The sequence below is a fragment of the Kineosphaera limosa NBRC 100340 genome, from assembly GCF_000298215.1.
GTDB classification, from domain to species: Bacteria; Actinomycetota; Actinomycetes; order Actinomycetales; family Dermatophilaceae; genus Kineosphaera; species Kineosphaera limosa.
In genome coordinates, this window is the sequence record NZ_BAHD01000004.1 from 56,508 (window position 1) to 114,178 (window position 57,671).

At 70.9% G+C, this 57,671-nt stretch carries 43 protein-coding genes and 1 pseudogene (2 of these 44 cut by a window edge); 30 read left to right on the top strand and 14 right to left on the bottom strand.

What is annotated here, in order from left to right; genetic code table 11:
- A protein-coding gene (gene paaE, locus KILIM_RS01315; RefSeq protein WP_006590798.1) for a 1,2-phenylacetyl-CoA epoxidase subunit PaaE crosses the window boundary here: on the top strand, nucleotides 1-637 show its 3' portion. 479 nt of this gene lie to the left of the window's left edge; 637 of the gene's 1,116 nt are visible here — the last part of the coding sequence; its start codon lies beyond the left edge, outside the window; its stop codon occupies nucleotides 635-637.
- A gap of 69 nt (nucleotides 638-706) precedes the next feature.
- On the opposite strand, the gene KILIM_RS01320 is transcribed toward paaE, so the two are convergent.
- The 4 genes from KILIM_RS01320 to KILIM_RS01335 form a co-directional block, all read right to left on the bottom strand.
- On the bottom strand, nucleotides 707-2,164 hold the full coding sequence (locus KILIM_RS01320; protein ID WP_006590799.1) for a sodium:proton antiporter: 1,458 nt from the start codon (nucleotides 2,162-2,164) through the stop codon (nucleotides 707-709).
- Between the two features lie 196 nt (nucleotides 2,165-2,360).
- Nucleotides 2,361-4,388, bottom strand: coding sequence for an ATP-dependent zinc metalloprotease FtsH (ftsH, locus tag KILIM_RS01325; protein WP_006590800.1), 2,028 nt, complete (start codon nucleotides 4,386-4,388; stop codon nucleotides 2,361-2,363).
- 133 nt (nucleotides 4,389-4,521) lie between these two features.
- Entirely contained in the window at nucleotides 4,522-5,082 is a 561-nt protein-coding gene (locus KILIM_RS01330; RefSeq protein ID WP_157551386.1) for a dihydrofolate reductase, read from the bottom strand.
- A gap of 5 nt (nucleotides 5,083-5,087) precedes the next feature.
- A complete protein-coding gene (locus KILIM_RS01335) occupies nucleotides 5,088-5,906 on the bottom strand; it encodes a thymidylate synthase (RefSeq protein ID WP_006590802.1) in 819 nt (272 codons plus the stop codon).
- Between the two features lie 101 nt (nucleotides 5,907-6,007).
- Between KILIM_RS01335 and KILIM_RS01340 the strand changes: the two genes are divergently transcribed.
- From KILIM_RS01340 to KILIM_RS01380, 9 genes are all read left to right on the top strand, one after another.
- On the top strand, nucleotides 6,008-6,670 hold the full coding sequence (locus KILIM_RS01340) for a pyridoxamine 5'-phosphate oxidase family protein (RefSeq protein ID WP_006590803.1): 663 nt from the start codon (nucleotides 6,008-6,010) through the stop codon (nucleotides 6,668-6,670).
- Nucleotides 6,671-6,884: 214 nt separating this feature from the next.
- On the top strand, nucleotides 6,885-7,787 hold the full coding sequence (gene dapA, locus KILIM_RS01345; protein ID WP_040561800.1) for a 4-hydroxy-tetrahydrodipicolinate synthase: 903 nt from the start codon (nucleotides 6,885-6,887) through the stop codon (nucleotides 7,785-7,787).
- Nucleotides 7,784-9,469, top strand: coding sequence for a ribonuclease J (locus KILIM_RS01350; RefSeq protein ID WP_006590805.1), 1,686 nt, complete (start codon nucleotides 7,784-7,786; stop codon nucleotides 9,467-9,469). The genes dapA and KILIM_RS01350 overlap by 4 nt, the downstream gene beginning before the upstream one ends.
- Nucleotides 9,470-9,729: 260 nt before the next feature.
- Nucleotides 9,730-12,465 carry an FtsK/SpoIIIE family DNA translocase gene (locus tag KILIM_RS01355; protein WP_006590806.1) on the top strand — a complete coding sequence of 912 codons (2,736 nt, stop codon included), beginning with the start codon at nucleotides 9,730-9,732 and terminating at the stop codon, nucleotides 12,463-12,465.
- A 1-nt stretch (nucleotide 12,466) separates the two neighbouring features.
- A complete protein-coding gene (locus tag KILIM_RS21940) occupies nucleotides 12,467-13,651 on the top strand; it encodes a serine hydrolase (protein ID WP_006590807.1) in 1,185 nt (394 codons plus the stop codon).
- An 86-nt stretch (nucleotides 13,652-13,737) separates the two neighbouring features.
- A complete protein-coding gene (rimO, locus tag KILIM_RS01365) occupies nucleotides 13,738-15,276 on the top strand; it encodes a 30S ribosomal protein S12 methylthiotransferase RimO (RefSeq protein WP_006590808.1) in 1,539 nt (512 codons plus the stop codon).
- On the top strand, nucleotides 15,273-15,908 hold the full coding sequence (pgsA, locus tag KILIM_RS01370) for a CDP-diacylglycerol--glycerol-3-phosphate 3-phosphatidyltransferase (protein ID WP_006590809.1): 636 nt from the start codon (nucleotides 15,273-15,275) through the stop codon (nucleotides 15,906-15,908). Before rimO ends, pgsA begins: the two co-directional genes overlap by 4 nt.
- On the top strand, nucleotides 15,905-16,519 hold the full coding sequence (locus KILIM_RS01375; protein WP_006590810.1) for a CinA family protein: 615 nt from the start codon (nucleotides 15,905-15,907) through the stop codon (nucleotides 16,517-16,519). Before pgsA ends, KILIM_RS01375 begins: the two co-directional genes overlap by 4 nt.
- 148 nt (nucleotides 16,520-16,667) lie before the next feature.
- The gene (locus KILIM_RS01380) at nucleotides 16,668-16,973 is read left to right on the top strand and encodes a helix-turn-helix domain-containing protein (RefSeq protein WP_006590811.1); all 306 of its coding nucleotides are present in this window, start codon (nucleotides 16,668-16,670) and stop codon (nucleotides 16,971-16,973) included.
- A gap of 74 nt (nucleotides 16,974-17,047) precedes the next feature.
- On the opposite strand, the gene KILIM_RS01385 is transcribed toward KILIM_RS01380, so the two are convergent.
- Entirely contained in the window at nucleotides 17,048-22,342 is a 5,295-nt protein-coding gene (locus KILIM_RS01385) for a DEAD/DEAH box helicase (RefSeq protein ID WP_040561802.1), read from the bottom strand.
- A 127-nt stretch (nucleotides 22,343-22,469) separates the two neighbouring features.
- Here KILIM_RS01385 and KILIM_RS01390 point away from each other — a divergent pair, with 127 nt between their 5' ends.
- Nucleotides 22,470-22,703, top strand: a complete 234-nt coding sequence (locus tag KILIM_RS01390) for a DUF3046 domain-containing protein (RefSeq protein WP_006590813.1) — start codon at nucleotides 22,470-22,472, stop codon at nucleotides 22,701-22,703.
- Nucleotides 22,704-22,763: 60 nt separating this feature from the next.
- On the opposite strand, the gene KILIM_RS01395 is transcribed toward KILIM_RS01390, so the two are convergent.
- Nucleotides 22,764-23,762 (bottom strand): universal stress protein, encoded by a 999-nt coding sequence (locus tag KILIM_RS01395; protein ID WP_006590814.1) that lies wholly within the window; start codon nucleotides 23,760-23,762, stop codon nucleotides 22,764-22,766.
- Nucleotides 23,763-24,054: 292 nt separating this feature from the next.
- On the opposite strand from KILIM_RS01395, the gene recA reads away from it, so the two are divergent.
- Together recA and KILIM_RS25320 are read left to right on the top strand one after the other, a co-directional pair.
- A complete protein-coding gene (recA, locus tag KILIM_RS01400) occupies nucleotides 24,055-25,164 on the top strand; it encodes a recombinase RecA (RefSeq protein ID WP_006590815.1) in 1,110 nt (369 codons plus the stop codon).
- A 253-nt stretch (nucleotides 25,165-25,417) separates the two neighbouring features.
- Entirely contained in the window at nucleotides 25,418-25,870 is a 453-nt protein-coding gene (locus tag KILIM_RS25320) for a regulatory protein RecX (protein WP_373280981.1), read from the top strand.
- 95 nt (nucleotides 25,871-25,965) lie between these two features.
- Here the strand turns inward: KILIM_RS25320 and KILIM_RS01410 are convergent, their stop codons facing one another.
- Nucleotides 25,966-26,343, bottom strand: a complete 378-nt coding sequence (locus KILIM_RS01410; RefSeq protein ID WP_006590817.1) for an antibiotic biosynthesis monooxygenase family protein — start codon at nucleotides 26,341-26,343, stop codon at nucleotides 25,966-25,968.
- A gap of 127 nt (nucleotides 26,344-26,470) precedes the next feature.
- On the opposite strand from KILIM_RS01410, the gene miaB reads away from it, so the two are divergent.
- The 5 genes from miaB (at nucleotide 26,471) to KILIM_RS01435 (ending at nucleotide 33,337) form a co-directional block, all read left to right on the top strand.
- Nucleotides 26,471-27,979, top strand: coding sequence for a tRNA (N6-isopentenyl adenosine(37)-C2)-methylthiotransferase MiaB (gene miaB / locus KILIM_RS01415; protein ID WP_006590818.1), 1,509 nt, complete (start codon nucleotides 26,471-26,473; stop codon nucleotides 27,977-27,979).
- Between the two features lie 40 nt (nucleotides 27,980-28,019).
- Complete coding sequence (miaA, locus tag KILIM_RS01420; protein ID WP_006590819.1) at nucleotides 28,020-28,982, top strand: tRNA (adenosine(37)-N6)-dimethylallyltransferase MiaA; 963 nt, start codon at nucleotides 28,020-28,022, stop codon at nucleotides 28,980-28,982.
- Nucleotides 28,983-28,986: 4 nt separating this feature from the next.
- Entirely contained in the window at nucleotides 28,987-29,880 is an 894-nt protein-coding gene (gene dapF / locus KILIM_RS01425; RefSeq protein ID WP_006590820.1) for a diaminopimelate epimerase, read from the top strand.
- A 147-nt stretch (nucleotides 29,881-30,027) separates the two neighbouring features.
- Nucleotides 30,028-31,983 carry a gamma-glutamyltransferase gene (ggt, locus tag KILIM_RS01430; protein WP_006590821.1) on the top strand — a complete coding sequence of 652 codons (1,956 nt, stop codon included), beginning with the start codon at nucleotides 30,028-30,030 and terminating at the stop codon, nucleotides 31,981-31,983.
- Between the two features lie 94 nt (nucleotides 31,984-32,077).
- The gene (locus tag KILIM_RS01435; RefSeq protein ID WP_006590822.1) at nucleotides 32,078-33,337 is read left to right on the top strand and encodes a chloride channel protein; all 1,260 of its coding nucleotides are present in this window, start codon (nucleotides 32,078-32,080) and stop codon (nucleotides 33,335-33,337) included.
- Between the two features lie 53 nt (nucleotides 33,338-33,390).
- Here the strand turns inward: KILIM_RS01435 and KILIM_RS01440 are convergent, their stop codons facing one another.
- A complete protein-coding gene (locus KILIM_RS01440; RefSeq protein ID WP_006590823.1) occupies nucleotides 33,391-34,026 on the bottom strand; it encodes a class I SAM-dependent methyltransferase in 636 nt (211 codons plus the stop codon).
- Between the two features lie 147 nt (nucleotides 34,027-34,173).
- On the opposite strand from KILIM_RS01440, the gene KILIM_RS01445 reads away from it, so the two are divergent.
- From KILIM_RS01445 to hflX, 5 genes and pseudogenes are all read left to right on the top strand, one after another.
- Nucleotides 34,174-36,477 (top strand): sodium-translocating pyrophosphatase, encoded by a 2,304-nt coding sequence (locus tag KILIM_RS01445; protein WP_040561803.1) that lies wholly within the window; start codon nucleotides 34,174-34,176, stop codon nucleotides 36,475-36,477.
- Nucleotides 36,478-36,763: 286 nt separating this feature from the next.
- Nucleotides 36,764-37,309 (top strand): annotated as a pseudogene (locus KILIM_RS25405) (MFS transporter); the annotation flags it as partial.
- Nucleotides 37,310-37,388: 79 nt separating this feature from the next.
- Entirely contained in the window at nucleotides 37,389-38,150 is a 762-nt protein-coding gene (locus tag KILIM_RS24550; RefSeq protein ID WP_006590826.1) for an MFS transporter, read from the top strand.
- A 158-nt stretch (nucleotides 38,151-38,308) separates the two neighbouring features.
- Entirely contained in the window at nucleotides 38,309-39,568 is a 1,260-nt protein-coding gene (locus KILIM_RS01455; protein WP_006590828.1) for an NAD(P)/FAD-dependent oxidoreductase, read from the top strand.
- Nucleotides 39,569-39,676: 108 nt separating this feature from the next.
- Nucleotides 39,677-41,164 carry a GTPase HflX gene (hflX, locus tag KILIM_RS01460; protein WP_006590829.1) on the top strand — a complete coding sequence of 496 codons (1,488 nt, stop codon included), beginning with the start codon at nucleotides 39,677-39,679 and terminating at the stop codon, nucleotides 41,162-41,164.
- A gap of 338 nt (nucleotides 41,165-41,502) precedes the next feature.
- Here hflX and KILIM_RS01470 read toward each other — a convergent pair whose 3' ends face one another.
- The 4 genes from KILIM_RS01470 to KILIM_RS01485 all read right to left on the bottom strand — a co-directional run bounded on the left by KILIM_RS01470 (nucleotide 41,503) and on the right by KILIM_RS01485 (nucleotide 44,110).
- Nucleotides 41,503-41,820, bottom strand: a complete 318-nt coding sequence (locus KILIM_RS01470; protein ID WP_006590831.1) for an addiction module protein — start codon at nucleotides 41,818-41,820, stop codon at nucleotides 41,503-41,505.
- A gap of 248 nt (nucleotides 41,821-42,068) precedes the next feature.
- A complete protein-coding gene (locus KILIM_RS01475) occupies nucleotides 42,069-43,391 on the bottom strand; it encodes a hydroxyacid-oxoacid transhydrogenase (RefSeq protein WP_006590832.1) in 1,323 nt (440 codons plus the stop codon).
- Between the two features lie 97 nt (nucleotides 43,392-43,488).
- Nucleotides 43,489-43,626 (bottom strand): PIN domain-containing protein, encoded by a 138-nt coding sequence (locus KILIM_RS24555; RefSeq protein ID WP_006590833.1) that lies wholly within the window; start codon nucleotides 43,624-43,626, stop codon nucleotides 43,489-43,491.
- 277 nt (nucleotides 43,627-43,903) lie between these two features.
- Nucleotides 43,904-44,110 (bottom strand): hypothetical protein, encoded by a 207-nt coding sequence (locus KILIM_RS01485; protein ID WP_006590834.1) that lies wholly within the window; start codon nucleotides 44,108-44,110, stop codon nucleotides 43,904-43,906.
- A 104-nt stretch (nucleotides 44,111-44,214) separates the two neighbouring features.
- Between KILIM_RS01485 and KILIM_RS01490 the strand changes: the two genes are divergently transcribed.
- Together KILIM_RS01490 and holA are read left to right on the top strand one after the other, a co-directional pair.
- Nucleotides 44,215-46,530 (top strand): ATP-dependent DNA helicase, encoded by a 2,316-nt coding sequence (locus KILIM_RS01490; RefSeq protein WP_006590835.1) that lies wholly within the window; start codon nucleotides 44,215-44,217, stop codon nucleotides 46,528-46,530.
- On the top strand, nucleotides 46,527-47,567 hold the full coding sequence (holA, locus tag KILIM_RS01495) for a DNA polymerase III subunit delta (protein WP_006590836.1): 1,041 nt from the start codon (nucleotides 46,527-46,529) through the stop codon (nucleotides 47,565-47,567). Before KILIM_RS01490 ends, holA begins: the two co-directional genes overlap by 4 nt.
- On the opposite strand, the gene KILIM_RS01500 is transcribed toward holA, so the two are convergent.
- Nucleotides 47,542-48,906, bottom strand: coding sequence for an LssY C-terminal domain-containing protein (locus KILIM_RS01500; RefSeq protein WP_006590837.1), 1,365 nt, complete (start codon nucleotides 48,904-48,906; stop codon nucleotides 47,542-47,544). The two genes, holA and KILIM_RS01500, sit on opposite strands and share 26 nt — an antisense overlap.
- Before the next feature lie 281 nt (nucleotides 48,907-49,187).
- Here KILIM_RS01500 and rpsT point away from each other — a divergent pair, with 281 nt between their 5' ends.
- The 5 genes from rpsT (at nucleotide 49,188) to KILIM_RS01525 (ending at nucleotide 57,555) form a co-directional block, all read left to right on the top strand.
- Nucleotides 49,188-49,448 carry a 30S ribosomal protein S20 gene (rpsT, locus tag KILIM_RS01505; RefSeq protein WP_040561846.1) on the top strand — a complete coding sequence of 87 codons (261 nt, stop codon included), beginning with the start codon at nucleotides 49,188-49,190 and terminating at the stop codon, nucleotides 49,446-49,448.
- A gap of 242 nt (nucleotides 49,449-49,690) precedes the next feature.
- Nucleotides 49,691-52,597 carry a leucine--tRNA ligase gene (gene leuS / locus KILIM_RS01510; protein WP_006590839.1) on the top strand — a complete coding sequence of 969 codons (2,907 nt, stop codon included), beginning with the start codon at nucleotides 49,691-49,693 and terminating at the stop codon, nucleotides 52,595-52,597.
- Nucleotides 52,598-52,623: 26 nt separating this feature from the next.
- The gene (locus tag KILIM_RS01515; protein WP_040561805.1) at nucleotides 52,624-53,529 is read left to right on the top strand and encodes a DegV family protein; all 906 of its coding nucleotides are present in this window, start codon (nucleotides 52,624-52,626) and stop codon (nucleotides 53,527-53,529) included.
- Between the two features lie 175 nt (nucleotides 53,530-53,704).
- A complete protein-coding gene (locus KILIM_RS24815) occupies nucleotides 53,705-54,982 on the top strand; it encodes a ComEA family DNA-binding protein (protein ID WP_006590841.1) in 1,278 nt (425 codons plus the stop codon).
- On the top strand, nucleotides 54,979-57,555 hold the full coding sequence (locus tag KILIM_RS01525; protein ID WP_006590842.1) for a ComEC/Rec2 family competence protein: 2,577 nt from the start codon (nucleotides 54,979-54,981) through the stop codon (nucleotides 57,553-57,555). Before KILIM_RS24815 ends, KILIM_RS01525 begins: the two co-directional genes overlap by 4 nt.
- A gap of 24 nt (nucleotides 57,556-57,579) precedes the next feature.
- Here the strand turns inward: KILIM_RS01525 and KILIM_RS01530 are convergent, their stop codons facing one another.
- On the bottom strand, nucleotides 57,580-57,671 hold the 3' portion of the coding sequence (locus KILIM_RS01530) for a LysR family transcriptional regulator (RefSeq protein WP_040561806.1). Its footprint extends 850 nt past the window's final position; only the last 92 of its 942 coding nucleotides appear in the window; its start codon lies beyond the right edge, outside the window; the stop codon is at nucleotides 57,580-57,582.

Below are 57,671 nucleotides of genomic sequence, written 5' to 3' on the forward strand. Positions count from 1 at the left end.
CTTCGGTAACCGGCGCACGAACTCGATCATGTTCCTCGAAGAGCTCGCGGACCTGAAGAACCGCTACCCGCAGCGCTTTCGACTGATCAACGTGTTGTCCCGCGAGGCTCAGGACGCCGAACTGCTCTCCGGGCGGCTCGACGCCGCGCGACTGCGGCGGATCCTCACCAGCCTGGTCCCGGTCGCCACCGGCGACGAGTGGTACCTGTGCGGGCCGTTCGGGATGGTGGAGGCGGCGCAGCAGGTGCTGGGCGAGTTCGGCGTTGACACCTCCCACGTGCACTTCGAGATCTTCCACGTCGACGAGCCGGGAGCCCGCCCGGCGCGGCGGATCATCGTCGAGGAGGGCGCGCCGCCGCAGGCCCGAGTCACCGTCAACCTCGACGGGAGATCGACGGTCGTCGACATGCCGTCGGTGGAGGAGACGATCCTCGACGCGACGCTGCGGGCCCGACCGGATGCGCCCTTCTCCTGCACCGGAGGGGTGTGCGGCACCTGCCGCGCCCGCGTGGTCGCCGGGGAGGTGCGGATGGACCGCAACTACGCCCTGGAGCCGGACGAGGTGGCCGCCGGTATCGTGCTGGCCTGTCAGAGCCACCCCGTGAGCGACCAGGTGACGCTCGACTACGACGCCTGACTCGACCTCACCCGCTCCCAGCAGTGCGCCCGGGTCGGGCGAGTGGTCCGCCGGGTGAGGGACGCCCGGTCAGTCGCTGGCGCGGTGGGCGCCGGTGGGCGGGTCGTCGGGTGACTGGACCGGGATGGCGGCCGTGGGGTCCGGTACCTGCTTGGTCGCCGACCGCGCGAGCAGCACTGCGCGGGCGATGATCGCGGCGGCCAGCAACCAGCCCAGGGCGTTGGCCCAGATGGAGTGCGCGATGAACACCAGCGCCATCGCCGCCAGGGTCGGTACCAGGTAGACGAACGCGCGAACCATGTAGCCGACGAAGCTGGGCATCTGCACGCCCCGGCTCTCGGCGACGGCCTTGACCATGAAGTTCGGGCCGTTACCGATGTAGGTGATGGCTCCGCAGAAGACCGCGCCGAGGCTGATCGCCACCAAATACGGCTCGTACACGCCCGCGACCGCGGGCTCGCCGCCGAGTTCTCGGGCCATTTCGAAGAACGTCACATAGGTCGGGGCGTTGTCCAGCACGGCGGACAGGCCGCCGGTGAAGATGAAGAAGGTCATCTCGTTGAGCGGCAGGTTGGGAGCCACCTGGCTCAGGTAGCGCAGCGCCGGCATCATCGTCAGGAAGATGCCGATGAACAGGGCCGCCACCTCCGCGATCGGCCCCCAGTGGAAGGCGTTGTCGAGGAAGCGGGCCGATCTCGGCCCGGTGAAGTACGAGATCGCCGCCGTCGTCAGCATGATGATTTCGCGCCAGGGGATCCACGCGGCCAGGCTCGCGTGGCCCTCCTCGATCGCGTGCAGGTCGACCGAGGGGGCGAAGGCCACCGAAGCGACGATGACGGCGAGAAACAGGAAGTGCACCGCGCCGCGGATGTGCATGGGCTCGACGTGCGCACGGTCCGCGCGGATCGCCGACCCCGGCTCGCGGGCGTGCAGCCGCTTCTCGATGCCGTAGTACGTGATGAGCAGCAGGATGTTGACGAACAGCCACATCGGGAACAGCGAGAACGTCCAGGTGAACGGCACGCCGCGGAGCATGCCGAGGAACAGCGGCGGGTCGCCCAGCGGCGTCAAAAGGCCGCCACAGTTGGCGACGATGAAGATCGCGAAGATCACCGTGTGCGAGCGGTGCGTGCGGTCGGCGTTGGTGTTCAGGATCGGCCGGATGAGCAGCATCGCCGCGCCGGTCGTACCGATGAAGCTGGCGATCCCGCCGCCGACTGCCAAGAAGGCCGTGTTGACCAGCGGGGTGGCCCGCAGATCACCGGCCAGGAAGATGCCTCCGGAGATGACGAAGAGGGCTAGCAACAGGGTGATGAACTGGAAGTACTCCAGCAAGGCGTGCGCCACGGTGCCGGTCTCGCCACCGATGAGAAACCACAGCGCGACCGGGACGCCGAGGATCAGCGCGACCCCCAGTTGCACCTTCTGGTTCTCCCAGCGGTGGGCGACGGCCGGCACCAGGGGAGCGACGGCAATCGTGCCCAGCATCAGGACGAAGGGAATGATGCCCCACCACTGAACTTCCACGCTGCTCTCCTGATTCGTCACACCGTTGGCTCGGCACAGTTGCCGCGCGGCGTAGCGGCGAAGCCGCAACCGTATGGCCGGGGAGCCTAGAGGGTCTGGCCATGGTCAGGAGGCTGAGTATGCCCTGACACGCGATCTGTGTCCGCGTTGTGACCGTGCCCCGTTTCTCACCGATGTCGCAGCCGCTGATGCAGGCTCAGCCGGCGGGCCCGTCGCCGGCCGCTCCGGCCGGTGCGCTCTCCTGCTGGCTCACCTGCAGGAGGCCCACCGGGGCGGGTGGGCGCTCGATGCCCGCCGCCGCGTAGACCTCCGGCTCGTCCAGCGTCTCCTTCTTCAGCAGGGCCTCGACGATGGCGTCGAGTTGCCCGTGGTGCGCACGCAGCTTCGTCGTGGCCTCGGCGTAGCACTCCTCGACGATGCGACGCACCTCGGCGTCGGCGATCGACAACATCTCGTCGGAGAAGCCGGCTGCCCGCGGATCGCCCTCGGCGGGGTAGATCTGCACGGGCCCGACCTTCTCGGACATGCCCCAACGGCCGACCATCTGGCGAGCGATGGCGGTCGAGGTCTGCAGGTCCGACTCCGCCCCGGTCGTGACGACGTCGAAGACGACATCCTCGGCGGCCATCCCACCCAGCGCCCCGACGATGCGGCCCCGCAGGTACTCGCGGTCGTAGCCGTACCGGTCGACGTCCGGGGTCGACAGGGTCACCCCCAACGCGCGACCCCGGGGAATGATGGAGATCTTGCGGACCGGGTCGGCGCCCGGCTGCAGCATGCCGAGCAGAGCGTGCCCGGCCTCGTGATAGGCGGTGCGGCGGCGCTCGTCCTCGGGCATCACGACATTGCGGGCGGCGCCCAACTGCACCTTCTCCAGCGCCTGGGAGAACAGGGACTGGGTGACGAACTTCTCGCCGCGCCGGGCGGCCAACAGCGCTGCCTCGTTGACGAGGTTCGCCAACTCGGCGCCGGTCATGCCGGGTGTGGAGAGTGCGACGGCCCCCAGGTCGACGTCTTCGGCGAGCGGCACCTCTCGGGTGTGCACCATGAGGATCGCCAGGCGTCCGGCGGCGTCGGGGGAGTGGACCATGATCGTGCGGTCGAATCGGCCCGGCCGCAGCAGCGCCGGATCGAGCACCTCGGCGCGGTTCGTCGCGGCGAGCACGATGACCCCCTCGGAGCCGCTGAAGCCGTCCATCTCGGTGAGGATCTGGTTGAGGGTTTGCTCGCGTTCGTCGTGCCCACCGAGGGCGCCGGGGCCGCCGCGGGCCCGCCCTATGGTGTCGATCTCATCGATGAAGATGATCGCGGGTGCGACCTTGCGGGCCTCACCGAACAGTTCGCGCACCCGCTGCGCGCCGACTCCGACGATCATCTCGATGAACTCGCTGGCGCTGGCACTGAAGAAGGGGACGCCTGCTTCGCCGGCGGTGGCCCGGGCCAGCAGCGTCTTGCCCGTGCCGGGCGGACCGGCGAGCAACACGCCCCGGGGGGCCCGGGCACCCAGGGCGGCATACCGGTCGGGATCGCGGAGGTAGTCGACGATCTCGTCGATCTGATCCTCGACCTCATCGATGCCGGCGACGTCGGCGAAGGTGACGCGCACGGTCTCGGGGTCGACGAGTTTGGACTTGCGGCCGCCACCGAACAGGCCGCCACCCGCGCCGCCCATCATCGACTGCTGCCGGCGGAACATCCACACGTAAAAGGCGATGAGCAGCAGGATCGGCAAGAACGCCGAGAGCATGTTGCCCAGCAGCCCGCGCTGCTCGACGACCGGCGTGGCGCGCACGATCGTGCCCTGCTGCTCGAGGGTGGCCAGCAAGTTGTCCTGGGCGAACGTCGGGCGCTCGGTCTGGAACAGCGTGTAGGCGCGGTTCTCATTGGTGGCGCTGGTGGCCTGCTCGCGCAATTCGCCCTGGATCGTGTCGCCCTTGGCGTAGACCTCGGTGACATTGCGGGCGGCGACCTGCTGGTTGAACTCGGTGTAAGGGATCGTCACCACGTCGTTGCGGACATCGAACCAGGAGGCGACCAGGAAGCTGCCCAAGTACACGAGCAGCATGGTCAGCAGCACATTGCGCCACTTGATCTTGGGCGATCGCCGCTTTCCGTCGGAGCCGTCGGCGCGCTCGGGATCCTCCGGCACACCCTCGGTGCGCCATGGCCGCCAGTGCTGGTCGGCCGGGGTGTCCCCCTCGCCTCGTTTGCGCTGCTCGGCCATCGCGCCTCCCTGATCTGACCGCTGATCTACCTGTTGTGGCCCGCGCCCGCCGACGGGGAGCCGGTGTCACCGAATCGGAGCGGATGCGGTGACTCGAGCCTAGGAGCGGACACCGACACCGTGGGGCTCGTCGTCACCCGCTTTGTGCGCTCGAACGCGCCCGGCTGCCCCCTGCCACGCCCACCTGCGCGCTGTCCGGCTGCCCGCCGTCTCGGCGCACGTAGGTGACGAAGGAGTAGCCGTCGCGCTGCTCGTGAGCGCTCTCGCGCCAGGTCGCCGGATCGATGGCGGGAAAGAAGGTGTCGCCGTCGGGTGCCGCGTCGATGTGCGTGACCTCGAGGCGGGTCGCCACCGGCATCGCCTGGGTATAGATCTGGCCACCGCCGACGACCGCGATCGGCACGCCGTCGGTAGCGGCCAGCTCCAGCGCCGCGCCCAGGTCGAGGGCCGATTCGACGCCCTCGTGCCGCCAGGATCGGTCGCGGGTCACAACGATCGTGCGCCGCCCCGGCAGCGGCCGCCCGATGGCCTCGAACGTCTTGCGGCCCATGACCATCGGGTGGCCCATCGTTAACGCCTTGAACCGCCGCAGGTCCTCCGGCAGGTGCCACGGCATGCCGCCGTCGGCGCCGATGACACCGTTGGCCGCCACCGCGGCAACGAGCACGACCTCCGAGGTGGTCAGGCTGCTCATGCCATTCATACGGCGATCGGGGCTTTGATGCCCGGGTGCGGGTCGTAGGCCTGCAGCTGGACGTCCTCGATGACGAAATCCTCCAGCCGGCGACGCTCGGGGTTCAGCGCCAGCGTGGGCAGCGGGCGCGGGTCTCGGCCCAGCTGCTCGCGGGCCTGCTCCAGGTGGTTGAGGTAGAGGTGCGCGTCGCCGATCGTGTGCACGAAGTCGCCGACCAACAGGTCGGTGACCTGGGCGACCAGGTGCGTCAGCAGCGCGTACGAGGCGATATTGAAGGGCACCCCGAGGAAGACATCGGCGCTGCGCTGGTACAGCTGGCAGCTCAGCCGCGCGGGGCCATCGGGCTCGTGGCGATCAGGGGCCACGTAGAACTGGAACATCGTGTGGCAAGGGGGCAGCGCCATCGCATCGACCTCCGCGGCGTTCCAGGCCGAGACGATGTGCCGCCGCGACTGCGGGTTGGAGCGAATCGACTCCACGACCCCGGCGATCTGGTCGATGGTGCGGCCGTCCGGCGCCGGCCACGACCGCCACTGGTGCCCGTAGACCGGCCCCAGGTCGCCGTCCGCGTCGGCCCACTCGTCCCAGATCGTGATGCCGTGCTCCTGCAACCACCGCACGTTGGTGTCGCCGCGCAAGAACCAGATGAGCTCGCCGACGATCGAACGCAGGTGCAGCCGCTTGGTCGTCAGCGCCGGAAAACCGGCGCTCAGATCGAACCGCATCTGGTGCCCGAAAACCGACAGCGTGCCGGTGCCGGTGCGGTCACCCCGCTCGACGCCCTCGTCGAGAATTCGGGTCATCAGGTCCAGGTATTGCTCCATGCGCCACAGAGTAGGTCGCAACACCGACAAGGTTCGGCACGCGCCACTCGTTGCTCGTCCGCCCGGCGCGCCGGCGACGACGGGGATGCCATGCTCTGACCATGGCATCTCTCGATCGGCTGACCCGGCACCCGGAACGCGGTAGCGACGACCGCGACGACCTCTTCGCTCTGCTGGACGCGCAGTGGTTCGGCACGTTGTCGACGGTGACCGCCGATGGACAGCCCTGGGCCGTACCGATGCTGTACGCCCGCGACGGGGAGCGCATCCTGATCCACGGATCGACCGGTGCCGGGGCCCTGCGCGCGGTCGCGGAGGGCGCGCCGGCGGTCTTCAGTGTCATGAGCGTGCAGGCCCTCGTGGTCGGCCACACGACGTTCGAATCGTCGGTGAACTACCGCTCCGCCACCATTCGCGGGCACCTGCGCCGCGCGACGGAGCAGGAGCAGGCCCAGGCGTTGGACACCCTTTCCGATGCCGTGATCCCCGGGCGCACCGCCGAGGTTCGACCGATGAACCGAAAAGAGTTGGCGGCCACCAGCGCCTGCGTTCTCGACATCGTCGACGGCGATTGGCTCTACAAGACCCGCACCGGTTGGCCCAGCGACGCCACGGCCTCCAACTCCGGCGAACACCCGAGCTGGGCGGGGATCGTGCCTGTTCAGACCACCTATGGGCAGCCGGAGCCTGCCCCCTGGGTGCGTGCGTCGCAGGTGCCGGTCCCGGCGTCTGTCCGCCGGCTCGGCCAGACCCCCACAACGTGACCGCGGTCACTTCTGCGAACTTTCTTGTTTCAGGGTGTAACGCAATCGGGGGGTGGCGCGATGACCCCATTGAACGCGGCGCTACTCGAACCCCCGAGCGAGTAGCGTCGCGTTCTTCCATTCCTGCGGGGTCTGCTTCTGTCCCGGCTCACCGCGGCCCCCTAGGGCGCGTGTGCGGATGATGCTGTCGGTGCCAGGCGATACCGTAATCCCCATGACAGCGCCCCTTGGCCGCGTGCTGACCGCCATGGTCACGCCGATGACTCCAGACGGCTGCGTCGACCTCGACGCCGCCGCCGCACTGGCCACGTACCTCGTCGATCAGGGAAACGACGGGCTCGTCGTCAACGGCACGACAGGGGAGTCGGCCACGACCAGCGACGACGAGAAGCTCGCGCTGCTCGAGGCGGTCGTCGCGGCGGTCGGTTCGCGAGCCACGGTCATCGCCGGCGTCGGTACCAACGACACCGCCCACACGCTGGAGTTGGCGCGCCAGGCCCACGGCGCTGGGGTCGACGCTTTGCTCGTCGTCACGCCGTACTACAACAAGCCTCCGCAGGAGGGGCTGCTGGCCCACTTCACGGCGGTCGCCGACGCGACTCCGCTGCCGAACGTGCTCTACGACATTCCGGGCCGGTCCGGGGTCCCCATCGCCACCGACACGCTGCTGCGGCTCGGGGCCCACCCCCGCATCGTCGCGGTGAAAGATGCCAAGGGAGACTTCTGGGGTGCCACCAAGGTCATGGCGCAGACCGATCTTCTCTGGTACTCGGGCAACGACGCCGACGACCTGCTGCACCTGGCCCTCGGGGCCACGGGGTTCATCGGCGTGACCAGCCACATCGCAACGCCGCAGTACGTGCAGATGCTGCAGGCCTGGGACGCCGGCGACGTCCAACGCGCCCGCGAGATCCACCGCGAGCTCGTACCGGTCGTCGACGCCGTCATGAACATCACGCAGGGAGCCATCATGTCTAAGGCCGCGCTCGTCGAACTCGGCGTGTTGCGTCATCTCGAGGTCCGTCTACCGCTGGTCCCAGCCAGCCCCGAGCAGCGCACGCTGTTGGCCGCCGGCATGAATGCCAGCGGGGTCGGCCAGGCGGCGGTCGCCCGATGAGCCACCCGCATCCTGAGTTGACCGAACCGCCGCCGCTGCAGCCGGGCGCCGTCCGCATCGTGCCGCTCGGCGGTCTGGGCGAGGTGGGCCGCAACATGACGGTCATCGAGCACGAGGGCAAGCTGCTCATCATCGACTGCGGCGTGCTCTTCCCCGAGGATCACCACCCCGGGGTCGACCTCATCCTGCCCGACTTCAGCTACATCGCCGACCGGCTCGAGGACGTGCAGGCGATCGTGCTCACCCACGGCCACGAGGACCACATCGGCGCCGTGCCCTACCTGCTGCGGCTCAAGCCCGACATCCCGCTCATCGGGTCGACCCTGACCCTGGCGCTCATCGAGGCCAAGCTCAAGGAGCACCGCATCAAGCCGTACACCCTCACCGTGCGCGAGGGGCAGACCGAGCAGCTCGGCGTCTTCGAGTGCGAGTTCGTGGCGGTCAACCACTCGATCCCCGACGCGCTGGCCGTGGCCGTGCGCACCGAGGGCGGAGTCTTGCTGCACACCGGCGACTTCAAGATGGACCAGCTGCCGCTCGACAAGCGGATCACCGATCTGCGGGCGTTCGCCCGACTCGGGGAGGAGGGCGTCGATCTCTTCCTCGTCGACTCCACCAACGCCGAGGTCCCGGGGTTCACGACCCCGGAGAAGGACATCTTCCCGGCCATCGAGCGCGTCTTCGCCAAGGCGCAGCGGCGGATCATCGTGGCCTGCTTCTCCTCGCACGTGCACCGCGTGCAGCAGGTGCTCGACGCGGCCGCCGAATACGGACGCAAGGTCGCCATCGTGGGTCGCTCGATGGTGCGCAACATGGGCATCGCCGAAGACCTGGGCTACCTGCACGTGCCGCCCGGCGTCGTCGTCGACATCAAGAAGCTCGACGACTACCCCGAAGACCAGCAGGTGCTCATCTGCACCGGGTCGCAAGGTGAGCCGATGGCGGCGCTGTCGCGGATGGCCAACCGCGACCACAAGATCGAGGTCGGTGAGGGCGACACTGTGGTGCTGGCCAGTTCGCTGATCCCCGGCAACGAGTCGGCGGTGTATCGGGTCATCAACGGACTCATGCGCCTGGGTGCGAACGTCGTGCACAAGGGCAACGCGCGGGTGCACGTCTCCGGGCACGCCAGCGCTGGCGAGTTGCTGTACTGCTACAACATCGTGCGGCCGACGAACGTCATGCCGGTGCACGGCGAATGGCGCCACCTCGTGGCCAACGGGCTGCTGGCCGAGCAGACCGGGGTGCCACCGGAGCGGGTCATCCTCGCCGAAGACGGCGTGGTAGTCGACCTCGTGGACGGCATCGCGCGGATCGTCGGCGCCGTGGAGTGCGGCTACGTCTACGTCGACGGATCCTCCGTGGGCGGCACCGACGAGGCGCTGCTCAAGGACCGACGGATTCTGCGAGACGAGGGCTTCGTGACCGTCATCGTCGTGATCGACTCCTCGACCGGCAAAATCGCCTCCGGCCCGGAGGTGCTCACTCGAGGCTTTGCCGAGGACGAGTCGTTGCCGGAGGCGGTGCTGCCGCGGATCACCGAGGCGGTGGAGGCCGCGACGGCCAAGGGGGTCACCGACTCGCATCAACTGCAGCAGATCGTGCGCCGCACGGTCGGCAGTTACGTCGGTGGCAAGTTGCGGCGGCGGCCGATGATCATCCCCGTCGTCATCGAGGCCTGAGTAAGGGCCGGTTGGGCGGCGCGCCGGGGCGGCTACCTGGACGGGCGACCCTGCTGACCTACTCTGCGATTGTGGCCACACGTAGCTCTTCGTCGTCGCGCGCCTCGGGTACTCGTTCGAGCGGTAGTTCGTCAAGCCCGCGCTCGGGTCAGTCGTCGCGACCTCGCGGGGGGCGGCCCACCGGTCGCACGGTGAGCGCCGGCGCGCGACCCAAGGGCGGCGGGCTGCCGCTGCCATTGCGGGCGGTTCGGGGAACATGGATGGGGGTGGCGAATGTGGCCGGTGGCGCCGTACGCCGGGTCGGCCGCAGCGCCGAGCAACTCGAACCCGAGCATCGCCGCGACGGCTTGGGTCTCTTGCTGTTTGCGCTGGCTGTCGTCGTCGCGGCCCGCGAGTGGTGGGGGTTGACCGGTTCGGTCGGCGACCTCATCCACACCGTTGCGGCCGGCACGTTCGGCCGTGCGGCGCTCGTCCTGCCACTGGTGTTCATCGCGTTCGGGCTGCGCCTCATGCGCCGACCCGACGACGAGCACGGCACCAACCGCATCATGATCGGCACGATCGCGTTGGGCCTGGCGCTGTGTGGGCTGCTGCACATCGTGGCCGGCACCCCGACGATGTCCGACGGGCTCGTCTCCTTCCGCGACGGCGGCGGGATGATCGGCTACCTGGCGGCGGCGCCGCTCGTGGCCGGTATTCGCACGGCGGGGGCGGTGGCGCTGCTGCTGATCCTCGCGTTCTTCGGCGTGCTCGTCATCACGGCGACCCCGGTGCACCGCATCCCGGAGCGGCTGCGCGAGGCGGGCGAGTCGCTCTTCGGCCCGGCGGCGGCGCGGGTGCGTGACGACTCGACCGAGCCCGGCAAGGTTCGCAGCCGTAAGGGGCGTCGCCTCGGACCCGACGGCGAGCCGCTCGACGGCGACGTGCCCTTCGAGCAGGCCGCCCAGGTGCACCCCGGTCAGCCGGGTGGACGCGCCGGTCGGTTGCTGCGCGCAGCCCGCGGTCGCGCGGCAGGCGCGGACGACGAGGCCACCGACCCACGCGCCGACCCCATCGAGCAGTCGGGGAGCGGCTCGCGTACCAGCACCGCGGCCGATCGCAATGCGGCTGCCCGCGCCGCAACCGCAACCGCACCCGAAGCGACCGGGGCCCGGGCAGGCCGCGGCGCCAACGGCGACGCAGCGAACACCACCCGGGCGCTGTCGGCGCACGAGCGCGCCGCAGCCACCGACGCTGCACGGCGACCTGGTGGACCCGACGCCGCACCGCAACCGGCCGACATCGGCCCGAAGCCCGCGCTTGAGGCCCCGCCCACCGAGCCGATGCCGCAGCGGGTCGAGCAGCTGTCCCTCGCCGGCGATGTCACGTACACGTTGCCCGACCAGAGCGCCCTCAAGCCCGGCACGCCGCACAAGACACGCTCGGTCGTCAACGACCGCGTCGTCGAGTCCCTCACCGGCGTGCTCGATCAGTTCTCCATCGACGCCCAGGTCACGGGCTTCTCCCGCGGCCCGACGGTGACCCGCTACGAGGTCGAGTTGGGGCCTGGCATCAAGGTCGAGCGGGTCACCGCGCTGAGCAAGAACATCGCCTACGCGGTGGCCAGCGCCGACGTACGGATCCTCTCGCCGATCCCCGGCAAGTCCGCCATCGGCATCGAGATCCTCAATGCCGACCGCGAGAAGGTCAGCCTCGGCGATGTGCTGCGCAGCCAGGTGGCGCACAAGAACACGCACCCGATGGTCATGGGGGTCGGCAAAGACGTCGAGGGCGGCTACGTCATCGCCAACCTCGCCAAGATGCCGCACCTGCTCGTCGCGGGCGCCACCGGCTCCGGCAAGTCGAGCTTCGTCAACTCGATGATCACTTCGATCCTCATGCGCTCGACGCCCGATGAGGTGCGGATGATCCTCGTCGACCCCAAGCGGGTCGAGCTGACCGCATACGACGGCATCCCGCACCTCATCACGCCGATCATCACCAACCCCAAGAAGGCCGCCGAGGCTCTGCAGTGGGTCGTCAAGGAGATGGACGCCCGCTACGACGACCTCGCAGCGTTCGGGTTCAAGCACATCGACGACTTCAATCGCGCGGTCAAGTCGGGCCGGGTGACTCCCTTGCCGGGGTCGGAGCGGGTGTTGCAGCCGTATCCGTATCTGCTGGTCGTCGTTGACGAGTTGGCCGACCTCATGATGGTCGCCCCGCGCGATGTCGAGGACTCCATCGTGCGGATCACCCAGCTGGCGCGCGCCGCCGGGATCCACCTCGTGTTGGCGACACAGCGGCCTTCGGTCGATGTCGTGACCGGCCTTATCAAGGCGAATGTGCCGAGCCGGATGGCGTTCGCGACGAGCTCGCTGGCCGACTCCCGCGTCGTGTTGGATCAGCCGGGTGCCGAGAAGCTCATCGGTCAGGGCGACGCGCTGTTTCTGCCGATGGGCGCGAGTAAGCCGATGCGCGTGCAGGGCGCGTGGGTCACCGAGACGGAGATCCACGATGTCGTCGCCCACGTCACCGGTCAGCTCAAGCCGACGTACCGCGAGGACGTGACGGTCAAGGCGGAGAAGAAGCAGATCGACGACGACATCGGCGACGATCTCGACCTCCTGCTGCAGGCGACCGAACTCGTCGTTACCACCCAGTTCGGCTCGACGTCGATGCTGCAGCGCAAACTGCGGGTCGGGTTCGCCAAGGCTGGGCGCCTTATGGACCTGCTGGAGTCGCGTGGCGTCGTCGGGCCGTCCGAGGGCAGCAAGGCCCGCGACGTGCTCATCAAGATCGACGATCTGCCGGCGACCCTGGCCATGATGCAGGGCGACGACGTGCCGCCCGACCTCGACGACGGCGAAGCCGGCGTTCCCGGCGGCTCGGGCCGGCCCGGAGGGTCGGGTGGCGGGTCGGCCGGCCCCGGCCCGGTGTTCTCCGGCGCTGCAGCGCAGACGCCGGATGAGCAGAGCGAGGATGCCTGGGAGCTGACCGGGCGGGATCGCTACTGAGATGTCCAGACGGGCGACAGTTGCGGCGACGGTCGTCGGCGCGCTGCTGCTGACGGGCTGCTCGGGCATCCAGGCCGAACCGGGCAGTGTCACGGCGGTCGAGGCCTCCGCCACACCGTCGGTGGCCACCACCCGCCCGACCCCGGGGCAGGTGACCATGGTCTCGCCGACGCAATCCACACCCCGGTCGGCGGGTGAGAGCTCCGCGGCGACCACCCCCGGCTCGACGACATCGACGCGGACTCCGGTGCCGCCGGCCGCCTCGTCCTCTAGTTCAGCTTCAGTGCCTGCAGGCAGCGCCACCCACGCAACCACCCCCGCCGACCAGACCCCCGATCAGGCCGGACACGAGCAGCCGACCACCGATGGGGCGAGCTCGACCACCAACGCCGCGAGCCCGGCGGCCACGCCGCTGGCCACGCCGGAGATCGACACGCGGACCCTGCCGCCGGCGGGCCACCTCGACCCCGACGAACTGCAGGCAGCCCTGGCGCCGGTGCGGGAGCGGTACGGCGACCGGTTGGCCGTGGCGTGGGGGCCGGTCGGCGAACCGGCGGCGGTGCGCAGCGTCGGCGCCACCAAGGATGTCGAGTCGTGGTCGACCATCAAGGCCCCGATCGCGCTGGCCATCGAGCAGCAGGCGGACGGCGAGCCGTCGGAGTCGGTCCGGCGCCAGGTGCGCCTCATGCTCACGGTCTCCGACAATGCGGCGGCCTCGGCGCTGTGGCGCGAGCTCGGCGATCCGGCGACGCGGGTGCGCCAGGTGCTGCGCGAGGCCGGCGACGAGACCACCGTGCCTGCCCGCGACGCGGACGGCGCTGCCGTGACGTTCGGGCTCACCGCCTGGCAGCCGGCCGACGCCGCGCGGTTCGCCACGATGCTGCCGTGCGCGCCGGAGGCGGACCCTGTGCTCGACCTGCTGGGCAGCATCGACAGCGAGCACCAGTGGGGTCTGGGCACGGTGGCCGACGCCCGGTTCAAGGGAGGCTGGGGGCCCAGCCCGCACGGCTACCTCGCGCGGCAGGTCGGGGTCATTCCCCGCCACGGTGACCAGTGGGTCGGCGTGGCCATCGCCGCCCAGCCGGACGCCGACAACCACGCGCAAGCCGTCGCCGCCATCGACGAGGCCACCACGATCCTCGTCTCGCTCCTGGGTTACGACGACGCCGGCACCTGCCCGCGCTGACCGGTGTGCGGGCGCGATCACGCCCTCGCTCAGCCACACCAACACGGGCCACGCGGGCTCGTCCGCCCGCCACGTAGAGTGGTCGCATGTCGTCGAGCGTCCTTCGCGCGGGTGCCCAGAGGTCCGATGGTTCTCTGGTCGGCGACGAGCGGCCCACGGCGCCCGGCGACAGCGTGGGTGACGGGCTGCGGCGGGTCGCGATCGTCAGCCTGGGCTGCTCGCGCAACGATGTCGACTCCGAGGAGCTCGCGGGCCGCCTCCAGGCCAACGGTTGGCAGCTCGTCGCAGAACCTGCCGACGCCGATGTCGCGGTCGTCAACACGTGCGGTTTCGTGGAGCAGGCCAAGAAGGACTCGATCGACACAATCCTGGCGCTGCACGACCTCAAGGGCAGCGCCCGCACCAGCGCGGTCGTCGCCGTCGGCTGCCTGGCCGAACGGTACGGCCGCGAGCTGGCCGACGAACTGCCGGAGGCGGACGCGGTGCTGGGCTTCGACTCCTACACCGAAATGTCGGCGCAGCTGCGCGGCATCCTCGAGGGCGAACGGCCGGTCGCGCACGTCCCGCGGGACCGGCGCACGTTGTTGCCCATCGCCCCCAGTGCCCGGCCGGTGGCCGCGGCGCAGCTCGCCGTGCCGGGGCACGGGGGAGGGGCCGGCGGTTTTCCCGCAGGCGGCGCGTCGGTGCTGCGGGCCCGCCTCGACAACCGGCCGTGGGCGCCGCTGAAGATCGCCAGCGGCTGCGATCGCCGGTGCGCGTTCTGCGCGATCCCCGCCTTCCGCGGCTCGTTCGTCTCGCGCCACCCCGACGAGGTGCTCGCCGAGGCGCGCTGGCTGGCCGACCAGGGGGTGCGCGAGGTGCTGCTGGTCTCGGAGAACTCGACCTCCTACGGCAAAGACCTGGGCGATCTGCGCTTGCTCGACCGGCTCCTGCCGCAGTTGGCCAGCGTCGACGGGCTGGACGTCGTGCGCGTCTCCTACCTGCAGCCCGCCGAAATGCGACCCGACCTCATCGATGTGATGACCTCGACGCCCAAGGTCGCGCCGTACTTCGACCTGTCGTTCCAGCACGCGTCGGGTCCGCTGCTGCGGCGGATGCGTCGCTTCGGCGACCGCGAGTCGTTCCTACGGCTCATCGAGACGATCCGTGACCGCGTGCCCCAGGCGGGCATTCGCTGCAATGTCATCGTCGGCTTCCCTGGCGAGTCGCAGGCCGACGTGGAGCAGCTGTGCGGCTTCATCGCCGACGCCGGCCTCGACGCCATCGGCGTCTTCGGCTACTCCGACGAGGACGGCACGGAGGCGGAGGGTCTCGACGGTCACCTGCCGCAGGAGGTGATCGACGAGCGGGTCGAGCGGATCAGCGACCTCGTCGAGGCGGCGGTCGCTGCGCGGGCCGCCGATCGCGTCGGCGACCAGGTGAGCGTGCTCATCGAGAGTGAGGACGCCGATGCGGAGGGTCTTATGGGGCGTGCCCTGCACCAGGGGCCGGAGGTCGACGGCACCTGCCTGATCGTCGCTCCCGAGGACAGTGCGTACGCGGTGGGGCACGTGGTGTCAGGGGTGGTCGTCGACAGCGACGGGGTCGATCTCGTCGTTCGGGCCGACGCGACGGTGCCGGCATGAGCGCCGGGGACGCCTCCGGCCCGCGGCGCGACGGGGGGCCTGAGGACATCGACGGTCTCGCGGCGCAGCCGGCGCCGGTGAGCAACTGGAATATCGCCAACGCCTTGACCGTCGCGCGGATCGTCATGGTGCCGGTCTTCGGCTGGCTGCTGCTGTACGACGCGGGGCAATCCCCGGCCTGGCGCTGGACCGCACTGGTGGTCTTCGTCGTCGCGATGGCGACCGACCGCTTGGACGGCCAGTTGGCGCGCTCCCGCGGCCTCATCACCGATTTCGGCAAGCTCGCGGACCCCATCGCCGACAAGGCGCTGACCGGAATGGCGTTCATCGGGCTCAGCCTCATCGGGCACCTGTGGTGGTGGGTGACGATCGTGGTGCTCGCGCGTGAGATCGGCATCACGCTGCTGCGGTTCGTCGTCGTCCGCTACGGGGTCATGCCCGCCAGCCGCGGGGGCAAGCTGAAGACGGTGCTGCAGGCGGTGGCGCTCGGCATGCTCATCGCGCCGATCGGCGGTTTCTGGCCGGTGCTGGCCGGTGTGGTCATGGCTGTCGCGGTCATCGTCACCCTGGTGACCGGCGCGGACTACGTGCTGCAGGCGCGCCGCCTGGCGGCGGGCGCGCGGTCGTCATGAGTGACCGCCGGCCGGGCTCGGGCGACGGTCTGGGCGAGGCAGGCGACGAGGCAGCGGCCGGCGGCCGGGTCGGCGAGTTCTGGACGCCTCGCGATACCGCCGATCTCGTCGCCTGGCTGGCCCAGCATGGCCAGACCGTGGCCACCGCGGAATCCCTCACCGGCGGGCTTGTGGTCGCTGCGCTCACGGACCCGCCCGGTGCCTCGGCCGTCGTCCGCGGCGGGATCGTGGCCTACCACAGCGACATCAAGGCGGCCCTGGTCGGCGTCTCCCCGCAGGTGCTGGCCGGGGGAGCGGTCCAGGCTCAGGTGGCGCTGGAGCTAGCGGCCGGTGCTCGCCGGCAGCTCCGGGCGACGTGGGGCGTGGGAACGACGGGTGTTGCCGGGCCCGAACCCGCGGACGGTCAGCCCGTCGGCACCGTGTTCATCGCGGTGTGCGGCGAGAACGCCGCCGGCGAGGGTGTCGATTCGGTCGTCGCGCTGAACCTGGCGGGTGATCGGGCAGCGATTCGGGAGGCGACCGTCAGGAGCGCCGTGGCACTGCTCGGGGAGACCGCCCGCGGGGGTGTTGTCGACCGCCCGGGCCCGGCTTCCCGGCCGCCACAGCGTTGACCAGGTACCGTGAGAAGGAACAACTTCGTAGCCTGCCAGCGTTTATGGCCCGTATTGGGCTGGAGGTGCCGGCCGGAGACGGGGCTCCGAGTCGGCGCACAGCGCTCCGATTCGGGTGTGTCCGTTCGCGAGACGTGTAGGAGGCGTCATGGTCGTCGTGTTGCGCCGCGAAGTCGGTGACGTGCTGCGCACGCGCCGGGTCGATCTCGGGCGGACCTTGCGTGATGTTTCGGCACAGGCTTCTGTGTCTTTGGGTTACCTCAGCGAGGTAGAGCGCGGCGAGAAGGAGGCCTCCTCCGAGTTGCTCGCCAGCATTTGCGCGGCTCTGGAGTTGCCGATGTCGGCGATGCTGCGCAACGTCTCCGAGCGTGTTGAGCGTGCCGAGAACCTCAGTGCCCCGGTCGCGTTGCCGGTGCGCACCGCCGAGCAGCAGGTCCGCGCCTCCGCAGCCTGAGCTACCGGTGGGCTCTGGTCGTCGCCGTTCGCCGGTGAGCCGACTGCTATCGCACAACGTGGGCGTGTCAGTGGTCAGCGGCGTAGCCGCAGGCCCTGCGGGGTGAGGTGGAAGCCAGCGTCGGTCAGGGCCTGCACGAGCGGGTGCTGCGACCCCAGGAGCTGCCTACCGTCAGCCGTGCTGATCGTCAGTGTGCCCATCGCACCCCGATGCACCGCGGACGCCAGGGCGCTCGCCGCGTCGGCCAGGGCCGCGGGGTCCGCAGTCCAGGTCAACAGGGTGCGGCCGCCGCGCTCCAGGTAGAGAACCAGCTCACCCGCCCGCAGGACGACCACGGACCCCGCCTTGCGGCCCGGGCGATGCCCGCTGCTTTCCCCGGCGCCGCTGGTGGTGCCGCCCTTGCTGCCGCCGTCAGTGCCGCTGCTTCTGCCGCTGTCGCTGTTGCTCCCATTCGCAGCGCCGCCCCGGCTCTCCGGGCCGCTGCCACGCTCGGCGCTCTGGCTCGTGGCACCGTCGCGTCGTCGGGCCGGCTCGGCGCGCAAGCCTGAGCTGGCGGGCCAGGGGAGCGCGGCACCATACGGATTCGCGGGGTCCGTGGCGGCCAGCAGGAGCACCCCCGGGGCGCCATGCCCCTCGTGCTCGGTGCCGCGCCTCGCCGGGCCGCCCGTCGCTGGCCCGCGCTGCCCGGTCACGCCGGGCCGGCCCGGAAACCCTGCGGTGGCCGTGTCCTGCTCGTTCGGTGCCGGCGCCCGTAGTTGGTCGATGGCCGATGGCGGCGCGAACTGGGAGGCGCCCAACCCCTCGACGAGGTAGCCGCGGCGCACCTGGCCCGACTCCTCGGCGCGGGCGAGCACCTTGTAGACGGCTGCGAACCCGCCGTCGATCTCCTCGGCGGTCACGGCGCCGCGGGTGACGACGCCGTGGCGTAGCAGCAGCATCTCGGCTGCGGCTACAGCGCGCGTCGTCGCCTCCGACACCGGGACGGGGAGCAGCGCCCACCGACCTGCTGTGGCGCCCGCCCGGGCACCCAGGCCGGAGCGTCGCGCAGCGCCGATCCGCATTCTCCCGGCCGTGCCCGCCGTCCCGGCCGTGCCCGCCGTCCCGGCCGTGCCCGCCGTCCCGGCCGGGGCCGTCGTCCCGGCCGAGCTACTGGTCCCGGCTGCACCCGGTGCCGCCGCAGCTCCCGGTGCGACGGCAGAGCCCGGCGCCGCGGTGGATCCCACGCCGGACCTCAACGAGCCGAGGGACCCCAGTCCGGTGCCGACGCGCGAACTGAGTCGCCGTCCCCGCGGAGGCTGTCGGCGCCGTTTGTGGGCTCCGGAGTTGTCGATGCGAGCCCGTACCGCGCCAAACCCGTCTGTGCTCACGCGCCCCTGGTGTGCCAGCTCCCACAGCAGCTGCTCGATATCCACGGGCAGCTCGGGCACCCTTTCGCGCACCCGCTGTTCGAGCGCATCCGCGAAGAAGCCGGCGCCGCCTGCCAGCAGCTCGAGCAGCGCCTCCTCGGCGGCTGGATTCGACGGGGCGCTCGGCGGTGCGCAGGGAGCCAGCGTGAGTTCGGCGGTGGCGGTCGGATGCAGGGAGATCCACAGGTCGCCGCCGGGGATGGCGCCGTGCGCCTGCCAGCAGACCTCACCGGTGGCCAGCGCCTCGTCGAGCAACTGCGGGGTGTATCCGGCGACCCGCGCGGGCAGCACGAGAGACTCCAGCGCGCTGGCGGGAATCCGCGCCCCCGCCAACTGCTCCACGGCCTGCAACAGGCCGTCCAGGCCGCGCAGGCGCCCGGGCACGCCCTGCCAGCGCGCCAGAAAGCGGGCGAGGTCGACCGGTGCCACCGGCTCCAACTCGGCGCGTAGCGCCGCGAGCGACCGCCGTTTGAGGCGCCGCAGCACGTTCGCGTCGCACACGTCGTCGCCGTGATCGTCGGGTGCGCGTAGCTCGGTGGGTTGCAGCGGGCCCTGCACGAGCCGCCCGGCGGCGACCAAGCCCGCCAGGACAACGCGGGCGACCTCCGCCGCCAGTCCGAACCGGCCGGCGGCGGCGCCGGGCGTGAACGGCCCCCGCGTGGCGGCGTACTGGGCGAGCAGCGAGGCGAGGGGGTCGTCACCGGCGTCGAGATAGGCGTCGGGGATACCGACGGGCAGCGCGACCCCGAGCCCGTCGCGCAGGCGACCGGCGTCCTCCACGACCGCCCACCGGGGCGTGCCGTTGATGCGCACCGCGATGACCCGCCGGGAGCGGTCGAGCTCGGCCAGCCACTGGGGCACCTGCGCGGCCGCGTCGGGCACGGTGCGTTCGGCGATCTCGTCGGTCGACAGCGGGCCCACCCGGCGCAGCAAATCGGTGACGTCTTCGGCGTGGCGGCAGCGGCGTTGCTCGGTGAGCTGCTGCAACTCGGCCTCGACGTCGAGCACGGCCTGCGGGTCGAGCAGGTCTCGCACGAGCGCGCCGTCGGTGCCCAGCAGCTCGGCCAGCAGACCGGGGTCCAGGGCGAGCGCTGCCGCCCGCCGCTCCGCCAGCGGCGAGTCGCCCTCGTACAAGAACTGCGCGACGTAACCGAACATGAGGCTGCGGGCGAACGGCGACGCCGACGGTGTCTGCACGTGCGTCACCTGCACCCGGCCGGCCTCGATCTGCCCGATGAGCGCGCGCAGCCCCGGCACGTCGAAGACGTCCTGCAGGCATTCACGGACGGCCTCCAACACGATGGGGAACTGCGGGTACCGCGAGGCCACCGCCAGCAGGTGGGTGGCCCGCTGCCGCTGTTGCCAGAGCGCCTGCCGGCGGCCCGGGTTGCGCCGGGGTAGGAGCAACGCCCGGGCCGCGCACTCTCGGAAGCGGGACGCAAATAGGGCCGAGCCGCCGATCTGGTCGGTCACGATCTCGCCGATCTCGTCGGCACCGGGAAGGATCGCCTCCGCCAGTCGGCCCGCCCAGCCACCGTCGTCCTCGTCGAGATCCGCGTCGGGCAGGCTGACGACGATCCCGTCGTCACCGTGCATGATCTGCGGGTCGACGCCGAACCGTTCTCGTAGCCGCGCCCCGATCGCCAGCGCCCACGGCGCGTGCACCTGCGCGCCGTACGGGGAGTGCAGCACGATGCGCCAGTCGCCGAGCTCGTCGCGAAAGCGCTCGAGAATGAGGTTTCGGTCGTCCGGGACCTGGCCCGTGGCCTCCCGCTGTTCGGCCAGGTAGGCGAGCAGGTTGTCGCGGGCCCACTCGTCGAGCCCGGCGTCGGCCAGCCGCTGTCGGGCCTGCCCGGCGCCTGCGGTCGAGACCTCGCGGACGAAAGCGCCCACCGCGGTGCCCAGCTCGCTGCCCCGGCCGATGCCGTCGCCCTTCCAGAAGGGCAGCCGCCCCGGGGCCCCCGGGGCCGGCGACACCAGCACGCGGTCGTGGGTGATGTCCTCGATGCGCCACGAGGAGGTGCCCAGGGTGAAGACGTCGCCGACCCGCGACTCGTAGACCATCTCCTCGTCGAGCTCGCCGACGCGGCGCCCGGTGCCCTCGGCGCCGGCGAGGAAGACCCCGAACAGCCCCCGATCGGGAATGGTTCCGCCGCTGGTCACCGCCAACCGCAACGCGCCGGGGCGACCCGAAAGCACGTCGGTGGCGCGATCCCAGACGATGCGGGGGCGTAGCTCGGCGAACTCCTCCGAGGGATAGCGGCCGGCGAGCATGTCGAGCACCGACTCCAGCACCGGTCGCGACAGCGACGCATAGGGGGCAGTGCGCCGCATCAGGGCCAGCAGCGCTTCGACGCCCCACTCGTCCTGCGAGCACATCGCCACAACCTGCTGGGCCAGCACGTCGAGCGGATTGGCGGGGATGTGCACCTCCTCGATGGCCCCCGCTCGCATCCGCTCGACGACGACCGCCGTCTGCACGAGGTCACCGCGGAACTTGGGAAAGAACACGCCACGGGAGACGGCCCCGACCTGGTGGCCGGCGCGCCCAACACGCTGCAGCGCGCTCGCGACCGTGGGGGGCGACTCGACTTGGATCACCAGGTCGACGGCGCCCATGTCGATGCCCAGTTCGAGGCTGCTCGTGGCCACGACCGCCGGTAGCCGCCCGCTTTTGAGGTCGTCCTCGATGACCGCCCGAGCCTCCTTGCTGACCGACCCGTGGTGGGCCCGAGCAACCACCCCTGGGGCGCCCTGGGCTACCCCGGAAGCGAGAATCTGGGCCGGCGGCGACGGACTCCCCACGCGCAGCGGGGTGTGCCGCGCATCGGCGCGCGCCGAGCCCGCCGGTACCTCTTGCGCCTCCAGCGCCTCCGCTTGCGCGGCCAGGCGTTCGTCCCACAACTCGTTCAAGCGGGCGGTGAGCCGTTCGGCCAACCGCCGGGAGTTGACGAACACGAGGGTGGACCGGTGGGCGGTCACCAGGTCGAGCACACGCTCTTCCACGTGGGGCCAGATCGAGGCCCCGGCAGCGGCATCCGACCCGCTCGCCGAATCGGAGGCGGTGCGGGGGTCGGGAGCCCAGATGTCGTCCCAGTCAGACACGCTCGGGCCTGCGGCGGGCTCGCCACTGTCGCCGCCCTGCTGGCCGGCCGACCTGTTCGCGGCGGCGATCGGTCGCGGCGAGGTGTCGCTGGGCGTCGCGATGACACCCGGCGGTCCGCCGAGCTCCCCGAGGTCGGCCACGGGCACCTGCACGTGCAGGTCCCATTTCTTGGTCGACGGTGGTTGCACGATGCGCACCGGCTCTGGCCCGGCCAAGAACCGCGAGACCGCCGCCACAGGCCGCACGGTCGCGGACAGCCCCACGCGCTGGGCGGGCCGCGCCAACAGTTCGTCGAGTCGCGAGAGGCTGACCGCCAGGTGCGCCCCCCGCTTGGTGCCGGCCACCGCGTGGATCTCGTCGATGATGACCGTCTCCACCCCGCGTAGCGCCTCCCGCGCGCTCGAGGTGAGCAGCAGGAACAGCGATTCGGGGGTGGTGATGAGGATGTCGGCGGGGTTGCGAGCGAACTCTCGGCGCTCCTGGGCGGGTGTGTCGCCCGAGCGCACCGCTACCCGCACCCCGGGCGCGTCGACGCCCAGTCGACGCGCGGCGCCGGCGATACCCACCAGGGGCGACCGCAGGTTGCGCTCGATGTCGACCGCCAGCGCCTTCAACGGCGAGACGTAGAGCACCCGAGTAGCAGACCGGGTGGGCGGTGTGGGGTCGGCATGCAGTCGGTCCAGCGCCCACAGGAACGCCGAGAGCGTCTTGCCGGAGCCGGTGGGGGCCACGACGAGCGTGTGCTCGCCGGAGGCGATCGCCTCCCAGGCAGCGACCTGCGCAGGCGTTGGGCCCGCGAAGGCGCCCGTGAACCACTCCCGGGTCGCGGGAGAGAAACGGGCCAGTACGTCGGACATGCGCACAGGCTCTCACCCACGACCGACAAGATTCGCCATCTGGCCGCTACACCCCTACCCACCTGCAGGAACGTGAACCAGAGGCGGCGGCAACCCAGGCTCTGGGTGCATGAGGTTGACTGGGCGGATGCGACTGAGTCAGTTCTGGCAGCTCATGGACGACGAGTTCGGCGGCGCCTACGCGCGCACCTTGGCCGTCCACCAGAGCCTGCCCGACCTGGGTGGGCGCACGGCCGACGAAGCGCTCACCCAGGGCGTACCGCCGCGGCAGGTGTGGGACGCGGTGTGCGAGCAGATGCAGGTGCCGATCGAGCGTCGCCTCGGCATCGACCGGCCTGCCAAACCGGGCAACCCGGACTGAGTCCTACGCCGAACTCTCTACACCGAACGTCGGCGCAGTGCGCCCGGACCCGGCGAAGCCTCAGCGGTCCTCGCGCCGGTTGACCATGACGGCGACCGGGCAGGGAGCCGCGGTCAGCATGTGCTGACTCACCGAGCCCAGCAAGAGCCCGGCGAAGCCACCTCGCCCGCGGCTGCCCACGACCAGGAGGTCGGAGTCCTTGACGGCACCGAGCAACACCTCCTCGGTGCGGCCGCGCTCGATGTGCACCTCGACGGTGACATTCGGGTACTCCTCGCGGCAGTTGCCCAGCGCCCGCTCGATCGTGGCGTGGTGCCGTTGCACCACCTGCTCCCAGGCGGGGGAGTCTTTCGTGGTGACGACCATGCCGTCGATCATCTCCAGCCACCAGGCGAGCACGAGGTCGACGTCCCCGCCCGGACCGGCCATGCGCATGGCGAACGCCACCGCCTCGGTGGCGTCGGTCGAGCCGTCGACACCGACCGTGATCTTCAAGGACCCGGTCGGATGCTCCGGCTGGCCCTCGCGCACGACGATGACGGGGCATCGCGCGTGTGCCGCGGTCTGCAGCGAGACGGTGCCCAGCATGACGGACGCCAGGCGGCCGTGACCGCGACTGCCGACGACGACGATCTCGGCGTCGTGCGAGGCGATGACGAGGTGCTGTGCCGGTCGTCCCCAAGGCCGGGAGAAGGTGACTCGCAGGTCGGGGGAGACCTGGTCGACGTAGGCCTTGGCCTCCTCGATGACCGTCAGGCTGGAATCGAGGGCGTCCAGGGTCGGGTCGGTCCACGCGACGGAGCTGTCGAGGTGGGCGGCGCCGATGTAGGTCTCGCGGGCGCACAGCAGATGGATCGCGCGTTCCCGGCGGGTGGCTTCGGCGACGGCCCAGGCCAGGGCCCGGTTGGCGGCGGGCGAGCCGTCGACACCGACGACGACGGAGCCGGGCGGCACGGGATGGTCCGCGACCTCCTGCGAGCCCTGCGCCTGATCGGTGCGGTCCGTGGTGTCGAGGCGGTCGGGAGTGTCGGGGCGCCTGTCGTGGGTCTCGTCGGTCATGATTCGATTCTCTCGCCCCGGTCGGCTCCTGACGAGCGTTCGCAAGATCTCGATCCACACATGGGCGTGTCGCCGCACCCCTCCGCGGCATCGAACAGATGTTCGCCTACAGTGATCCACAGGCCTGCCCGGCGCGGTCCGTTATCCACAGCCCACGCTGGTGGCGCGGAACCTTGTCGGTGCTCGCCCTTAACGTCTGATCAGAGCCCGCGGTACACCGGTGTTCGCCGGAACATCGGGCCTGGTCGCAGGTAGACGGCGGACCACGAGACAGGTAAAGGAGAGCCGGCTGATGGCTGCCAACGAGCAGAAGCAGAACTCACTGAACACGGTGATGGCCCAGATCGAGAAGAACTTCGGCAAGGGCGCGGTGATGCGTCTGGGTGACGACGTGCGCCCGCCGATCGAGGTGATCCCGACGGGGGCCATCGCGCTTGATGTCGCGCTCGGTATCGGCGGTCTGCCGCGGGGGCGGGTCGTGGAGATCTACGGTCCGGAGTCCTCGGGTAAGACGACGGTGGCGTTGCACGCGGTCGCCAGCGCCCAGAAGGCCGGGGGCATCGCGGCGTTCATCGACGCCGAGCACGCGCTGGACCCCGAGTACGCCAAGAAGCTCGGTGTCGACACCGATGCGCTTCTGGTCAGCCAGCCCGACACCGGGGAGCAGGCACTGGAGATCGCCGACATGCTGATCCGCTCGGGGGCTCTCGACATCATCGTCGTCGACTCGGTCGCCGCGCTCGTGCCGCGCGCCGAGATCGAGGGGGAGATGGGCGACAGCCACGTCGGTCTGCAGGCCCGCCTCATGTCCCAGGCGCTGCGTAAGCTCACCGGCGCCCTCAACAGCTCGGGCACGACCGCGATCTTCATCAACCAGCTACGCGAGAAGATCGGCGTGATGTTCGGCTCCCCAGAGACGACGACGGGCGGTAAGGCGTTGAAGTTCTACGCCTCCGTCCGCCTCGACGTACGACGGATCGAGACCCTCAAGGACGGCTCGGAGCCGGTCGGTAACCGCACTCGGGTCAAGGTCGTCAAGAACAAGGTGTCGCCGCCGTTCAAGCAGGCCGAGTTCGACATCATCTACGGCCAGGGCATCTCCCGCGAGGGCGGGCTGATCGACATGGGTGTCGACCAAGGCTTCGTGAAGAAGTCTGGCTCCTGGTACACCTACGAGGGCGACCAGCTGGGCCAGGGCAAGGAGAACGCACGCTCGTTCCTGCGCGACAATCCGGGGCTGGCCGACGAACTGGAGATCAAGATCAAGGCCAAGCTCGGCGTCGGTCGTGCGGCGCAAACCGCTGGCGACCCGGAAGGCGCACCCGCGGCCGACAAGGCCGGCGGCAAGCGGCCGCTGAACGGTAAGAAGATCCCCGCAGACGAGGTGCCCGTGACGTTCTGAGTCGCGACGTGATCAGCTCACAGGGCACCTCATGACGTCGAAACTAGAGATGGCCCGCGCTGCGTTGGCGCGTGCCGAGGCTGCAGCTGCGTCTGGGTCTGGTTTGGGGTCGTCGGCGGGCGGGACGCCCCGTGTCGCGGCCGGCGTTGCGACGAGTAGCGACGGTGCGGGACGGGCCGCCCGCGGTTCCGCTGGGGGTACCTCTGGTGGCGAAGATGCGGAGCCGGACCAGGATGCGGTGGCGCGCAATATTGTGCTGCGGCAGTTGGCGATGGCACCGCGCAGTCGGGCGCAGCTCGAAGACAAGCTGCGGGCCCGCGCCTGCCCGCCGGAGGTCGCCGGCCGCGTGCTGGACCGCTTCACCGAACTCGGGCTCATCGACGACGAGGCCTACGCGCAGACGCTGGTGCGTTCGCGCCGGCAGACAAAGGGTTTGGCCCGGCGGGCCCTCGCACACGAGCTGCGGCGCACGGGCGTCAGCGACGACATCGCGCAGCAGTCGCTGGCGAGCATCGAGGCCGACGACGAGGCCGACCAGGCCAGACGCCTGGTCGACAAGAGGCTGCGGTCGTTGCACGGTCTCGACGCGAGCGTGCAGACGCGGCGGCTCGCGGGGATGCTGGCCCGCAAGGGCTATGGATCGTCGCTGGCCTATCGGGTCATCCGCGAGGCGCTCGCCGACTCTCCGGAGCATCGCCGCGACTAAACCCACGCTCCACGGCGTGCGTCGACCGCGGGGAAGGTTCGGTTGGGGCCTTGTCGCTCAGGCGTGGGCCTGGCGCTCAGGCGGGGCCGTGTCGCTCAGGCGGCGCCGGAGGAGGAGGCGGTGCTCACCTGGAACGACCAGAGCTCGGCGCTCATCCCGACCGGGCGGCGCGGGCCGTGCTCGCCGCCGCCGGCCTGGCCTCCGCGTGCCGCGTGGCCTTCGCCGGCCTCGGCCGCGGTGCCGCGGTGGGCAGCACCGAAGTCCTGGCTGGCGGTCCACGCCTGGAACGACTCCTCGTCGGCCCAGCGGGTCACGACGAGCCAGGTGTTGCGGCCGTCGGTGGGCTGCAACAACTCGAAGCCCTCGAAGCCCGGCTGGCCGTCGACAGCGCCGGCGCGGGCGGCGAACCGGCGGCCCAACTCGTCGCCGGAGTCGGCGGGAACGGTGATGGCGTTGATCTTGATGACCGTCATGCCCCGATCCTGCACCCGCTGCCCGCGCCGCTGCGACCCGCCTACCGACGGCATCCCGTCCCACGGCCTCGGCCGACATCCGACGATTCGGACGCACCCGGGGTCCGCCACTACCCTGAAAGACGCGATGAAGACTTACGACGTGCGCACCCACGGGTGCCAGATGAACGTGCACGACAGCGAACGCCTCGCCGGGCTGCTCGAGACCGCCGGCTACGTCGACGTGGCGTCCGTGCCCGCGCCCGAGCGGCCCCAGGTCGCCGATGTCGTCGTCTTCAACACCTGCGCGGTCCGCGAGAACGCCGACAACAAGCTGTACGGCAACCTCGGCCAGCTGCGCCCCGCGAAGCTGAAGAACCCCGATCTGCAGATCGCCGTCGGCGGGTGCATGGCGCAGAAGGACCGCGACACCATCGTCAAGCGCGCCCCGTGGGTCGACGTCGTCTTCGGCACGCACAACATCGGCAGCCTGCCCGCGCTGCTCGACCGGGCCCGACACAACAAGCGCGCCGAGGTCGAGATCCTGGAGTCCCTGGAGACGTTCCCGTCGACGTTGCCGACCCGCCGTGACTCCGCCTACGCGGGCTGGGTGTCGATCTCCGTGGGCTGCAACAACACGTGCACGTTCTGCATCGTCCCGAGCCTGCGCGGCAAGGAGGCCGACAGGCGCCCCGGCGACATCCTCGCTGAGGCGCGCGCCCTCGTCGAGCAGGGTGTCGTCGAGATCACTCTGCTCGGGCAGAACGTCAACAGCTACGGCGTGGAGTTCGGCGACCGACAGGCCTTCGGCAAACTGCTGCGCGCCTGCGGAGACATCGAGGGTCTCGAGCGGGTGCGGTTCACCAGCCCGCACCCGGCGGCCTTCACGTCCGACGTCATCGACGCGATGGCGGCCACGGCCAACGTCATGCCGAGCCTGCACATGCCGCTGCAATCCGGCTCCGACACCGTGCTCAAGGCGATGCGCCGCTCCTACCGCAGCGAGAAGTTCCTGCGGATCCTCGCCGACGTGCGCGACCAGATCCCTGACGCGGCCATCACCACCGACATCATCGTCGGCTTCCCCGGCGAGAGCGACGCGGACTTCGAACAGACCCTGGAGGTCGTGCGGCAGGCCCGATTCTCCAGCGCCTTCACCTTCCAGTACTCGATCCGCCCCGGCACGCCCGCCGCGACGATGCCCGATCAGGTGCCCAAGGTCGTGGTGCAGGAGCGCTTCGAGCGGCTCATCGCGCTGCAGGACGAGATCTCGTGGGCGGAGAACCGCGCCGTGGAGGGTCGTGAGGTCGAGGTGCTCGTCGCGCCGTTCGAAGGCCGCAAGGACGCCGAGACCGCCCGGATGTCGGGGCGCGCCCGCGACAACCGGCTCGTGCACTTCGCCGTACCCGACGGACTGCCCGCCGCGCAGCGCCCGCGGCCCGGCGACGCGGTGCGCGTCGCGGTCACCTACGGAGCGCCGCATCACCTCGTCGCAGACTCGGCGGCCACGGGCGGCCTCTTCGAGGTGCGCCGCACGGCCGGTGGCGACGCCTGGGCGGCCACCGCCGACAACCCGGTGCCCGGTCGCCCCACGGTCACCCTCGGCATGCCGAGCATCGGCGCGCCGCCGCCGGTATCGGTCTCCGGCTGCCGCTAACGCGGCGCTCCGACCACCCGTGCTCGGAGAGAATGATCCGGTGACTCCCGTGCTCGCCGTCGTCGGCCCCACCGCCTCCGGCAAGAGCGACCTCGCGCTGGAGATCGCCGAGCGGATCGGCGCGCAGATCGTCGGCGCGGACGCCTTCCAGCTGTACCGGGGGATGGACATCGGCACGGCCAAGGTGCCCATGCAGGATCGCCGCGGTATTCCCCATCACCAGATCGACGTGCTCGATATCGCCGCGGAGGCCAATATCGCCGCCTACCAGCGGCACGCCCGAACCGACCTGGCGGCCATCGCCGCGAGCGGTGACCCGGCCGTACTGGTCGGCGGCTCCGGCCTGTACGTGCGGGCCGCGCTCGACGACCTGCAGATCCCCCCGACCGATCCGGCGGTCCGGGCGCGCTGGGAGGAGCGGGTGCGCCGCGACGGCCTGCCCGCCGTGCGGGAGCATCTGATGCGGGTCGACCCCGCCGCAGCCGCCGCCATCGAGCCGAGCAACGCGCGGCGCATCGTGCGGGCCTGCGAGGTGGTCGAACTGACCGGTCAGCCGTTCTCGGCGACGCTGCCGACCGGGCGGTTCGCGGTCCCGGCGGTGCTCGTCGGGCTGCGGCTGCCGCGTCCCGTCATCGACGAGCGCATCGAGCGCCGCACCCACGCGATGTGGGAGCAAGGCCTGCTCGATGAGGTGCAGGCGCTGGCGCAGCGGGGCCTGGCCCAAACCCCCACCGCCTCGCGGGCGGTCGGCTATCCGCAGGCGCTGGCGCAACTGGAGGGTCGAATGAGTCGCGCGGAGGCGATCGCCGCCACGAGCGCCGCGACCCGCCGACTGGTGCGCCGCCAGGAGTCCTGGTTTCGCCGCGACCGGCGCATCCACTGGCTCGACGCCGCCGAATCGAGCCCGGCTGCGGGCGCGGGGATCCGGATGGTTCCGGTGGGAGAACTGGCCGACCGGGCCGTGGACCGGTGGCGCGCCGGCGCCGGCGACCGACCAGAATGAGTTTGTGACTGACGACGCGAACCACGCCCTGCGCTGGCCGTTCACGAAGGGGCACGGCACACAGAACGACTTCGTGCTGCTGCCCGACCCCGACGGCACGCTCGACCTCACGCCGCTGCGGGTGCGGGCGCTGGCCGACCGCCACGCCGGGCTCGGCGCGGACGGCGTCATCCGGGTCATGCGCACGGCCGCCAGTGATGAGCCCGACGTGCAGGCTCTGGCCGAGAGCGCGCAGTGGTTCATGGACTACCGCAACGCGGACGGCTCCGCGGCGCAGATGTGCGGCAATGGAACCCGCGTCTTCGCCGCCTACCTACGCCGCGAGGGACTCATCGATGCCGACGCCGACGAGTTCGACATCGCGACCCGCGCGGGCGTCAAGAAGATCCGCGTCACCGCTGACGGCTACGCCACCAACCTCGGCCCGTGGCGCGTGCCGCACAACGAGCAGCTGCGCGATCGCGGCTTCGACACCCTTGTCGCTGTTCGCGGCCAGGCTCCGCTGCCCGCGCTCTCCCTGGACCTGGGCAATCCGCACGCGGTCGTCGCGCTGCCTGAGACCCTCGACCTGGAGACTCTCGACCTGAGCGTGGCGCCCGAGCTCAATCCGACGCTCGCCCAGGGCTCCAATGTCGAGCTCGTGCAGCCCGTCGGGCCGGGGCAGCTGCGCATGCGGGTGTTCGAACGTGGCGTGGGGGAGACCCGCTCGTGCGGCACCGGCGCCGCGGCCGCCGCGTTGGCCCTCATGTTGTGGAGCGGGCAGCCGCAGGAGAACGAGGACTGGCAGGTGGAGGTCCCCGGCGGCACCTTGTTCGTCTCGGCCCTGCCCGGCGGGGAGGTCGAGTTGTCGGGTCCCGCCGAACTCGTCGCCGATGGTGAGGTCACCCTCGTCGGCTGACCGATTCGGGAGCCGGTCGAAGACCGATTCGGGTGCCCGTCGAAGCACGTCGAGCCGCAATCGGGTTGCCGCACAACGAAAGAGCAGGGTATTTCCGCAGCGGTCTGCGGTTGCCGCCGCGGGCGCGCTGGCCTACTGTCACCGGCCATGACCCCCGAAACGCAGGTCCCCTCCCGGCGTCGCGCCGCCCGCCTCGGCGCGTTCTCGCTAGCGCTCGCGCTTCCGCTCGGTCTCGGCGGCCTCGCCGCCCACGCCGCTCCAGCCGCTCCAGCCGCTCCTGGTCTGGCCCCCGCGACTGCGGACGCGAGTGCCACCGGCGCCCAGGCAGGCCCAGACAAGGACTCGGTGCAGGACGCCCACGGTCGGCACGGCCCCAAGCCCGTGGGGCACAAGCTGCCGAAGGTGGCCACGATGACGGGCTCGGGCGGGGCGGTCGCCTCGGTCGACCCGGTCGCCAGTCAGGTCGGCATCGACGTGCTCAAGGCCGGCGGCAACGCCGCGGACGCGGCCGTCGCCACGGCGGCGGCCCTGGGGGTCACCGAGCCGTACGCGAACGGCATCGGCGGTGGCGGCTTCTTCGTGTACTACGACGCCAAATCCCAGCAGGTCAGCACGCTCGACGGGCGCGAGACCGCGCCCGCCGGCATGCACGAGAAGTCCTTCCTGGAGCCCGACGGCAAGCCCATGGAGTTCTGGAAGGCCGTGAACTCCGGTTTGTCCGTGGGTGTCCCGGGGACCCCCGCGACGTGGCAGGCCGCCCTGGACCGCTGGGGCAGCCGCAGCTTCTCGCAACTGCTCGCCCCGGCGCAGAAGATCGCCGAGCGCGGTTTCGTCGTCGACGACTCCTTCGCCCAGGCAACGGCCGACAACGCCGAACGCTTCGCCAAGTTCCCGGCCACGGCGCAGATCTTCCTGCCCGGCGGCGAGCCGGTGGTGCCTGGCCAGGTGTTGCGTCAGCCCGACCTCGCCAAGGCCTACGCGGCGCTGCGCGAGCACGGGCCGGCTGCGTTCACCTCCGGTCCGCTGGCCGACGCCATGGTGCAGACCGTGCAGCACCCCAAGACGGCCGAGGGCGTCAGCGTGCCTGCCGGCACGATGACCCATGCCGACCTGCGGGCTTACCAGGTGCTGGCGAAGGACCCGATCCACTCCACGTATCGCGGCTACGACGTCTACGCCATGGGCCTGCCGAGCTCCGGCGGCATCGCGGTCGGCTCGACCCTCAACCTGCTCGAGCAGTACGAGAAGCGCACCGGCACCACCGTCAACGACGCCGACCAAGCCGCCTACCTGCACGCTTTCGCCGAGGCGACGGCGACGGCCTTCGCCGACCGCAACCGCTGGGTCGGCGACGTGCCGGGCGTGCCGGTGGCGGAGCTGATCTCCAAGGGCTTCGCGGCCGAACGAGCCTGCGGGTTCGACCCGGCCAAGGCGCAGCAGCGCCCCATCGCCTTCGGGGAGCCGGACGGCGAGTACGGCCCGTGCGCCGCGCCGGGCGAGGGCGGCGGTGGCGCTCCCAACGACGGTGCCGCGACGACGCACCTGACCACCAGCGACAAGTGGGGCAATGTCGCCTCCTACACGCTGACCATCGAGCAGTTCGGCGGCTCGGGGATGGTCGTGCCCGGGTGGGGCTTCCTGCTGAACAACGAGATGACGGACTTCGAGTTCGAGCCGATGACCCAGGGCGTGCCGGCCCTGAACCTGCCGGCGCCGGGCAAGCGACCGCGCAGCTCGATGGCGCCCACCATCGTGCTCAAGGACGGCAAGCCCGTTGTCGCGGTTGGGGCCGCCGGAGGCGCCACGATCATCACGACGACGGCGCAGATCCTCACGGGCTACCTCGACCGCGATCTGTCGCTCGTCAAGGCCGTCGCCGCCGACCGCATCAGCTCGCGCAACACGGCCACGACCGCGGAGCCCTCGCTCATCGTCTCCGACGACGGCAAGAAGCTCATCGACTCCGGCCACGAGCTGACCCCGGCGGCGGCGATCGGGCGGGCGACCGCCATCGCCTTCAAGGACGGCAAAGCCATCCCGGCAGCCGAGACCTCCCGCGGCGGCGGTGGCTCGGCGATGGTCGTCAAGCGCGACCGCCGCTGAGATGCGCCACGGCTGACGCCTCGGAGTCGAGGTAGCTGAGGAACGGAGGCATCGGCGCTGATCAGGGCGGGGCGGCCCGCGCTATCCTCCGAGCGTGGCCGCACCTTCACCTCCCACGGGCCCGCTGTACGCCTTGCGCTACGGCGGGCTCGTGGTCGTCATCGGGGTCCTCACGGGCCTGGGAGCCGCCGGCCTGGCGTGGGTGCTGCACCTGATGGAGCTGGTCGTCTACGGCAAGGGCGAGGAGCACGGGCAGCTGCTCACCGACGGGGTCGACCCGTTGCGGATGAGCATCGCGGTGGCCCTCGTGTCGTTGCTGCTGGCGCCGGCCTGGTGGTTGCTGCGCGCCAAAGCGCCGCCGCTGGTCGGGGTCAAGGGCATGGTCGGCGGCAAACGGCCGCCGTTCTGGACGACGATCGGCAACGCCGTCTTCCAGATGGTCGGGGTCGGCGCCGGGATGCCGGTCGGTCGGGAGGTCGCGCCGCGCGAGATCGGGGCCCTGGCCGGCAGCCGGGTCGCCGAACGCACCGGGCTCGACGCGGATACCCGCCGCCTGCTCATCGCTGCGGCCGCCGGCGCGGGACTGGGCGCGGTCTATCAGGTGCCGTTGGGCGGGGCCGTGTTCGCGATGGAGCTGCTGCTCGGGCGGATCTCGGTGACGATCGCTCTCACGTGCCTGGGCATGTCGGTCATCGCCGTGCTCGTCGCCCGCGTCGTCATCAGCCCCGTGCACCAGTTCGCGGCGCCGGCGCTCGACGGCTCCGACTGGCGGATCATCGTGTGGGCCATCACGATCGGCCTCCTGCTGGGGGTCTTCGGCGGCTGGTTCGGAGATCTGGCCGACCACGTCAAGAAGCACTCGCAGCGGGGTCGACTGACCCTCCTGACGCTGCCGGCCGCGGGGCTGGGGGTCGCGGTCATGGCCTTCTGGCTGCCGCTCGTGCTGGGCAACGGCCGCGCGGCGATGCAGAGCGCGCTGCTGGGGATGGGCCTGGGCTTGGCGGCGTTGACGCTCGTCGGTAAGTGCCTGGCGACCTTCCTGACGCTGCGCGCCGGCGCCGTCGGCGGCACGCTGGCACCCGCCTTCGCCGTCGGCGCCCTCGCCGGGGTCATCATCGGGCGGCTCGCCGAGCTCGCCGTGCCCGGCCTCGACGTCCCGGTCACCGGATTGGCGGTGATGGGCGCCGCGGCGGTGCTGGCGACGTCGCTGCGCGCCCCCATCACCGGGCTGTTGATGATCGCCGGCATCACTTCGCAGCCGCACGAGGCCTACGCGGTGCTCGCGATCACGGTGGGTGCGGCCTACGCCACGTGTCAGATCCGGCCCAAGCTGCCGCACATCGCCAAGGGGTAGCGGCCACGCTCGGGCCGGGCTCGGCCTCGGATGGTGTCAGGCGGCGTCTGGTGTCAGGCGGCGTCGTTGGGCCGCGGATCGGGCCGCTCGACCCGCAGCACCCGAAAGCCCTTGGCGGAGGCGTGTCGGCTGACGACGAAGTCGGTGCCGAGGGTGCCGGTCAGCCACGTCTGCAGCGAGTCCGCGCCCAGGTTGCGCTGCACGACCAGGTAGGCGTTGCCGCCGGGTGTCAGCCGCGGCAGCCAGGTCAGCAGCAGCTCGTGCAGGGCCGCCTTGCCGATGCGGATCGGCGGATTCGACCAGATGACGTCGAACGCCAGGTCCGCAGGCACCTCCGGTGGGGTCAGCGCGCGCACACCGGGCAATCCGAGTCGGGCGGCGTTGTCGGCGGTCAGCCGCAGGGCCCGGCGGTTGATGTCGACCGCCCAGACGGTCGCGGCGGGGGAGAGCATCGCCAGGCTCAGTGCGATCGGCCCCCAGCCGCTGCCCAGATCGAGCAAGTTGCCGCCCGGCGGCGGGTCGGGCACTTCGCGCAGCAGTACCGAGGTGCCCAGGTCGAGGCGGTCGGGGCAGAAGATGCCGCCGGAGGTGACGACCTCGACCTCCCGACCGACGAGGCGCACGCGCAACTCCCGACGCTGCTCCGGTTGCTGCGGCTCGGCGGAGAAATAGTGCTCTGGCGTGGACATTGCGCTCCACGGTACCCAGTGCCGGGAAAGACCCGCTCGCGACATCTGCCGCAAGCTGAGTACGCAGGGCCAAGCAGTGTGTGAGAATTCCCGCAAACACGGCCACAGGAGGACGTTTTGGGTGGATCAGCTCTGATCGCTGCGGACATGAACACCGACATCGCCTTAAGTTCCGAGAGCATAGGCATCGTCGTGGTGGTCGCTCTGGTGGCCGTCGCCTCCCTGGTCATCGGCGGGATCATGCGATCCCAGGTGCTCAAGGCCGAATCGGGCACACAGAACATGCGCGACATCGCCGATGCGGTCGAGGAGGGCGCGCAGGCCTACCTCAGCCGGCAGATGCGCACGCTGGCCTGGTTCGTGGTCATCGTCTTCCTCCTGTTGTTCCTGCTGCCCGCCGCCGACGGCTCGCTGCGACTCGGGCGCAGCCTCTTCTTCCTGCTCGGCGCGGCGTTCTCGGCGACGATCGGCTACATGGGCATGAAGCTCGCGGTCAAGGCCAACGTCCGCGTGGCCGCCTCAGCCCGTGCGGGCGATCGCACTCCCGGCTTCACGCTCGCGGTGCGCACCGGTGGTGCGGTCGGCATGATCACCGTCGGCCTGGGTCTGCTCGGTGCCGCGGTCGTCGTGCTGCTCTACCGCGGCAACGCACCGACGGTCCTCGAGGGCTTCGGATTCGGCGCGGCGCTGCTGGCGATGTTCATGCGCGTCGGCGGCGGCATCTTCACCAAGGCCGCCGACGTCGGCGCCGACCTCGTCGGCAAGGTCGAGCAGCACATCCCCGAGGACGACCCGCGCAACGCCGCGACGATCGCCGACAACGTGGGCGACAACGTCGGCGACTGCGCCGGCATGGCCGCCGACCTCTTCGAGTCCTACGCGGTGACGCTCGTGGCGGCGCTCATCCTGGGCAAGGCGGCCTTCGGTGAGGCGGGGCTGATCTTCCCGCTCATCGTTCCGGCGCTCGGCGCGATCACCGCGGTGCTCGGCATCATGGTCACCCGCATCCGCCCCGGTGAGAACGGGCTGACGGCGATCAACCGCGGCTTCGTCATCGCCGCGGCCGTCTCGGCGGTGCTGTGCTCACTCGCCGCCTACCTCTACCTGCCGGCCTCCTTCGCGACGCTGCCCGACGCCGCGGAGTCGGTGCGCGGCCTGGACAGCGACCCGCGCCTGCTCGCGGTCTTCGCGGTGCTGCTGGGCATCGTCCTGGCCGGTGTCATTCTGTGGCTGACCGGCCACTTCACGAGCACCGAGAGCGCCCCGACCCGCAATGTGGCCCGCACGTCGCTGACGGGCGCGGCCACCGTGGTCCTGTCGGGCATCGGGGTCGGGCTGGAGTCGGCCGTGTTCACCGCCGTCGTCATCGGCGCCGCGGTGTACATCGCGTTCCTGCTCGGCGGCGGTTCGGTGGTGCTCTCGCTGTTCCTCATCGCGCTCGCCGGCTGCGGTCTGCTGACGACGGTCGGGGTCATCGTCGCGATGGACACCTTCGGCCCGGTCAGCGACAACGCCCAGGGCATCGCCGAGATGTCGGGCGACGTCGACGAGCGGGGCGCACACGTGCTCACCGAGCTCGACGCCGTGGGTAACACGACGAAGGCCATCACCAAGGGCATCGCTATCGCGACCGCGGTGCTGGCGGCGACGGCGCTCTTCGGCTCCTACAACGACGCGGTCACCAGCGCGCTCACTGCGGCGGGCCGGGACGCCTCGGAGGCCATCGCCGGGTATGCGGTCGTCTCGCCAGACGTGCTCTTCGGCGTGATCCTCGGCGCGTCGGTGGTCTTCCTCTTCTCCGGTCTGGCGATCGATGCCGTGACGCGAGCCGCGGGCGCCATCGTCATGGAGGTGCGCCGCCAGTTCCGCGAGATCCCCGGGATCATGGAGGGCATCAACAAGCCGGAGTACGGCCGGGTCGTCGACATCTGCACGCGCGACTCGCTGCGGGAGCTGGCGACGCCGGGTCTGCTGGCGGCGATGGCGCCGATCGCGGTGGGCTTCGGCCTCGGCTTCGGCGCCTTGGCGGGCTTCCTCGCCGGCGCGATCGGAGCCGGTGTGCTCATGGCGGTCTTCCTGGCCAACGCCGGTGGGTCGTGGGACAACGCCAAGAAGCTCGTCGAGGACGGCGGCTTCGGCGGCGGCAAGGGCAGCGACGCCCACGCCGCGACGGTCATCGGCGACACGGTCGGCGATCCGTTCAAGGACACTGCCGGCCCGGCGATCAACCCGCTGCTCAAGGTGATGAACCTCGTCGCGGTGCTCATCGCCCCGGCTGTCGTCTATCTGTCGGTCGGCGAGGGGGCCTCCACGCCGCTGCGGTTGGGCATCGCGGCGATCGCGCTCGCACTCATCGTCGGCTCGGTCACGCTGTCGCGACGGCGGGCCTCGCACCTGCACGCGGCCGACCCCGCCCACGACGACGCACCGACCGAGACCCCGCACATGTAGGCAAGCTCACAGTCCACGGCCGGCTCCCTGAGAGGGGGGCCGGCCGTCGGCGTTCGGGGGGTGAAACCGGCCGATTCGGCGGCCAGGTGCCGCGCGTAAGAGGTGAACGGCGCCGGGAGCCGTTGGGCGACCATACGAGCCGATCGGCGCATTGGGTGCTGAGCACCCAACTTCATTTCGCTTCACAGAATCCTGTGACGAATCGCGGATTCGTCGTGCACGATCGGGTCACGGTGGCTCGGTATCGGATCGTGTCGCCCGCACGCGTTCGACAAAGGAGCCGACCGTGACAAACACCAGCGAGCAGTTAGCCTGGGAAAAACAGGCCGAACCGCCCAAGGCCAGCAAGACCTCGCTGAAGCGGGTCGCGGCCGCGAGTTCGATCGGTACGACGATCGAGTTCTACGACTTCTTCATCTTCGGGACCGCGGCAGCGTTGGTCTTCCCGACGATCTTCTTCCCGGCAGCAAACCCCAATACCGCGGTGCTGGCGTCCTTCGCGACGTTCGCCGTCGCCTTCTTCGCCCGGCCCGTCGGCGCGATCATCTTCGGCCACTTCGGCGACCGGATCGGCCGCAAGCGCACGCTGGTCTGGACGCTGCTCATCATGGGTGCTGCGACGGTCGGTATCGGTCTTCTGCCGGGCTACTCGACCGGTGCCTTCGGCATGTTCGAAGACGGCATCGGCATCTGGGCGCCTGCCCTGCTGGTCGCGGCCCGCTTCTTCCAGGGCTTCGCCGTCGGTGGCGAGTGGGCCGGCGCGACGCTGCTCACCGCGGAGTACGCCCCGAAGGGCAAACGCGGGATGATGGCGATGTGGCCGCAGCTCGGCCCGGCCTTCGCGTTCTTCCTGTCTTCCATGACGTTCCTGGCCTTCACCCAAGGCGACAACACCAGCCGACAGCTTCTTCATGACCATCGGCTGGCGCATCCCCTTCATCCTGTCGTTGCTGCTGGTCCTCGTCGGGCTGTGGATCCGCCTCGCGGTCGACGAGACGCCCGTCTTCAAGCAGGCCGAGCGCAACCTGGGACAGGACCCGAACCGCAAGCTGCCGTTCCTGGACGCCATCAAGGATCAGTGGAAAGAGATTCTCATCGCCGGTGGCGCCCTGGCCTCGCTGTTCTCGCTGTTCTACATGGGCACCTCGTTTCTGACGAGCTTCGCGACTCGGCAATTGGGTTACTCGATGCCGTTCGTGTTGTCGATGGGCATGGTCGCCGCGGTGCTCTTCGGCCTCTCGATCGCCGGGTCGGCGATGTGGTCGGACAAGATCGGGCGCCGTCGGGTCATCATGACCTCCTGCGCGCTGGCCATCGTCTGGACGCTGCTGCTCTTCCCGATGCTGGAGTCCGGTATCACCGCGCTGTACGTGCTCGGCCTCATCGGCACGCTGGTGATCTTCGGGATCGCCTACGGTCCGGCCGGGGCCGCCTTGCCGGAGATGTTCAAGGCTCGCTACCGCTACACCGGCGCCGGGCTGGGCTACAATCTCGCCGGCGTGCTCGGTGGTGCGATTCCGCCGCTGATCGCCGCGCAGCTGGTCGCTGCGGGCAACACGATGGCTGTGGGCATCATGCTCGCGGTGCTCTCGACCATCTCGGTGATCTGCGCCTACCTCATGGTCGAGTCCAAGGACCACGACATGGAGACGGGCTCTACCACGAGTGACTGAGCCGCACTCGCTCTCCTGAGCAGCGGCTGTCTACTAGGTTGGGTGCCGGGGTCGTCGGACACGACGGCCCCGGCACCTCGCGTCCGGCGCGGCCTGGCCTTTCGGCTCGGTTCGCGGTTTCGGTGACGCCGCCCGCGATTGTGTGAGAGAGGTAGAACATGTCGAGCACGCCGGAGAACATCGTCGTTGTCGGGGCAGGCATGGTGGGTCTGTCGACCGCCTGGTTCCTGCAGGAACGCGGCCTCAACGTGACTGTCGTCGACCGCACGGGGGTCGCGGCCGGATCGTCGTGGGGCAACGCGGGCTGGTTGTCTCCGGCGTTGACCCTGCCGCTGGCCGAGCCCGCCATCCTCAAGGTGGGGGTGCGCGAGATGGTGCGGCCCTCCTCGCCGGTCTACGTCCCGCCGCGCATCGACCCGACGCTCTGGCGCTTCCTCATCGGCTTCACTCGACACTGCACGCCGCGCCGCTGGCTGCGGGCCATGCGGGTCTTCAACCGCGCCAATTCGCTCGGCCTGGGCGCCTTCGACCAGCTGACGGACGCCACGGGCGACGCGGCGGTGTTGGAGCCGACCAAGCCGGCCGAGCCGTTCCTCGCGGCGTTCAAGACCGCCGCCGACCGACAGGTGCTCATCGACGAGTTCGGCCACGCCGACGGGCTCGTGGAGTACGACCTTCTCGAGGGCTCGCAGGTCTCGGATGTCGAGCCGGCGATCGACCCGTCGATCCGGTACGGCCTGCGCTTGCACGGCCAGCGCTTCATCAACCCCGGTCGTTTCGTCGAGGCCCTGGCCGACGCGGTGCGGCGGCGCGGTGGTGAGATCCGCGAGGGCGTGACCGTGCGCGACGTGACCCAGAACGGATCGACCGTGCGCGTCGATCTCGAGGGCGGCGAGTCGCTGACCGCCGACGCTGTCGTGCTGGCCACCGGCACCTGGCTCGGCGCGCTGGCGAAACGTCACGGCGTGCATCGGATCGTGCAGGCGGGCCGCGGCTACTCCTTCACGGTGCACCCGGAGCACGTGCCGAAGGGGCCGGTGTACTTCGCGAGCCAGCGCGTGGCGTGCACGCCGCTCGGCGGGCCGGAGGACGGACTGCGGGTGGCCGGGATGATGGAGTTCCGCTCACCGGAGGATCCGCTGGACCCGCGCCGCGTGCAGGCCATCATCGACGCCGCCCGCCCGATGCTGCGCGGCATCGACTGGGACGCTCGGCACGACGAGTGGGTCGGTTCGCGCCCCTGCACGACCGACGCGCTGCCACTCGTCGGCCGCACCCGCTCCGATCGGGTGTACGTGGCGGGCGGGCACGGCATGTGGGGCATCGCCCTGGGCCCGTTGACCGGCCGCCTCATCGCCGAGCAGATCGGCGGGGACCCCACCGACCCGCTGCTGTGGGCGTTCGACCCGCTGCGCTGACCTAGCCCGTCCGTCGCCAGGGTCGATGTCTCCGGCTCTGGCGACGGGCCGCGCGGCCGGGAAATCGGTTCGACCCGCTGGGCAACAAGGTGAGACCCTGGGGGTGATATGACGAACTCCCACAATCCCCGCCAATCCAGTGACATCCTCGACTTCCGCGCCTCGGCGCTCGCGGACGACGACAACTGGCACGAGCGCGATCCCGACTTCGTCGCCTTCGACGGCGACCAGCTCGAGCGCGAGGAGCGCGCCGCGATGCGCCGCGTCGCCGGGCTCTCGACCGAACTCGAAGACGTCACCGAGGTCGAGTACCGGCAGTTGCGCCTGGAGCGCGTGGTGCTGGCCGGCGTCTGGTGCGAGGGCTCGGTGGAGGACGCCGAGAACTCGCTGCGCGAGCTTGCCGCGCTGGCCGAGACCGCCGGCTCCACTGTGCTCGCCGGCGTGTTGCAGCGCCGCCTGCGTCCCGACCCCGCCACGTACTTGGGCTCCGGTAAGGCGGAGGAGCTGCGCGACATCGTCGCCGACGAGGGAGCGGACACAGTTGTGTGCGATTCCGAGCTCGCGCCGAGCCAGCGTCGCGCCCTGGAGGACGTGGTCAAGGTCAAGGTCATCGACCGCACCGCGTTGATTCTCGACATCTTCGCCCAGCACGCCAAGTCGCGGGAGGGCAAGGCCCAGGTCGAGCTGGCGCAGCTGCAGTACCTGCTGCCGCGGTTGCGTGGTTGGGGTGAGTCGATGTCCCGGCAGGCCGGTGGTCGGGTCGCCGGTGGTGAGGGCATCGGTTCCCGCGGCCCCGGTGAGACCAAGATCGAGCTCGACCGGCGCCGCATCAACACCAAGATCGCCAAGCTGCGTCGCGAGATCCGCGGCATGAAGAAGACTCGTGACACCAAGCGCTCGGCCCGGCACGCGAACAAGGTGCCGGCGGTCGCTATCGCGGGATACACGAACGCCGGCAAGTCGAGCCTGCTCAACCGGCTCACCGGGGCGGGCGTGCTGGTGGAGAACGCGCTGTTCGCGACGCTGGATCCCACCGTGCGGCGGGCGCAGACGCAGGACGGGCGCGACTACACGCTGGCCGACACCGTCGGGTTCGTGCGCAGCCTGCCGACGCAGCTCGTCGAGGCGTTCCGCTCGACGCTGGAGGAGGTCGCCGACTCCGACCTGTTGCTGCACGTGGTCGACGGCTCGCACCCCGACCCGGAGGGTCAGATCAGCGCGGTGCGCGCGGTGCTCGCGGATGTCGAGGCGACCGACGTTCCGGAGATCATCGTCGTCAACAAGGCCGACGCCGCCGACCCCGAGGTGCTGGACCGGCTGCGCCGGCACGAGAAGGGCGCGGTTATCGTCTCCGCCCGCACCGGGGCCGGCCTGGACGAGCTGCGCGACATCATCGACGCGGCCCTACCCAAGCCGCACATCCCGATGACCCTGCTCGTGCCCTACGACCGCGGCGACATCGTCAACCGCCTCCACACCGACGCCGAGGTGCTCGCCGAGGAGCACACGCCCGACGGGACCCGCCTCGAGGTCAAAGTCAGCGAAGACCAGGTCGAGCCCCTGCGCGAGTTCGAACTGGCCGACGTCACGGGCTGAAGCCCACCTCGTGTCTCACGTCCCGCCGCGAAGGAGGTGGGTGCACCGTGCGCGAAGCGTCTCCCGGGCTGGCGCTTCGATGTGCTCCTGCCCCATCTGCGGCTCTCGTTTATCAGGCGATCACTCGGACACGCGCTGCATCCAATAGCCCGGCCGCCTGCGTTCATGAGCGTAAGCGATCACGAGGATCGAGTGCTCCCTGCGAACGAAGATCACATCGATAGGGAAACCAGCGATACTGCGGGTGTAGACCTGAGGGCTAGCACGTCGTTGTCGGTAGAACCCCCAATGGACCATCGGATCTTGAATGCTGATGATCGCCTCTTCGTCCGCCCGCATCAACTCACGGCCGACGCCACGCTGCCTGCCCTCGTACCACTCTGCGGCTGCGGCGAGTTCCTCCTCGGCCTGTCGAGTGCATCCAGTCGGGCATGGATCCGCGCGAAGGACTCGGCACCGTCGACGGCTTGGACCGTTCCGCCGAGAATCTCGTCGACACGCCTGGTGATTACGGCATCCCACTCGGCTTCGATGTCGTCAGGCATCGCGGTCTGGTCCTGGTGGACACTCAGGCGGAGCATGCGTGCGGCCTCTAGCCGCTCCTGCGGAGCCAGGCAGTAACCGGCCTCCAGGTACTCAGCAAGCGTGTGTGTCATCCAGCAATGGTATTCGCCAGCCCGATCGCACGGGTGGCCTCACCAGGCGTCGGGGGTCTTCGAAGGTGGCGGCGATGTCCTCCTCACCGACGGTTGGGGCACGTGGCGAGCAGGCGTCGCTGCTTCATGCCGAGGACTCCAGAGCTGCGGAGGAGCCGCCGGGCTGTCGGTGGGAGCACATAGACGCTCCACACGCGCCGCAGCGACGCTGCTGGGGCTGTCACTGGCGGTGCCTGCCGCCTGCGGGCTCACCAGTTGGTCAGGGAGCCTTCGAAGATGGCGGCGATGTCCTCCTCATCGACGGGTTTGGGGCAGGTGGCGAGCAGGCGCTGCTGCTTCATCGTGCCCGGCACGAGGTCGGGGATGTCGGACGCGGAGTAACCGACGGCCTCGATGCCGTTGGGGATGCCGATGTCGCGCATGAGGCGGATCAGCGCAGCGGGCAGCTGCTCACCGGCCTCGCCGCCTCGCTCCAGGGTCGGGTCCAGCAGGGCCGCTGCCCGCAGGTGCCGCTCCGGGGCGGAGTCGAAGCTGAACCGGAACGCCGCCGGGGCCGTCAGCGACACCGACTCGCCGTGCGGCACCATCGCCTCGTCCGGCGGGTAGTTCGCGGGGCGGTAATCGCGCACCCTGCCCGCGATCGGGTAGCCGTTCGCGTGCGGAATGTGCACCCCGGAATTGCCGAAGCCCATTCCCGCGAACGTCGCGGCCATCATCATCTCCGAGCGCGCGCGTACATCCGCTCCCTCGCGCACCACCGTGCGCAGTGAATTCGCGATGAGCTGCAGCGACTTCTCCGCCCACAGATCCGATACCGGATTCGACCCGCAATAGGTGACCCGCTGCTCCGCGGTCTTTCGGTCGAAGCTCGTATACCAGCGGGCCGTATATGACTCCAGGGCGTGACACACGATGTCCATGCCCGAGGCTGCGCTGACCTGCGGCGGCAACGTCATCGTCAGCAAGGGATCGACGATCGCCAGGGTCGGGCGCAGCCGCCAATGGCTGATGCCGGTCTTCACCTTCATGCTCAGCACGTCGAGAATGCACATCGCCGTGCTTTCCGACCCCGTGCCCGCCGTCGTCGGCACCGCGAACAGCGGAGCCAACGCGCCCTTGGGTGCGCGCGCCTCTCCGATCGGCGCATTGAGGTAATCGAACAACTCACCGCCATCGGTGAGAATGAGGTTCACTGCTTTGGCCGTATCGATACTCGACCCGCCACCGATCGCGACGTAGCCGTCCCACGGGCCGCCCTCGCGTGCGAAAGCGACCGCCGCTGCGACGCTCTCGTCCGTCGGCTCCACGTGCACGTCCGCGTACACGCCCGCCTCGATCTCGTAGGCCGCCAGCGCATCGACGACCCGCTGCGCCAACCCCAGCCGCTCGACGCCGCGGTCGGTGACCACCAGCACGCGCTTGAGGCCGTACTGGGCCACCTCGAAGCCGATCTCGTCAAGCGCACCCGCGCCGAACTTCAGCGGGGGAGCGCCCCACGTGAAGATCGTCTCCTCCCGCAACCCGGCATCGATCCCCAGTGGATCTGGGGGCGGTGCCTCGGAGCCAGCCATATCTCCTCCTGCGGTTCGGCGCGGATCGTGCACGCACCCTCCCATCGCCGCGGCGGTCCGGCAACTGGGTAAGCGCCCGAAGTGTCGTCGAGCAGAGTCACGGAATCGAGCAACGCGGTGCCACCCGTCGGTGCGCGAAGGAGATCACATCGGCGGCAATGTCGAAGTCGCTGTCGTAGTGGAGCACCGTGAGTCGATGCTCGGCCGCGAGCACCGCCGTCACCAGGTCGGTCATCCCCACCGCTCGATGTCGCCCCGTCTGGGCGAGCTGGAACTGGGCGGTCAGGGCGGCCTGCCAGTGTCGGTCCTCGAGCGGGAGGTACTCGTAGGCGTGCCGGCGACGAAGGCGAATCTCGGCATACTCTGCGTGATCGCGGCGCTGTAGAGGGCCTCTGCATCGAGCGTGGCGCAGGTGGCGATGACCCCTGCCGCCATGAGGGGCCGGACCTGCTCGGCCACAACATCGTGATGCATGCGCGCGGAGGCGCTCGTGTGCAGTAGATAGCGAGCAATCAGCGCCACACGCGGGCTCGCTCCTGCGGATCAGCCAGCTGCGCCATGCCTCCCGCAGCCAACCACTCGAACTCCTCGGCCCGCGCGGCGGCGTCAGAAGCCTGACGAAGCGCTGCGCGCACCGTGTCGGAGACCCCGTCCGTGTTCAGCGCTCGGCGTGCTTCCTCCAGCAACTCGTCGTCAAGATCGATCAGTCGCTTCGTCATGACACGCCTCTATATATGCAGCCTCCTCACAGTATGTGCGTGCGGGATGCTCCGCTTGAGGTCAGCGGAGGGGCGGCGGGGCTGTCGGTGGGAGCACATAGGCTGTGCCGGTGCCTGCCGACCGACGCCGCAGCGGCGACCATGCCGCGCTCGATGCGCTGCTGGAGCGTGCCGTGGCGGGGATCGGCGGCACCCCGCGCGAGGGGCAGGTGCGGATGGCCCACGCGGTCGCCGACGCTGTTGACAGCGGCGAGCATCTGCTCGTCCAGGCCGGGACCGGCACCGGAAAGTCCCTGGCCTACCTCGTGCCCGCCATCGCGCACGCGCAGGCCACCGGGCAGCCCGTCATCGTCGCCACCGCCACGCTGGCGCTGCAGGCCCAGATCGTCGACCGCGACCTGCCACGGCTGGCCGACGCGCTCGCGCCGCGGTTGCCGCGGCGGCCCACATACGCACTGGTCAAAGGGCGCCGCAACTACGTCTGCCAGCACAAACTCGCTGGCGGCTACCCGGCCGACGACGACGATGCCCTGCTGAGTTTCGGCGCGGCGCAGGCCTCCTCCTCCCGACTCGGGGCGGAGGTCGCGCGGCTGCGGGAATGGGCGGGCGAGACCGACTCCGGCGACCGCGACGAACTTGTGCCGGGCGTCTCCGAACGCGCCTGGCGGCAGGTGTCGGTGTCCGCCCACGAGTGCCTCGGCGGCAAGTGCCCCATGGTGGCCGAGTGCTTCGTCGAGCGCGCCCGCGCCGACGCCGCCGACGTCGACGTCATCGTCACCAACCACAGCTTCATGGCCATCGACGCCTTCGAGGACCGCGCGATGCTGCCCGAGCACGACCTGCTGATCATCGACGAGGCGCACGAACTGGTCGACCGCGTCACCTCCACGATCACCGACGAGCTCTCGGCCGGCACCATCACCGCCGCCGCCAAACGCTGCGGCAAGCTCGCCGACACCGCTGACCTGTCCGGGGCCGCCGACCACCTCGAAGCCGCGCTGGCCACCGTGCCCGAGGGCCGGCTCGAACAACTCCCCGAGCAGGTCGCCCTCGGGCTCGCCAGCGCGCTCGAAGCCGCCCGCGCCGTGCAATCGCAGATCAAAGGCGATAAGGCCGCCGCGGGAGAGGCCGACGGCGCCAAGGCCCTGGCCAAGGCCGCGGTCGACGAGGTCTTCGAGGTCACCGAACGCCTCCTCGACGGGCGCGACCTCGACGTCACGTGGCTCAGCCGAGACCAACGTCGCGGCACCAGTGCCCTGCGCGTCGCGCCCATGAGTGTCGCGATGCTCGTGCGCGACAAGATCTTCGGCGAGCGCACCGTCGTGCTCACCTCGGCGACCCTCGAACTCGGCGGCACCTTCGACGCGGTAGCCGGCACCATCGGCCTGCGCGGTGAGAGCGCCCCGGCGTGGACCGGCCTCGACGTCGGCAGCCCCTTCGACTACGCCCGGCAGGCCATCGCTTACGTCGCCGCGAAACTCCCGCCACCCGGGCGCGACGGCACCGCCCCCGAATCCCTCGATGAACTCGAGGCGCTCGTCCGCGCCGCCGGGGGCCGCACCCTCGGCCTGTTCTCCTCGATGCGCGCCGCGCAGGCCGCCACGGAGGCGATGCGCGACCGGCTCGGCGACGACTGGCCGGTGCTCTGCCAAGGCGAAGACCAGATCGCCACGCTCGTGCGCGAATTCGCCCGCGACGCCCGCACCTGCCTGTTCGGCACCCTGACCCTCTGGCAGGGCGTCGACGTGCCGGGCTCGGCGTGCCAGCTCGTCGTCATCGACCGCATCCCCTTCCCTCGGCCCGACGACCCGCTCGCCTCGGCCCGCAGCCGCGCGATCGCCTCGATGGGCGGCAACGGGTTCATGGCCGTCTCCGCCACCCACGCCGCGCTACGCCTGGCCCAGGGCGCCGGGCGGCTCGTGCGCCGGGCCGACGACCGCGGCGTCGTCGCCTTCCTCGACCCGAGGATGATCACCGCCCGCTACGCCGGCTTCCTGCAGGCCTCGCTGCCGCCGTTCTGGCCCACCACCGACCGCAAGCTCGTGCTGGGGGCCCTGACTCGTCTCGACGAGTCGGCCGCGCCGCCGCTGCCCGTCGCCGACCCCAGACCGCGGGGGCGCACCGTCGCCCCACCCGCGGCGGCCCCCACCGGTGAGCACCCCGAGCCACCCACCAGCGAAAGCTCCGGGGCCGGCGAGAGCCCTGGCGTGATCGCCACCGGCGCGCCCGCACCGGTCAGCAGCCGGACCGCGGTCGTCGACGGGCACGCCTGGGACGAGGAGGCCGACGAGGCGCTGCGCGAAGCCGGCGAGTCGGGGGTCGACGCCGAGACGGTCGCTGAGCATCTCGACCTACCCGTCGAGGTCGTGCAGGCCCGCGGCCGCCAACTGGGCCTCGAATTCACCGCGGAGGTGTCGTGAACGCCCCGAATGCCCCGAACACTGCGAACGCCCCGAATGTCGCGAGGACCCAGAGAGCCCCTGGCGGTGCGCCGGTCAGCGCGGCCGTCCCACCGCTGGTGCTGGTCACCGGGCCCGAGCACGTGCTCGCCGCTCGCGCGATCGGCGCCACGCTCGACGCGCTGCGCACCGCGGACCCGCAGATCGAGGTCGTGCGCCTGGACGCAGCCGGCTACGAGGCCGGCGGCATCGGCATCCACTCCAGCCCGTCGCTGTTCGGCGGCGCCAAGGCGCTGCTCGTTCGCGACGTCGACGAGGGCAACGACGACCTCATCGACGACCTGTCCGCCGCGATCGCCGCCCCCGCCCCAGAGGTCACGCTCATCGTGGCCCACAAGGGCGGCAACCGCGGCCGCAAGATTCTCGACGCGATGAAGAAGGCCGGCGCTCGCGTGCTGGAGGCGCCCGCCATCAAGTCCGACCGCGACAAGTCCGACTTCGTGCAGGCCGAGTTTCGAGCCCACTCGCGCCGCATCAGCCCCGGCGCGGTCCGCGCCCTCGTCGAGGCCGTCGGCAAAGACGTCACCGAATTAGCCTCCGCCTGCGCCCAACTCATCGCCGACACCGAGGGCGTCGTCGAGGAGGACACGGTGGAGACCTACCACGGTGGTCGAGTCGAGGCCACGGGCTTTCGGGTCGCCGACGCGGCTCTGGCCGGCAACACCGCCGAGGCTCTGCGGCTGCTGCGCCACGCGATCGCCGGCGGGCTCGACCCCGTTCCGATCGTGGCGGTCCTCGCCTCCCAGCTGCGGCAGCTCGTCAAGGTCTCCGGCACCGGCCGTGGGCCCTCGGGGCAGGTCGCCAAGTCGCTGGGCATGGCCCCCTGGCAGGTCGACCGCGCCCGTCGCGCCCTGCACGGTTGGGACGACGACGGTCTGGGGCGCGCCATCTGCGCTGTGGCCGCCGCCGACTTCGACGTCAAAGGCGGCGGCCGCGACCCCGTCTACGCGGTCGAACGCGCGATCCTGGCGATCACTCGCGCTCGCGCCGGGCGATGAGGCGGCGCATTCGCCGACGGGCACTCAGGCCGTGTTCGTGCGTCCACTGCCGCGCCGACAGGCTCGTCAGGGCGTAGATCGTCAACAGGTCCAGCGTCAGGGTCAGCATGGCGAGCCCGGCCGGCCGATCCCGGCCGAGGTACTGCACGAGGCTGGCCAGCTGGGAGAACGTCAAGGCCGCGAGCATGCACAGCCGAGCCCACCGGCTCCCCAAGAAGGTCAGCCACGCCATTGCGGCCATCAGCAGGTACACCACGACGAGGAAGGCGAGCAGCGTATAGAGCACGAAGGTGGTGGCCTGCGGGTCGGTGGCGACGAGTTCGGCCTCGACCTCGCCCAGCAGCTCCTCCAGCTGGTCGATCGCCACGCCGAGTGAGATCAACAGCGACAGCACCGTCAGCACCCCAGCGGCGACGACACTGAACGGCCGGCGACCCACCCGGTGCAGCACGTCCTCGTCCTGCGGCTCTGTGGCCGCCTGCTGCGGTGCCGGCGCGATGGCGCTGACATCGACGACCGGCAGGTCACCGTCGGTGCGCACCGCGTCGCCGCCGCCGTTGCGCGAGTGATAGCCGGTCGAGAAGTCCGCAATGGTCCGCACCGGCACGTGTGGACAGGCGTGCCGGATCGAGTCGACGATGTAGTCACGCTCGATGTCGAGGTCTGCGTCGATGCGGTGCGTCACCTGCAGCGTGAAGAACGAGAGCCCGACGGCCCGGTCGTAGCTGCCTGCCGCGATCCAGTCGACCTTGTGTCCGCCGGGCAGCAGCCACCCCGGCGGGCACGGCCAGAAGCGCACGTGATGGCGCTGCGCAGGATTGCCCTCGACCTCCTGCTGAAATGCGAACGCCTGCTGCTGCCCGAAAAGGAACAGCGGGCTGACCGGGGCGCGCGCGTAGCTGCGGCGGGTCAGCGACGCGACCACGATCCGCACGCTGGAGGTGAGGTTCACCGGATCGGCCTCGATCCAGCCCGCCTCGCGCATCGTCTCCCGGATCTGATCGCCGGAGCCCGTGAACGCCAGATTGACCGGATCGCCGAGCAGCCCGTCGCTCGTGCGCGTGCGGCCGATGAAGTAGTCCGGCACGTAGATCGCGGTGAGCACCCGGTGCAGCCGGGGGAGCGCCAGGTAGGCCAGCACCGCCCAGAACACCAGCAGGTAGGCGCTATTGGCCCAACCGCTGACGCCCTGACGCAGCACGACCCAGGCGAAGAGGAACGCAAAAACCGTCGCCGCACCGAAGAACAGGTTCTCCAGCAGCGCCAGGAGCAGCGCCGGGCGCAAGCGCAGCCCCAGCACCTTCACCGGCGGGTGGTCGTAGACCGGAGGCCGTCTCATCGCTCGCCCTTCCTGGTGCTGTGCCGGTGCGTTGCTGGTGCGTTGTGCGTCCGTGATGCTATTCGGTGGCTGCGGGCGTTTTGGGAGGTCGGGGTGCCCGCTGGTAGCTTTGTCTCTTGCGTGCGCGCCCAGGTCGTGCGCGATTTCACGCACCAGCTCTCCCTTGACCGGATCGAGCCATGACCTTAGTGCCTCCTAGGTGGCGCGTCGCGGTCCGGTATCGAGGGTGAGCCTGCCCGGCCGCCGTGGTCGGTGCAGCCGATCGACCGGAAGAGAACATCGTGGCAAACATCAAGTCCCAGCTGAAGCGCATCAAGACGAACGCGAAGCGCACTGAGCGCAACCGCGCGGCCAAGTCGGAGTTGCGCACGTGGGTCCGCAAGTTCCGTGAGGCCGCGGCCTCGGGCGACAAGGATGCTGCGGAGACCGCCCTGCGCCAGGCGAGCAAGAAGCTCGACAAGGCCGTGAGCAAGGGCGTCATCCACAAGAACCAGGCCGCCAACAAGAAGGCTGCGATGGCCAAGGCCAACAACGCCCTCTGAGCCGCATCATCGCGCACGTGTGCGCACCGACGGACCCGTCCATCACGGACGGGTCCGTCGTCGCGTTCGCGCCCTGGGGTAGGCTGATTCCATGGCGCAGCAGCGACTTCTTCGCTAGCCGCCCGACCCGTCACACACCGGTCGGAGCGGCGGACCCCTCGATGCCCGAGGGGTTTTTGTGTGTCCGCCGCTGGCCACCCGGAGTGGCCACGAGCCGCCCCCGCTTGTAGGAGAAGAAACGGATGACTGACACCACGGCCTCCCATCCTCACCGCTACACGGCGGAACTGGCCGACCGCATCGAGCGTGACTGGCAGCAACGCTGGAGCGAGCAGGGCACCTACCACGCCGCCAACCCCGCCGGCCCGTGGGGCGAGCCAGACGTCGAGGACCAGCCCAAGATGTTCGTGCTCGACATGTTCCCCTATCCCTCCGGGGCAGGGCTGCACGTCGGGCACCCGCTGGGTTATATCGCCACCGACGCCTTCGCCCGGCATCAGCGGATGACGGGCAAGAACGTGCTGCACACCGTGGGCTACGACGCCTTCGGCCTGCCCGCCGAGCAGTACGCCATCCAGACCGGTCAGCACCCGCGCATCACGACGGAGAACAACATCGCGACCATGCGCCGTCAGCTGGCCCGCCTGGGGCTGGGGCACGACGAGCGCCGGTCGGTCGCCACGACCGACGTCGCGTTCTACCGCTGGACGCAGTGGATCTTCCTGCAGCTGTTCAACGCGTGGTTCGATCCGGCCGCCCCCAACGCCGCCGGCACCACCGGCCGCGCCCGCCCGATCGCTGAGTTGGAGGCGCAGTTCGCCTCCGGGGAGCGCACCCCCGCCGACGGGCGCGCCTGGGCCGACCTGACCGACGTCGAGCAGCGCACCATCATCAACGGGTACCGCTTGGCGTACGTCTCGCAGGCGCCGGTCAACTGGTGCCCGGGGCTGGGCACGGTGCTGGCCAACGAAGAGGTCACCGCCGACGGCCGCAGCGACATCGGCAACTTTCCGGTCTTCAAGCGCAACATGCGCCAGTGGATGATGCGCATCACCACCTACGCCGACAGGCTGCTGTTCGACCTGGACCGGGTCGACTGGCCCGAACCCGTCAAGCTGATGCAGCGCAACTGGATCGGCCGCTCCACCGGCGCCAACGTCGATTTCGCGGTGCGCACGATCGACGGGGCGCAGGAGAACATCGAGGTCTTCACGACCCGGCCCGACACGCTGTTCGGTGCCACGTTCATGGTGCTGGCTCCCGAGCATCCGCTCGTCGAACGCCTGGTGCCGGACTCCTGGCCCGAGGGCACCCGGGAAGCGTGGCGGGCCGGCGCGGACAGCCCGCGCGCCGCCGTCGACGCCTACGTGCAGGCCGCCGCCCGCAAGACCGACCTGGAGCGCCAGAGCGAGGTCAAGGAGAAGACCGGCGTCTTCACCGGGGCTTTCGCGGTCAACCCGGTCGACGGTCGGGCCGTCCCGGTGTTCGTCGCGGACTACGTGCTGATGGGTTATGGCACCGGCGCGATCATGGCCGTGCCCGGCCAGGACGCCCGCGACTGGGACTTCGCCCAGGCGTTCGATCTGGACATCATCCGCACCGTCCAGCCCACCCCCGAGCACCCTGACGACCAGGCGTTCGTCGGCGACGGCCCAGCGATCAACTCCGCCAACGCCGACCTCGACCTCAACGGCATGGGGGTCGCACAGGCCAAGGCCGCGATGATCGAGTACCTGGAGGGCAAGGGCACCGGCCGCGGCACCGTCACCTACAAGCTGCGCGACTGGCTGTTCAGCCGCCAGCGGTACTGGGGCGAGCCGTTTCCCATCGTCTACGACGAGGACGGGTTGCCCGTCGGGCTGCCCGACTCGATGCTGCCGGTGACGCTGCCGGAGGTCGACGACTACTCCCCGCAGAAGCTGGACCCCAACGACGTGACGAGCGAGCCGACTCCGCCGCTGGCGCGCGCCACCGACTGGGCCAGCGTCGAACTGGACCTGGGGGACGGTCCGCGCACCTACACGCGCGAACTGAACGTCATGCCGCAGTGGGCCGGCTCCTGCTGGTACGAGCTGCGCTATCTGGACCCGGCCAACGAGGTGGCCTTCGTCGACCCGGAGGTCGAGCGGTACTGGATGGGTCCGCAGGCACAGCCGGTCGCGGGCTCGCCCGCCGGGCTGGGCGACGTGGGCGGCGTCGACCTGTACGTCGGCGGCGTCGAGCACGCCGTGCTGCACCTGCTGTACAGCCGGTTCTGGCACAAGGTGCTCTTCGACCTGGGCCACGTCAGCAGCGCCGAACCGTTCCGACGCCTGTTCAACCAGGGCTACATCCAGGCCTACGCCTTCCGCAACGAACGCGGGCAGGTGCTGCCCGCCGCCGAGATCGAGGAGTCGCTCGACGACTCCGGCCGGGCCGTCTACACCTGGCAGGGCGAGAAAGCCGTGCGCGAGTACGGCAAGATGGGCAAGTCGCTGAAGAACGTCGTGTCGCCCGACGAGATGTACGAGCAGTACGGCGCCGACACCTTCCGCGTCTACGAGATGAGCATGGGTCCCCTCGAGCTGTCCAAGCCCTGGGAGACTCGCGCGGTCGTCGGCGCGCAACGCTTCCTGCAACGGCTGTGGCGCACCGTCGTCGATGAGGAGACCGGCGCGGCGACGGTCAGCGACGAGCCGGCCGACGAAGAGCTGCGGCGGCTGCTGCACCGCACCATCGAGGCCGTCGATGTCGACTACGCCAACCTGCGGTTCAACGTGGCCATCGCCAAGCTCATCGAGTTGACCAACGCCCTGACCAAGTTGGGCCGCTCGCCGCGGGAGATCGTCGAGCCGCTGGTGACGATGGTCGCGCCCGTCGCCCCGCACATCGCCGAGGAGCTGTGGCACCGACTGGGGCACACCGACACGATCGTGTACCAGCCGTTCCCCGTGGCCGACCCCGCGTACCTGGTGCAGGAGAGCGTCACGTGTGTCGTGCAGGTGCTCGGTAAGGTGCGGGCCCGCATCGAGGTGCCCGCCGACATCGACGACGACGCGCTGGTCGAGCTGGCCAAGGCCGAGCCGCGGATCGCCGCGCTGCTCGACGGCAAGACGGTGCGCAAGGTCATCGTGCGCGCGCCGAATCTCGTCAACATCGTCGCGAACTGACGAGTGGGCGAGCGGGTTCAGCGGTGATGGCGCCGCAGGAGGAGGCCGCGCCGGTCGGTCCGGTCGCGCTCGTCACCGACTCGACGGCGGCGTTGACCTCCTCGGAGGCGCGTGACCTGCGGGTGAGCGTGGTGCCGCTGCACGTCGTCGTGGACGACGAGGAGTTCACCGAAGGTGTCGACATCAGCCCGCAGGAGGTCATCGAGGCGCTGCGAAAGGGGCGGCGGGTCAGCACGTCGCGGCCCTCTCCGGCGGCGATGCTCGCCTGCTACGAGGCGCTCGCCGACGCCGGGGCCACTGCGATCGTCTCGGCGCACCTGTCCGCGCAACTGTCGGGGACCTGCGACGCGGCGCACCTCGCCGCCCGGGAGGCCCCCGTGCCGGTGCGGGTCGTCGACTCCGGCTCCACCGGACTCGGCCTGGGCTTCGCGGTCGAGACAGCCGCGCGGGAGCTGCGTGAGCCGGAGGCGTTCGGCGACGGGCGCTCGGCGCCGGAGTTGGCGGACGCGGTGGGGGCGGCGCTGGCCCGGCGCACCCGCAACTCCACAGTGTTGTGTTACGTGCACAGCCTGGACTGCCTGCGCCGGGGAGGCCGCATCGGCGCGGCCGCGTCGTTCCTCGGTGGGGCGTTGGCGATCAAGCCGATCATCGCGCTCGCCGGCGGTCACGTCGAGCCGGTGGAAAAGCTGCGCACCAGCGGGCGCGCGTTGGCGCGACTCGCGCAGTTGGCCGGCGAGGCGGTGGCCGCCGGGGGACCAGGCACCCGCGTCGCCATCCAGCACGCCGACGCCCTCGACTACGCCGAGAACCTCGCCGCCGACCTGGTGGAGGCCGCCGACTCGGAGTTGCCCGTGCAGATCCGTGAGCTGCCCGCCGTGCTCTCCGTGCACCTTGGTCCCGGCACCGTCGCCGCAGTCATCGCGCCCGCCTAGGGAGCCGACGACTGCGCGGGTCTGCCAAGGGACGGCGATCCTGGGGGCTGACCACGCCTCCGGGTAACGACAGGGCGAACGGTTGTCCACAGGCCCCGGGTCGGCGTGCGGTCCATCCACAGGCCCGGGGGCTGCCGCGAGCGCGGCGCGGGGCGATCGATCTACGGTCTGGCACATGGCCCGATCTCGTACCGACGGCTATCGCGGCGACAACGGTCCCTGGCGCGGCGAGGCGAGTTCCAGCGACGAACCGCGGCTGCGCAGCCTCCTGGGCAGACGCGTGTCCGCCGGCGAGCCCGCGCCGCCGCCTGATCGGTGGTCTGGTGCGTGGGAGTGGCAGGCCGATCTGCCGGGCGAGCCGCAGGATCCGACGGACGTCACGGAGCAGGAGACGAGCGAGCAGGAGGCGAGCGAGCAGGAGGCGAGCGAGCAGGAGGCGAGCGACCAGGAGGCGAGCGACCAGGGGACGGCGGAGCTGGGCCTGCTGGCGTGGGATTCGGTGGAGCAGGATGTGCCCGAGCTGGAGCCGATTGGGCCGGTGGTGCGGCATAGAGTGCCGCGCGAGGTGACCGATCCGTTCGTGCGGCCGATGCAGTTGCCGGGAACGCTGCGCGGCGCTCGCGTGCGGGTCTCGCCGCTGGCGCTGCTCGGCGTCGTCGTGGCGCTGTGCGTCGTCGCGGGCGTGGTCGGGGTTCGGGTGTGGTTGGCGCAGTCGTCCGCCCAGCCCGTCCCGGTGGCTGCGCTGGGGGGCTCCGCGGGAGCTTCCCCGGCCGAAGATTCCCCGGCCGACGGGGCGGCGGCCACGATCACCGCGCCCTCTGTTCCCGGCCAGCCGGCGCCCAGCGCCGGCGCGGCCCACCAGGTCGGCTCGGCAACCGCCACCGAGCAGGCGCCGACGGCGGGCCAGCAGACCCAGTCCGGGTTCGCTGGGGCGCCCGGGGACCCCGGGAGCCCAGGGGTGGGGCCCGCCGGGCAGATCGTGGTGCACGTCGTGGGGGCGGTCAAGAAGCCGGGCCTCGTGCGCCTGGACGCCGGGGCGCGGATCGGCGACGCCGTGCGCCGCTGCGGCGGGCTGAGCGCTGCGGCGGACCCGGCGAGCGTCAACCTGGCCCGCGCGGCTGCTGACGGCGAACAGGTGGTCGTACTTGCCAAGGGGCAAGCCCGACCACCGGCTGCCCCCGGCGGCACGGGCGGGCCGGCGGCTCCGGGCCCGGGCGGAGCCGGCGGATCGGGCGGGTCCGGCGGGTCCGGTGGCGGGGCTGGGCAGGTCGACCTCAACAGCGCGGATGTCGCCGCGCTCGACACGCTGCCGGGGGTTGGCCCGGTGACCGCCCAGAAGATCCTCGACTGGCGGGCCCAGAACGGGCGTTTCGGCTCCGTCGACGAGCTCGCCGAGGTCGCCGGCATCGGTCCTAAGACCTTGGAGCGGCTCCGCCCGCATGTGCGCGTGTGACGGTGCGCGACTCGACGCGGGCGCAGCTGCGCCGCGCAGGCTCAACCGGCGGCGGGAAGACCGGTGCGGCCAAGGTCTTGGACGTGCGACTGCTGCTGGCCGCCGCAGTCGGGTGGGCCGTGCTCGTCGTGGCGCTCGGCGCGGGCTGGGCGGCGGAATCGGTCGGGCTCGTCGGACTGGCGGCCTTATCCCTGGCCGCCGGGGCCGCGCTGGTGCCCGTGGTCTTGCATCGGGCGCGGCGTGGCGGTTCTCCGCCGCTGGGTCGGACCTGCGATGCCCAAGCAGCCGTCGCGGACCTCGCGCCGGCCGAGACCTTTCGGGCAGCTCGAGTCGGGACTCGCTCCACCGTGTTGCTGGCAGCGGTGGGGCGGGCCTGCGGCGCCGGGCGCACCGCCGCGATCCTGACCGGCCTCATCACCGGCATGCTGTGTGTCAGCGCGGCAGGCCAGCTGGCGGTGCGCGACGCGGGGCCGTTGGCCGAACTCGCGGCGGCTCGCGCAGTCGCCACGGTGGAGGCCACCATCGCGGAGGACCCCCGCCTCCTACCCGTCGATGCCGAACGGCGCGCACCGCGTGCGATGGCCCGCCTCGTCGTCACCGCCGTGACCGCCCGCGGCCACACGACCGCCGTTCGCACCTCCGTCATGCTCATCGGCCCCGCGGACCTGGCCGACCTGCAGTGGCGCCAACGCATCCGGCTCACAGGTCGCTTGGGTCCGGCGGAACCCGGCGACCGCGCCGTGGCCTGGCTGGCCGCCACCGGGTCCGTTGAATCGGTCGCCCCTGCGGGTGCGATGCTGCGCCTGGCCGAACACGCGCGCGGGCGCTTGCGGCAGGCGGTCGCACCCTTGCCGCCCGACCCGCGGGGTCTGCTGCCCGGCCTCGTCATCGGCGACCGCAGCCTGACCCCGGAGTCGCTGACCGAGGACATGCGAATCACCGGCATGACCCATCTGACGGCCGTCTCAGGCAGCAACGTCACGGTCATCGTCGGCGCGGCGGTCCTGCTGTCGGGGTTGCTGGGGGTGCGCCGCCGTTGGCGCCCGCTGCTGGCCGGCGCCGCCATCGTGGGCTTCGTCGTGCTCGCCCGGCCCGACCCCAGCGTGGTGCGGGCCGCCGTCATGGGCGGCGTCGGGCTCCTGGGCATGACCGCGGCCCGTCGCTCTCTGGGGCCGTCGGCGTTGGGGACCGCCGTGACCGTGCTGCTCGTGGCCGACCCATGGCTCGCCCGGTCCTTCGGGTTCGCCCTGTCGACCCTGGCGACCTTCGGCCTGCTGGCGTTCGCCCGCCCGTGGGGCGAGGCGATGGGCCGATGGTTGCCGGGCTGGGCCCGCCCGCTGGCCGACGCGACCGCGATCCCGCTCGCCGCGCAGGCGACCTGCGCCCCCGTCATCGTGCTGCTGCAGGGCTCGGTGCCGATCGTCGGCATCCTGGCCAATCTGGCTGCCGCCCCGTTCGTGGCGCCCGCCACGATCGCCGGGGTCCTCGCCGCGCTGACCGCCGCGCTCTGGCTGCCGGCGGGCACCATGTGTGCGTGGCTGGCCGGGATGCCCGCGTGGGTCATCGCGCTCATCGCGCACAGCCTGGCTCCGGTGCCGTTCGGCACGATGCCCTGGGTCGACGGCACCTCGGGAGCCCTGCTCCTGGCGGTCGTGACGATTCTGGCGCTGCTCTGTGCGCCGTACGCGCTGCATCAGGCGCGTCGTCATCCGTGGCGGGCCGCAGGGGCCGGGGTACTTCTGCTCGCGCTGATCTGGCCGACGCCGCGAGCGCAGCCACCCGCGCAGTGGGCGTTCACCGCCTGCGACGTGGGGCAGGGAGATGCACTGCTCGTGGCGACCGGGCCGGGTCGCGCGGTGCTCGTCGACGCCGGCCCCGACCCGAGCGCGATCCGGGGCTGCCTGGACCGGATGGCGATCACCGCCCTCGACGCGATCTTCCTCACCCACTTCCACGACGACCACGTCGCCGGGTTGCCCGGTGCGCTGGCGGGGCGCAGCGTCGGCGCCCTCTACGTCAGCCCGCTGCCCGACCCGGCGTACCAGGTGCGGCTGGTGGGGCAGTGGGCAGCCGAGGCGGGGCTGACACCGGTGGCCGTCGGCGCCGGCTCGCACTTCGACTTCGAGGGCGTGCAGGTCGCCGCCCGCGCCCCGGCCCGGATCACCGCCGAAGGATCACCCCCGAACAACAACAGCGTCGTGCTCGACGTGCGGACCTCCCGCCTGCGGCTGTTGCTGCTCGCCGACATCGAACGGGAGGAGGCCGCCGTGCTGGCCCGGGACTTACGGACCGACCCCGACCCGCGGCCGGTCGATGTCGTCAAGGTCGCCCACCACGGCTCCGCGAACCTTGATCGCACGCTCGTCCGCGAGATCGCCGCACCGGTCGCGGTGATCAGCGTCGGCGCCGACAACACCTACGGCCACCCCGCCCCCAGCGCCATGGCCGCGTACACCCAGGCTGGCGCCACCGTGCTGCGCACCGACCGCGACGGCGACATCATCCTCTCCGGCGCGGACCCGCCCGCTCCCGAGGCCCGCACCCCCATCTTCGTCACCCGCTCCCGCGGCTGAGACGTCGAGCTCTCCAGGCGCGACTCAACTGTTGGCGGTGCACAGACCTTCGCCGATGCCCAGCGAGCGGGCGCCGTGGCACAGCGCATCGAGGGTGGTCGCCACGGCCGGGACGC

Excerpts from the sequence above, each read along its gene's own strand:
- KILIM_RS01445 (WP_040561803.1), top strand. The coding sequence starts at position 34,174 with ATGAACACCGACATCGCCTTAAGTTCCGAGAGCATAGGCATCGTCGTG.
- KILIM_RS24555 (WP_006590833.1), bottom strand. The coding sequence starts at position 43,626 with ATGACCGACCTGGTGACGGCGGTGCTCGCGGCCGAGCATCGACTCACG.
- miaB (WP_006590818.1), top strand. The coding sequence starts at position 26,471 with ATGAAGACTTACGACGTGCGCACCCACGGGTGCCAGATGAACGTGCAC.
- rimO (WP_006590808.1), top strand. The coding sequence starts at position 13,738 with ATGTCGTCGAGCGTCCTTCGCGCGGGTGCCCAGAGGTCCGATGGTTCT.
- KILIM_RS01340 (WP_006590803.1), top strand. The coding sequence starts at position 6,008 with ATGGCATCTCTCGATCGGCTGACCCGGCACCCGGAACGCGGTAGCGAC.
- recA (WP_006590815.1), top strand. The coding sequence starts at position 24,055 with ATGGCTGCCAACGAGCAGAAGCAGAACTCACTGAACACGGTGATGGCC.
- pgsA (WP_006590809.1), top strand. The coding sequence starts at position 15,273 with ATGAGCGCCGGGGACGCCTCCGGCCCGCGGCGCGACGGGGGGCCTGAG.
- dapA (WP_040561800.1), top strand. The coding sequence starts at position 6,885 with ATGACAGCGCCCCTTGGCCGCGTGCTGACCGCCATGGTCACGCCGATG.
- hflX (WP_006590829.1), top strand. The coding sequence starts at position 39,677 with ATGACGAACTCCCACAATCCCCGCCAATCCAGTGACATCCTCGACTTC.
- KILIM_RS01355 (WP_006590806.1), top strand. The coding sequence starts at position 9,730 with ATGGGGGTGGCGAATGTGGCCGGTGGCGCCGTACGCCGGGTCGGCCGC.
- KILIM_RS01335 (WP_006590802.1), bottom strand. The coding sequence starts at position 5,906 with ATGGAGCAATACCTGGACCTGATGACCCGAATTCTCGACGAGGGCGTC.
- KILIM_RS21940 (WP_006590807.1), top strand. The coding sequence starts at position 12,467 with ATGTCCAGACGGGCGACAGTTGCGGCGACGGTCGTCGGCGCGCTGCTG.
- KILIM_RS24815 (WP_006590841.1), top strand. The coding sequence starts at position 53,705 with ATGGCCCGATCTCGTACCGACGGCTATCGCGGCGACAACGGTCCCTGG.
- KILIM_RS01455 (WP_006590828.1), top strand. The coding sequence starts at position 38,309 with ATGTCGAGCACGCCGGAGAACATCGTCGTTGTCGGGGCAGGCATGGTG.
- KILIM_RS01470 (WP_006590831.1), bottom strand. The coding sequence starts at position 41,820 with ATGACACACACGCTTGCTGAGTACCTGGAGGCCGGTTACTGCCTGGCT.
- KILIM_RS01395 (WP_006590814.1), bottom strand. The coding sequence starts at position 23,762 with ATGACCGACGAGACCCACGACAGGCGCCCCGACACTCCCGACCGCCTC.
- KILIM_RS01350 (WP_006590805.1), top strand. The coding sequence starts at position 7,784 with ATGAGCCACCCGCATCCTGAGTTGACCGAACCGCCGCCGCTGCAGCCG.
- KILIM_RS01500 (WP_006590837.1), bottom strand. The coding sequence starts at position 48,906 with ATGAGACGGCCTCCGGTCTACGACCACCCGCCGGTGAAGGTGCTGGGG.
- KILIM_RS01515 (WP_040561805.1), top strand. The coding sequence starts at position 52,624 with ATGGCGCCGCAGGAGGAGGCCGCGCCGGTCGGTCCGGTCGCGCTCGTC.
- leuS (WP_006590839.1), top strand. The coding sequence starts at position 49,691 with ATGACTGACACCACGGCCTCCCATCCTCACCGCTACACGGCGGAACTG.
- ggt (WP_006590821.1), top strand. The coding sequence starts at position 30,028 with ATGACCCCCGAAACGCAGGTCCCCTCCCGGCGTCGCGCCGCCCGCCTC.
- KILIM_RS01380 (WP_006590811.1), top strand. The coding sequence starts at position 16,668 with ATGGTCGTCGTGTTGCGCCGCGAAGTCGGTGACGTGCTGCGCACGCGC.
- KILIM_RS01475 (WP_006590832.1), bottom strand. The coding sequence starts at position 43,391 with ATGGCTGGCTCCGAGGCACCGCCCCCAGATCCACTGGGGATCGATGCC.
- ftsH (WP_006590800.1), bottom strand. The coding sequence starts at position 4,388 with ATGGCCGAGCAGCGCAAACGAGGCGAGGGGGACACCCCGGCCGACCAG.
- KILIM_RS01440 (WP_006590823.1), bottom strand. The coding sequence starts at position 34,026 with ATGTCCACGCCAGAGCACTATTTCTCCGCCGAGCCGCAGCAACCGGAG.
- KILIM_RS24550 (WP_006590826.1), top strand. The coding sequence starts at position 37,389 with ATGACCATCGGCTGGCGCATCCCCTTCATCCTGTCGTTGCTGCTGGTC.
- KILIM_RS01390 (WP_006590813.1), top strand. The coding sequence starts at position 22,470 with ATGCGACTGAGTCAGTTCTGGCAGCTCATGGACGACGAGTTCGGCGGC.
- KILIM_RS01375 (WP_006590810.1), top strand. The coding sequence starts at position 15,905 with ATGAGTGACCGCCGGCCGGGCTCGGGCGACGGTCTGGGCGAGGCAGGC.
- KILIM_RS01330 (WP_157551386.1), bottom strand. The coding sequence starts at position 5,082 with ATGAGCAGCCTGACCACCTCGGAGGTCGTGCTCGTTGCCGCGGTGGCG.
- KILIM_RS01485 (WP_006590834.1), bottom strand. The coding sequence starts at position 44,110 with ATGACGAAGCGACTGATCGATCTTGACGACGAGTTGCTGGAGGAAGCA.
- KILIM_RS01410 (WP_006590817.1), bottom strand. The coding sequence starts at position 26,343 with ATGACGGTCATCAAGATCAACGCCATCACCGTTCCCGCCGACTCCGGC.
- KILIM_RS01385 (WP_040561802.1), bottom strand. The coding sequence starts at position 22,342 with ATGTCCGACGTACTGGCCCGTTTCTCTCCCGCGACCCGGGAGTGGTTC.